53 protein-coding genes and 2 tRNA genes (2 of these 55 only partly in view) are annotated in these 57291 nt (G+C 72.7%); 27 read left to right on the top strand and 28 right to left on the bottom strand.

Features of this window, described 5'->3' with window-relative positions; translation table 11 throughout:
• The 6 genes from mrdA to AC3ANS_RS06160 all read right to left on the bottom strand — a co-directional run.
• Window positions 1–372, bottom strand: partial view of a penicillin-binding protein 2 gene (gene mrdA, locus AC3ANS_RS06185; protein ID WP_488295291.1) — the 5' portion only. The gene continues 1749 nt to the left of window position 1, outside the view; the window shows 372 of its 2121 coding nt (coding positions 1–372); its start codon is at window positions 370–372; its stop codon lies beyond the left edge, outside the window.
• Between the two features lie 9 nt (window positions 373–381).
• The gene (gene mreD, locus AC3ANS_RS06180; RefSeq protein ID WP_488295290.1) at window positions 382–894 is read right to left on the bottom strand and encodes a rod shape-determining protein MreD; all 513 of its coding nucleotides are present in this window, start codon (window positions 892–894) and stop codon (window positions 382–384) included.
• Window positions 891–1823 carry a rod shape-determining protein MreC gene (gene mreC, locus AC3ANS_RS06175; protein WP_488295289.1) on the bottom strand — a complete coding sequence of 311 codons (933 nt, stop codon included), beginning with the start codon at window positions 1821–1823 and terminating at the stop codon, window positions 891–893. The genes mreD and mreC overlap by 4 nt, the downstream gene beginning before the upstream one ends.
• Window positions 1823–2851: a rod shape-determining protein gene (locus tag AC3ANS_RS06170; RefSeq protein ID WP_488295288.1), complete on the bottom strand. Its 1029-nt coding sequence runs from the start codon at window positions 2849–2851 to the stop codon at window positions 1823–1825. The genes mreC and AC3ANS_RS06170 overlap by 1 nt, the downstream gene beginning before the upstream one ends.
• Before the next feature lie 465 nt (window positions 2852–3316).
• Entirely contained in the window at window positions 3317–3724 is a 408-nt protein-coding gene (gene ndk / locus AC3ANS_RS06165; protein WP_488295287.1) for a nucleoside-diphosphate kinase, read from the bottom strand.
• Between the two features lie 91 nt (window positions 3725–3815).
• Window positions 3816–4505, bottom strand: coding sequence for a pyridoxamine 5'-phosphate oxidase family protein (locus tag AC3ANS_RS06160; protein WP_488295286.1), 690 nt, complete (start codon window positions 4503–4505; stop codon window positions 3816–3818).
• Window positions 4506–4576: 71 nt separating this feature from the next.
• Between AC3ANS_RS06160 and AC3ANS_RS06155 the strand changes: the two genes are divergently transcribed.
• On the top strand, window positions 4577–5902 hold the full coding sequence (locus tag AC3ANS_RS06155) for an aminotransferase-like domain-containing protein (RefSeq protein WP_488295285.1): 1326 nt from the start codon (window positions 4577–4579) through the stop codon (window positions 5900–5902).
• Here the strand turns inward: AC3ANS_RS06155 and AC3ANS_RS06150 are convergent.
• Together AC3ANS_RS06150 and folC are read right to left on the bottom strand one after the other, a co-directional pair.
• Window positions 5891–6268 (bottom strand): DUF4233 domain-containing protein, encoded by a 378-nt coding sequence (locus AC3ANS_RS06150; protein WP_488295284.1) that lies wholly within the window; start codon window positions 6266–6268, stop codon window positions 5891–5893. The two genes, AC3ANS_RS06155 and AC3ANS_RS06150, sit on opposite strands and share 12 nt — an antisense overlap.
• Window positions 6265–7671, bottom strand: a complete 1407-nt coding sequence (folC, locus tag AC3ANS_RS06145; RefSeq protein WP_488295283.1) for a bifunctional tetrahydrofolate synthase/dihydrofolate synthase — start codon at window positions 7669–7671, stop codon at window positions 6265–6267. The genes AC3ANS_RS06150 and folC overlap by 4 nt, the downstream gene beginning before the upstream one ends.
• Before the next feature lie 66 nt (window positions 7672–7737).
• Between folC and AC3ANS_RS06140 the strand changes: the two genes are divergently transcribed.
• Window positions 7738–8841, top strand: a complete 1104-nt coding sequence (locus AC3ANS_RS06140; RefSeq protein WP_488295282.1) for an NAD(P)-dependent alcohol dehydrogenase — start codon at window positions 7738–7740, stop codon at window positions 8839–8841.
• A 38-nt stretch (window positions 8842–8879) separates the two neighbouring features.
• Here AC3ANS_RS06140 and AC3ANS_RS06135 read toward each other — a convergent pair whose 3' ends face one another.
• Window positions 8880–9770 (bottom strand): GNAT family N-acetyltransferase, encoded by an 891-nt coding sequence (locus AC3ANS_RS06135; RefSeq protein WP_488295281.1) that lies wholly within the window; start codon window positions 9768–9770, stop codon window positions 8880–8882.
• Window positions 9771–9849: 79 nt separating this feature from the next.
• Between AC3ANS_RS06135 and valS the strand changes: the two genes are divergently transcribed.
• Entirely contained in the window at window positions 9850–12465 is a 2616-nt protein-coding gene (gene valS, locus AC3ANS_RS06130; protein WP_488295280.1) for a valine--tRNA ligase, read from the top strand.
• Between the two features lie 17 nt (window positions 12466–12482).
• Here the strand turns inward: valS and AC3ANS_RS06125 are convergent, their stop codons facing one another.
• From AC3ANS_RS06125 to AC3ANS_RS06100, 6 genes are all read right to left on the bottom strand, one after another.
• Entirely contained in the window at window positions 12483–13331 is an 849-nt protein-coding gene (locus tag AC3ANS_RS06125; RefSeq protein ID WP_488295279.1) for a hypothetical protein, read from the bottom strand.
• A gap of 263 nt (window positions 13332–13594) precedes the next feature.
• The gene (gene clpX / locus AC3ANS_RS06120) at window positions 13595–14890 is read right to left on the bottom strand and encodes an ATP-dependent Clp protease ATP-binding subunit ClpX (RefSeq protein WP_488295278.1); all 1296 of its coding nucleotides are present in this window, start codon (window positions 14888–14890) and stop codon (window positions 13595–13597) included.
• Between the two features lie 153 nt (window positions 14891–15043).
• Window positions 15044–15655 (bottom strand): ATP-dependent Clp protease proteolytic subunit, encoded by a 612-nt coding sequence (locus AC3ANS_RS06115; protein ID WP_488295277.1) that lies wholly within the window; start codon window positions 15653–15655, stop codon window positions 15044–15046.
• Between the two features lies 1 nt (window position 15656).
• Window positions 15657–16244 (bottom strand): ATP-dependent Clp protease proteolytic subunit, encoded by a 588-nt coding sequence (locus AC3ANS_RS06110; protein ID WP_488296436.1) that lies wholly within the window; start codon window positions 16242–16244, stop codon window positions 15657–15659.
• 113 nt (window positions 16245–16357) lie between these two features.
• Window positions 16358–16840, bottom strand: coding sequence for an SRPBCC family protein (locus tag AC3ANS_RS06105; protein WP_488295276.1), 483 nt, complete (start codon window positions 16838–16840; stop codon window positions 16358–16360).
• Window positions 16837–17973, bottom strand: a complete 1137-nt coding sequence (locus tag AC3ANS_RS06100) for a lipase family alpha/beta hydrolase (protein ID WP_488295275.1) — start codon at window positions 17971–17973, stop codon at window positions 16837–16839. The genes AC3ANS_RS06105 and AC3ANS_RS06100 overlap by 4 nt, the downstream gene beginning before the upstream one ends.
• 96 nt (window positions 17974–18069) lie before the next feature.
• Between AC3ANS_RS06100 and AC3ANS_RS06095 the strand changes: the two genes are divergently transcribed.
• From AC3ANS_RS06095 to AC3ANS_RS06055, 9 genes are all read left to right on the top strand, one after another.
• Window positions 18070–18924, top strand: coding sequence for a hypothetical protein (locus AC3ANS_RS06095; RefSeq protein WP_488295274.1), 855 nt, complete (start codon window positions 18070–18072; stop codon window positions 18922–18924).
• Between the two features lie 69 nt (window positions 18925–18993).
• On the top strand, window positions 18994–19263 hold the full coding sequence (locus AC3ANS_RS06090; protein WP_488295273.1) for a hypothetical protein: 270 nt from the start codon (window positions 18994–18996) through the stop codon (window positions 19261–19263).
• 358 nt (window positions 19264–19621) lie between these two features.
• Entirely contained in the window at window positions 19622–21313 is a 1692-nt protein-coding gene (locus tag AC3ANS_RS06085; protein ID WP_488295272.1) for a peptidoglycan-binding domain-containing protein, read from the top strand.
• Window positions 21314–21389: 76 nt separating this feature from the next.
• Entirely contained in the window at window positions 21390–21653 is a 264-nt protein-coding gene (locus tag AC3ANS_RS06080; RefSeq protein ID WP_488295271.1) for a hypothetical protein, read from the top strand.
• 36 nt (window positions 21654–21689) lie between these two features.
• Window positions 21690–26009 carry a type VII secretion EssC family protein gene (locus tag AC3ANS_RS06075; protein WP_488295270.1) on the top strand — a complete coding sequence of 1440 codons (4320 nt, stop codon included), beginning with the start codon at window positions 21690–21692 and terminating at the stop codon, window positions 26007–26009.
• Window positions 26006–28291: a hypothetical protein gene (locus AC3ANS_RS06070; protein WP_488295269.1), complete on the top strand. Its 2286-nt coding sequence runs from the start codon at window positions 26006–26008 to the stop codon at window positions 28289–28291. Before AC3ANS_RS06075 ends, AC3ANS_RS06070 begins: the two co-directional genes overlap by 4 nt.
• A gap of 34 nt (window positions 28292–28325) precedes the next feature.
• Window positions 28326–29315, top strand: a complete 990-nt coding sequence (locus tag AC3ANS_RS06065) for an AAA family ATPase (RefSeq protein ID WP_488295268.1) — start codon at window positions 28326–28328, stop codon at window positions 29313–29315.
• A 1-nt stretch (window position 29316) separates the two neighbouring features.
• On the top strand, window positions 29317–30495 hold the full coding sequence (locus AC3ANS_RS06060; protein ID WP_488295267.1) for a DUF58 domain-containing protein: 1179 nt from the start codon (window positions 29317–29319) through the stop codon (window positions 30493–30495).
• Entirely contained in the window at window positions 30492–32549 is a 2058-nt protein-coding gene (locus AC3ANS_RS06055; protein WP_488295266.1) for a transglutaminase TgpA family protein, read from the top strand. Before AC3ANS_RS06060 ends, AC3ANS_RS06055 begins: the two co-directional genes overlap by 4 nt.
• 18 nt (window positions 32550–32567) lie before the next feature.
• Here the strand turns inward: AC3ANS_RS06055 and AC3ANS_RS06050 are convergent, their stop codons facing one another.
• The 7 genes from AC3ANS_RS06050 to AC3ANS_RS06020 all read right to left on the bottom strand — a co-directional run bounded on the left by AC3ANS_RS06050 (window position 32568) and on the right by AC3ANS_RS06020 (window position 38410).
• On the bottom strand, window positions 32568–34187 hold the full coding sequence (locus tag AC3ANS_RS06050; RefSeq protein WP_488295265.1) for a serine/threonine-protein kinase: 1620 nt from the start codon (window positions 34185–34187) through the stop codon (window positions 32568–32570).
• 29 nt (window positions 34188–34216) lie between these two features.
• Complete coding sequence (gene tig / locus AC3ANS_RS06045; RefSeq protein ID WP_488295264.1) at window positions 34217–35626, bottom strand: trigger factor; 1410 nt, start codon at window positions 35624–35626, stop codon at window positions 34217–34219.
• Window positions 35627–35660: 34 nt separating this feature from the next.
• Window positions 35661–35733 (bottom strand) — tRNA-Pro (locus tag AC3ANS_RS06040).
• Between the two features lie 45 nt (window positions 35734–35778).
• A tRNA-Gly gene (locus tag AC3ANS_RS06035) sits at window positions 35779–35852 on the bottom strand.
• Between the two features lie 99 nt (window positions 35853–35951).
• Window positions 35952–37055, bottom strand: coding sequence for a PP2C family protein-serine/threonine phosphatase (locus AC3ANS_RS06030; RefSeq protein ID WP_488295263.1), 1104 nt, complete (start codon window positions 37053–37055; stop codon window positions 35952–35954).
• Between the two features lie 28 nt (window positions 37056–37083).
• Entirely contained in the window at window positions 37084–37929 is an 846-nt protein-coding gene (locus tag AC3ANS_RS06025) for an Fpg/Nei family DNA glycosylase (protein WP_488295262.1), read from the bottom strand.
• Window positions 37922–38410 (bottom strand): ribose-5-phosphate isomerase, encoded by a 489-nt coding sequence (locus AC3ANS_RS06020; RefSeq protein ID WP_488295261.1) that lies wholly within the window; start codon window positions 38408–38410, stop codon window positions 37922–37924. Before AC3ANS_RS06020 ends, AC3ANS_RS06025 begins: the two co-directional genes overlap by 8 nt.
• Before the next feature lie 26 nt (window positions 38411–38436).
• Between AC3ANS_RS06020 and AC3ANS_RS06015 the strand changes: the two genes are divergently transcribed.
• The 11 genes from AC3ANS_RS06015 to AC3ANS_RS05965 all read left to right on the top strand — a co-directional run bounded on the left by AC3ANS_RS06015 (window position 38437) and on the right by AC3ANS_RS05965 (window position 48739).
• The gene (locus tag AC3ANS_RS06015; RefSeq protein ID WP_488295260.1) at window positions 38437–38838 is read left to right on the top strand and encodes a YrdB family protein; all 402 of its coding nucleotides are present in this window, start codon (window positions 38437–38439) and stop codon (window positions 38836–38838) included.
• A gap of 176 nt (window positions 38839–39014) precedes the next feature.
• Window positions 39015–39638 carry a M15 family metallopeptidase gene (locus AC3ANS_RS06010; RefSeq protein WP_488295259.1) on the top strand — a complete coding sequence of 208 codons (624 nt, stop codon included), beginning with the start codon at window positions 39015–39017 and terminating at the stop codon, window positions 39636–39638.
• Window positions 39635–40780: an alanine racemase gene (gene alr, locus AC3ANS_RS06005; RefSeq protein ID WP_488295258.1), complete on the top strand. Its 1146-nt coding sequence runs from the start codon at window positions 39635–39637 to the stop codon at window positions 40778–40780. Before AC3ANS_RS06010 ends, alr begins: the two co-directional genes overlap by 4 nt.
• Window positions 40777–41715 (top strand): D-alanine--D-alanine ligase family protein, encoded by a 939-nt coding sequence (locus AC3ANS_RS06000; protein ID WP_488295257.1) that lies wholly within the window; start codon window positions 40777–40779, stop codon window positions 41713–41715. Before alr ends, AC3ANS_RS06000 begins: the two co-directional genes overlap by 4 nt.
• Entirely contained in the window at window positions 41712–42677 is a 966-nt protein-coding gene (locus AC3ANS_RS05995) for an acyltransferase family protein (protein ID WP_488295256.1), read from the top strand. The genes AC3ANS_RS06000 and AC3ANS_RS05995 overlap by 4 nt, the downstream gene beginning before the upstream one ends.
• Window positions 42674–43921, top strand: a complete 1248-nt coding sequence (locus AC3ANS_RS05990) for a sensor histidine kinase (RefSeq protein WP_488295255.1) — start codon at window positions 42674–42676, stop codon at window positions 43919–43921. Before AC3ANS_RS05995 ends, AC3ANS_RS05990 begins: the two co-directional genes overlap by 4 nt.
• Window positions 43897–44628 carry a response regulator gene (locus AC3ANS_RS05985; RefSeq protein WP_488295254.1) on the top strand — a complete coding sequence of 244 codons (732 nt, stop codon included), beginning with the start codon at window positions 43897–43899 and terminating at the stop codon, window positions 44626–44628. The genes AC3ANS_RS05990 and AC3ANS_RS05985 overlap by 25 nt, the downstream gene beginning before the upstream one ends.
• Window positions 44629–44689: 61 nt before the next feature.
• The gene (locus tag AC3ANS_RS05980; protein WP_488295253.1) at window positions 44690–47251 is read left to right on the top strand and encodes an ATP-binding response regulator; all 2562 of its coding nucleotides are present in this window, start codon (window positions 44690–44692) and stop codon (window positions 47249–47251) included.
• Complete coding sequence (locus AC3ANS_RS05975) at window positions 47248–47763, top strand: pyruvoyl-dependent arginine decarboxylase (protein WP_488295252.1); 516 nt, start codon at window positions 47248–47250, stop codon at window positions 47761–47763. Before AC3ANS_RS05980 ends, AC3ANS_RS05975 begins: the two co-directional genes overlap by 4 nt.
• Window positions 47760–48353 carry a hypothetical protein gene (locus tag AC3ANS_RS05970; RefSeq protein WP_488295251.1) on the top strand — a complete coding sequence of 198 codons (594 nt, stop codon included), beginning with the start codon at window positions 47760–47762 and terminating at the stop codon, window positions 48351–48353. Before AC3ANS_RS05975 ends, AC3ANS_RS05970 begins: the two co-directional genes overlap by 4 nt.
• Entirely contained in the window at window positions 48353–48739 is a 387-nt protein-coding gene (locus AC3ANS_RS05965; RefSeq protein WP_488295250.1) for a response regulator, read from the top strand. The genes AC3ANS_RS05970 and AC3ANS_RS05965 overlap by 1 nt, the downstream gene beginning before the upstream one ends.
• 20 nt (window positions 48740–48759) lie before the next feature.
• Here AC3ANS_RS05965 and purE read toward each other — a convergent pair whose 3' ends face one another.
• The 6 genes from purE to AC3ANS_RS05935 all read right to left on the bottom strand — a co-directional run bounded on the left by purE (window position 48760) and on the right by AC3ANS_RS05935 (window position 53175).
• Window positions 48760–49272: a 5-(carboxyamino)imidazole ribonucleotide mutase gene (purE, locus tag AC3ANS_RS05960; protein WP_488295249.1), complete on the bottom strand. Its 513-nt coding sequence runs from the start codon at window positions 49270–49272 to the stop codon at window positions 48760–48762.
• An 8-nt stretch (window positions 49273–49280) separates the two neighbouring features.
• Complete coding sequence (locus tag AC3ANS_RS05955) at window positions 49281–50441, bottom strand: 5-(carboxyamino)imidazole ribonucleotide synthase (protein WP_488295248.1); 1161 nt, start codon at window positions 50439–50441, stop codon at window positions 49281–49283.
• 23 nt (window positions 50442–50464) lie between these two features.
• The gene (locus AC3ANS_RS05950; protein WP_488295247.1) at window positions 50465–50776 is read right to left on the bottom strand and encodes a winged helix-turn-helix domain-containing protein; all 312 of its coding nucleotides are present in this window, start codon (window positions 50774–50776) and stop codon (window positions 50465–50467) included.
• A gap of 70 nt (window positions 50777–50846) precedes the next feature.
• Window positions 50847–51854 (bottom strand): adenylate/guanylate cyclase domain-containing protein, encoded by a 1008-nt coding sequence (locus AC3ANS_RS05945; protein ID WP_488295246.1) that lies wholly within the window; start codon window positions 51852–51854, stop codon window positions 50847–50849.
• Window positions 51841–52344 (bottom strand): PH domain-containing protein, encoded by a 504-nt coding sequence (locus tag AC3ANS_RS05940; RefSeq protein ID WP_488295245.1) that lies wholly within the window; start codon window positions 52342–52344, stop codon window positions 51841–51843. Before AC3ANS_RS05940 ends, AC3ANS_RS05945 begins: the two co-directional genes overlap by 14 nt.
• Before the next feature lie 12 nt (window positions 52345–52356).
• Window positions 52357–53175, bottom strand: coding sequence for a biotin--[acetyl-CoA-carboxylase] ligase (locus AC3ANS_RS05935; protein ID WP_488295244.1), 819 nt, complete (start codon window positions 53173–53175; stop codon window positions 52357–52359).
• A 55-nt stretch (window positions 53176–53230) separates the two neighbouring features.
• Here AC3ANS_RS05935 and AC3ANS_RS05930 point away from each other — a divergent pair, with 55 nt between their 5' ends.
• From AC3ANS_RS05930 to AC3ANS_RS05915, 4 genes are all read left to right on the top strand, one after another.
• Entirely contained in the window at window positions 53231–54859 is a 1629-nt protein-coding gene (locus AC3ANS_RS05930) for an acyl-CoA carboxylase subunit beta (RefSeq protein WP_488295243.1), read from the top strand.
• Between the two features lie 119 nt (window positions 54860–54978).
• Window positions 54979–55311 (top strand): acyl-CoA carboxylase subunit epsilon, encoded by a 333-nt coding sequence (locus tag AC3ANS_RS05925; RefSeq protein WP_488295242.1) that lies wholly within the window; start codon window positions 54979–54981, stop codon window positions 55309–55311.
• Between the two features lie 188 nt (window positions 55312–55499).
• The gene (locus AC3ANS_RS05920; protein ID WP_488295241.1) at window positions 55500–56999 is read left to right on the top strand and encodes a glycosyltransferase family 2 protein; all 1500 of its coding nucleotides are present in this window, start codon (window positions 55500–55502) and stop codon (window positions 56997–56999) included.
• A 40-nt stretch (window positions 57000–57039) separates the two neighbouring features.
• Window positions 57040–57291, top strand: the start of a protein-coding gene (locus AC3ANS_RS05915) for a hypothetical protein (protein ID WP_488295240.1). The gene runs 471 nt beyond the window's last position; only the first 252 of its 723 coding nucleotides appear in the window; the start codon lies at window positions 57040–57042; the stop codon falls past the right edge of the window.

The raw sequence follows: 57291 nt of genomic DNA, 5'->3' as shown, positions 1-57291 counted from the left end.
CCCGTCCTCGCCGCAGGTGACGAGCAGCTTGTCGATCGTGCGCACCGGCACGTCGACCACGTCGGAGACCCGTCCGACGAGGACGCCCTGCTGGTGCTCGGTCATCTTGCCGAGCATGGTCCGGTCGATCGACACCACCCACGAGGTGCGGTTGGCCACCAGCGGTCGGCCGAGGTCGTCGACGATCAGCCCTCGCTGGGGCTGGACGACGATCTCGCGGACCGACTGGGAGGCGGCCTGGGCGTGGTACTCGTCCCCGCCGACGACCTGCAGGTAGTAGAGCCGCGCGAACAGCGTCGCGAACAGCGCGAACACCAGCGCCTCGATGACGACCAGCCGCAGCCGGCCGGAGCCTGTCGACCCTGAAGTCACGGCCATCCCCTAGGCGAGCGAGTGGTCGGGCTCGAGCCGCCGGAAGACCGCCATCACCGCGGGCACGACGAGCGGGGTGAGCAGGAGGTCCCAGAGCAGCGCGACCACGATCACCTCGAGCAGCTGGGGGACGCTGAGCGCCGGGTCGTCGAGCACCAGGCCCGTGAGCGCGAAGACCGAGGTGCCGACGAACGACGACGCGGCGACGGTCGCGACCACCGTGGTGACCGAGGGCCGGGAGTCCTGGCGCACCCGCCCGGCGACGTACCCGACGAGCACCAGGGCGAGCGCCCACCGCCCGGCGACGTGGTCGGCCGGCGGGGCCAGGTCGAGGACCACCCCTGCGCCGAAGCCGAGGACCATCGCGAACTGCGCGCCCCGGGTCAGGGCGGCGCCGACGACGACGAGCAGGCACAGGTCGGGCACGATGCCGTCCCAGGCGAAGTGCGGGAACACCGAGACCTGGAGCACGAGGGCCAGACCCACGGCGGCAGCGGCCACGGCGGCGCGGAGGGCGTTCACCTCAAGCGCCCGTCGGACTGGATGACGGCCCGGTCGCTCGAGGTGCCCGAGGGCACCACCACCCCGACCAGGTCGAGGGCGCCGAAGTCGACGAACGGGTCGATCACCGCACGCTGCGAGGTCTCGCGCAGGCTGCTGTAGACACTGGTGACCCGGCCGACCGGGACCCCGGAGACGTAGGGGCCGCCGGCCTCGCTGCCCCAGGTGACGACGGTGTCGTGCTTGGCGGGCACGGCGGTCTGGTCGACGAGCTCGAGGTCGAGGCGGCCGTCCTGGCCGAGCACGCCGCGGCCGTGCAGGAAGCCGACCTCCATGCTCTCCCCGACTCGGCCACCCACCACGGAGTCCGAGTCGACGATCAGCAGCACGGTGGCGGTCGTGCGGGTGACCCGCAGCACGCGGCCGACCAGCCCGTCGTTGTTGACCACGGTGAGGTCGGGGTGCACCCCGGCGTCCGAGCCGGCGTCGATGGTCACCGTGCTCGAGAACGACTGGGAGGAGCCGAGGCCGACGACCCGCGCCGGCACCAGGTCGTAGCCGAGGTTGTGGGCGGCCGCGGTGAGGCCGTCGTACTCCTCGAGCCGGTTGCGGTCGTAGCCCTGGGTGGCGAGGTCGGACTTGAGTCGTGAGTTCTCGGCCTGCAGGGCGATCAGGTCGTCCTGCATGGAGTCCTTGGACCGGAACCAGTCGGGTACGACGGTGAAGGGCCGCACCGCGGCCGAGGTCGCGACCTCGACGGGGCCGAAGACCTCGCCCGCAGCGCGGCGGGCCGGCTCGAGCGGCGAGCCGTCCCCGGCCTGGTCCAGCGTCATCAGGGTCAGGCAGGCGAGCACCAGCGCGACCAGCAGCGCCGGTGAGGGCTGCGGCCCCTCCCCGGGACTTCGCCAGCGGCGCTCCCGCAGCGGGCGGAACCGGTCGTCGCGAGCCATCAGCGGCGCCTCTGGTCGCTGACGAGCACCTGCTGGAGCGCCTCGAACTCCTCGACACACTTGCCGGCGCCGAGCGCGACCGAGCTCAGCGGGTCCTCGGCGACGTGGACCGGCATCCCGGTCTCGTGGCGCAGCCGCTCGTCGAGGCCGCGCAGCAGCGCGCCGCCGCCGGTGAGCACGATGCCGCGGTCCATGATGTCGCCGGCGAGCTCTGGCGGGGTCTGGTCCAGGGTGCTGCGGACGGCGTCGACGATCGTGTGCAGCGGCTCCTCGAGCGCCTGGCGGACCTCGGCGCTGGACACCACCACGGTGCGCGGGAGACCGGAGACCATGTCCCGGCCGCGGATCTCGGCCTCGGGCTCGTCGGCCATCGGGAACGCCGAGCCGATGGTCATCTTGACCTCCTCGGCGGTGCGCTCGCCGAGCATGAGCGAGTGCTCCTTCTTCATCCAGGCCACGATCGCCTGGTCGAGCTCGTCGCCGGCGGTGCGGACCGAGAGGCTGGTGACGATGCCCCCGAGCGAGATCACCGCGACCTCGGTGGTGCCACCACCGACGTCGACGACCATGTTGCCGGTCGCCTGGTGCACGGGCAGGCCGGCGCCGATCGCGGCGGCCATCGGCTCCTCGATGATGTAGACCCGGCGGGCACCGGCCTGGTAGCCGGACTCCTTGACCGCTCGCTGCTCGACCGCGGTGATGCCGCTGGGGACGCAGATCACCATCCGCGGCTTGGCGAAGTAGCGGCGCCGGTGCACCTGCTGGATGAAGTAGCGGAGCATCTGCTCGGTCGCCTCGAAGTCCGCGATGACCCCGTCCTCGAGCGGCCGGATCGCGGTGATGTGGTCGGGCGTGCGCCCGATCATCCGCTTGGCCTCGTGGCCGACCGCGAGGATCTCGCCGGTGGCGTCGTTGAGCGCGACGACGCTCGGCTCGTCGAGGACAACTCCCTTGCCGCGGACATAGACCAGCGTGTTGGCGGTCCCGAGGTCCACGGCCATGTCGCGGCCGATGAAGCTGTTCGCCATGCGTCGCCCTGTCGCTGAAGCCGCACCACCTGGGGGCAGTGGTGCAGATGGGGAAGGTGTGACTACAGGCTAAGGACGGATGCAAGACGCTCCGGGGAGGACACGCGGCCCCGCCCGGGAGATTAGGAGTCGAGTCGGCGCAACTGCACACCCCCAGAGCGCGAGTCGGCGCAACTGCACACCCCCAGAGCGCGAGTCGGCGCAACTGCTACGCGCGTCTGGGGTGACGGCCTCGCCGCCAAGCCGGCCACGGATCGCTCGTGGCTCGAGCTTCCGACGTCGGCGTGGCGATAGGCGCGAAGGGCCGCCGTGCAGACGCGCCGACTCGGCGTGCTCACGCGTGCAGATGCGCCGACTCGACGTTGCTGGTGCGTGCAGACGCGCCGACTCGGCGTGCTCACGCGTGCAGACGCGCCGACTCGGCGTCCCTGGCGCGTGCAGACGCGCCGACTCGGCGTCGTGGGGTCAGAGACCCGGGAACCAGATCGCGATCTCGCGCTCGGCGGACTCCGGGGAGTCGGAGCCGTGGACCAGGTTCTGCTGGTTGGAGATGGACAGGTCGCCGCGGATGGTGCCGGGGGCGGCCTTGCGTCCATCGGTGGCGCCGTTGAGACCACGCACGATCTCGACGGCCTCGTCACCCTCGAGCACCAGCGCCACCAGCGGCCCGCTGGTGACGAAGTCGCGCAGACCCGGGTAGAACGCCTTCCCCACGTGCTCGGCGTAGTGCTGGTCGGCGACCGAGGCGTCGATGGTGCGGTGCTCCATCGCCACGATCGTCAGGCCCTTCGCCTCGTAGCGGGACAGGATCGTTCCGACCAGCCCGCGTCGGACGGCGTCGGGCTTGAGGAGGACGAGGGTGCGCAGACTCATGATCTGCACCCTACTGAGCGACGACGGGGTCGGCGCGAGGGCCCTTCGACGCCCCGCGCCGGGTCTTTGGGCCGCTCGTCGGTGGGACGCCTCAGCGGTGCGACGCCGCCCGGGCGAGGACGTCGCGGGGAACGGGCACCATCGCGTCGTCGTCGGGCACCGGCGCCCCGGGTACCCGGTGCAGCGGGATGTGACCGCCCCACGTGCCGGCCGCGACGTCCTCGGGCTCGTCGCCCGGTCCACCGGCCCGCGCCTTCATCGACGCCTCGTGGAGGGGTACGGCGAGCACCGCGGTCGCGGCCAGCTCCTTGCGCGTCGAGGGCCGCAGGGTGGCGGTGCGCCCCGGGATCATGTGGTCGACCACCAGGGCCAGGGCCCGCGCACGCTCCTCGGGGTCCTCGACCAGGCGGGCCATGCCGATGACGACCGCGGAGCGGTAGTTCATCGAGTGGTGGAACGCCGAGCGGCCGGCCACCAGGCCGTCGAGCTCGGTGATCGTCACGCAGACCGTCGCGCCGGCGGCCGCGCCCACCCAGCCGGCCGCGACCGACCCGTGGACGTAGAGGCTGCCGCCCGGATCGGGTCCGTCGAGGTCCACGCCGTACGCCGTCGGGAGCACGAGCGGGTGGTCCCCCACGCTCACGCCGAGGTGGGCGACCAAGGCGTCCTCGAGCAACGCGTGCAGCTCGGCCCGGTCGTCGAGCGCGCGGTTGCGGCCGCGACCCACGGCGGTGCGAGGCGTGGGCGAGAGCGGGGTCAGCGAGGGCGGAGGCGTGGTCACGGAGACTACGATCTCGCAGAAGTGGCCTGCGAGCACGGGCCAATTCACCTCCACTTCGACAGGACAATCCGATGGCCACGCTGCCCGTCCGGCTGGATCGTGACGCGCCCGGTCCGCTCGGCGTCCAGCTCTCCGGCCGGATCCGCGACCTGGTCGTCGCCGGGACGCTCACCCGCGGCGACCGGCTGCCGAGCAGCAGGGCCCTCGCCACCGAGCTGGGCGTGAGCCGGGCGGTGACCGAGCAGGCCTACGAGCAGCTGCTCGCCGAGGGCTGGCTGGTCGCCCGCCGCGGCTCGGGCACCTACGTCGCTTCGGCCGGTGCGGTTCCCGGCGTCGTGCCGACCCGGCGCCGGGCGCACCCGGCGGCGGACCTGGTCCGGCTCGACGCGGGCACCCCCTGGATCGACCCGCGGCACGCGGCCGGGTGGCGCCGGGCCTGGCGAGAGGTCTCGGTGGCCCAGCCGCCGCGGGGGTACGACGACCCGCGCGGCATCCCCGAGCTGCGCGCCACCCTGGTCGACCGGCTGGCGCGGACCCGCGGCCTGGCAGTCGACCCCGACGAGGTCACGGTCGTCAACGGCACCACCGACGGGCTGCGCCACCTGCTGACCGTGCTCCCCCCCGGCCCGGTGGCCCTGGAGGACCCGGGGTACCGCGCTGCGGTCGAGACGGTCCGCGGCGTCGGCCGCGAGGTGCGCGACCTGCCGGCGCTCGCCCCGGTGACCGACCTCGCGGACGTGGCCGCGGCGTACGTCACCCCCGCCCACCAGCACCCGCTGGGCCGGGTGATGCCGGGCACCGACCGGGTCGTCCTGCTCGACGCGGCTCGCTCGGCCGGCGCGCTCGTGGTCGAGGACGACTACGACTCGGAGTTCCGCTACGACGTCGCGCCGGTCCCGGCCCTGGCCAGCCTGGACCGCGGACGGGTCGCCTACCTGGGGACGGCGGCCAAGTCCGTCGCCCCGTCGCTGCGCCTCGGCTGGCTGGTCGCCCCGCCCGAGGTCGCCGACCGGGTCAACGCACGCCGATGGGTCACCCACGAGGGCGCTCCGTGGCCGGTGCAACGGGCCTACCTGGCGCTGCTGCGCGACGGATACGTCGACAAGGTCGTGCGCACGGCCCGCCGCGTCTACGCCGAGCGGGCACCCCGGGTCGCGGCCGCGCTCGCGCCGTACGCCGAGCTCGCCGGGCCGCTGGCGGGGATGTACTCGACCTGGCTGCTGCCGGGCGAGGACGCGCTCCGGGCCCGCGACGCCGCGCGCCGGGCGGGCTTCGAGGTGAACCTGCTCGCGGACTACTGCCGGTCCGCGACGCTCACCGGACTGGTCGTGGGGTTCGGCGGGGTCACCGACGACGAGCTCGACCGGGCTCTGGCCGCGCTGACGTCAGCTCTCTGAGCCGGCGTCCGCGGCCGCAGCGTAGGCCGCCGCCCGCTCGCGCTCGATCTTGACGCCGAGGAAGTAGGCCGTGCCCCACAGCAGCGCGAAGATCGCGCCCAGCAGGAACATCAGCGGGATCACGAACCCGAGACCGACGGCGGCGCCCTGGATCACCCAGCCCAGGCTGTAGGCCCACTCCCCGCGCAGCATCCCGGCGAGCAGCAGGCACGCGACGGCGAGGCCGAGGCCGACGACGAGTGCCGTGGTGGTGTCGACGTCCGCGATCGAGATCATCACCGGGGTGGTGAGGCCGAGCGTGATCGCCTCGAGCGACAGGATCGCCGCGCACATGCCGCGGCGTGGTGACCGCTCGGGGCCGCTCACGGCCGACCTCGTCCCGGGCGCTCCGGCCGGACCAGCAGCGTGCGCGCCTCGCCGACGGTCACCACCGAGCCGGTGACCAGGACGGCGCCGGACCCGAGGCCCTCGCCGAACGCCGCGCCGGCCTCGGCCAGGGTGGCCGCGGCCTCGATGGCCTCCCCCAGGGACGGCGACACCGAGACCCGGTCCTCTCCGAAGACCTCGCGGGCGACGACGGCCAGTCGCTCGGCCGGCAGCGCGCGCTCGGTGGAGTTCTGGGTGCAGACGACGTGGGCCAGGTGCGGCTCGAGGGCGGCGAGCAGCCCTTCGTGGTCCTTGTCGGCCATCACCCCGACCACCCCGATCAGGGGGTGGAACGTGAAGGAGTCCTCGAGGGCGGCGCCGAGCGCCTCGGCGCCGTGCGGGTTGTGCGCCGCGTCGAGGACGACGGTCGGGCTGCGGCGCACTATCTCGAGGCGTCCCGGCGAGGTCACCTCGGCGAACGCCGCGCGCACGACGTCCGCGTCGAGCACCTGGCTCTGCTCGCTGCTGGCGACGAACGCCTCGACCGCTGCCAGCGCGATCGCCGCGTTCTGCGCCTGGTGGGCGCCGTACAGCGGCAGGAAGACGTCCTCGTAGGTCGCGCGCAGCCCCCGGAGCGTCAGCACCTGCCCACCGACGGCCGGCACGCGTGAGGTCACCCCGAAGTCGAGGCCCTCGCGGACCACGCTCGCGCCGACCTCGGCCACCCGCTGGAGGAGCACCTCGGCGACCTCGGGCGACTGATCGGCGAGCACCGCGATGGTGCCGGGCTTGATGATGCCGGCCTTCTCCCCCGCGATCGCTGTCGGCGTCCCGCCGAGGTACGCCGCGTGGTCGACCGCGACCGGCAGCACCACGGCGACCGCGGCGTCGACGACGTTGGTGGCGTCCCACGACCCACCCATGCCGACCTCGACGACGGCGACGTCGACGGGCGCGTCCGCGAACGCGGCGTACCCCATCGCCACGACCGTCTCGAAGAACGACAGGGGGTGCTCCTGATCCTCGTCGACGATCTGGAGGTACGGCGCGACGTCGTTGAACGCGCGCACGAACTCCTCGTCGCTCAGCGGCTCGCCGTCGACCGAGATCCGCTCACTCATCCGCTCGACGTGCGGGCTGGTGAACCGGCCGGTGCGCAGGTCGAGCGCGCGCAGCAGCGTGTCGATCATCCGCGAGGTCGAGGTCTTGCCGTTGGTGCCGGTCAGGTGGATCACCGGGTAGCCCGACTGCGGGTCGCCGAGCACCTCGGTCAGCGCCCGGATCCGGTCGAGCGAAGGCTCCAGGCGGGTCTCCGGCCAGCGGGACAGCAGGGCGTCCTCGGCCTCCGCGAAGGTCTTGGCCAGTCGGGGTGCTTCGGGCGTCTCGCTGGAGGTGTCGCTCATGGTGCTCCGAGTCTAGGGATGCCGGAACGGATGACAGGAAATGGAACAGGTTCTAGGTTGCTCGGCATGAGAACCACGGTGGCGGTCGTCAACGGTCCCGGCGAGGAGTTCGTGCTCGAGGAGGTGGAGGTCGACGGGCCGCGCGCCGACGAGGTGCTGGTGCGCATCGTCGCCACCGGCCTGTGCCACACCGACCTGTCGCTGCGCGACACCCTGCCCGCCGAGATGTTCCCTCGCGTGTTCGGCCACGAGGGTGCGGGCGTCGTGGAGGAGGTCGGCGCCGACGTGACCGGCATCGGCGTCGGCGACCACGTCGTGCTGAGCCTCGCGTCGTGCCGCGAGTGCGCGAAGTGTCAGGCCGGCCGGGCGGGCTACTGCGAGCAGACTCTGATGCTCAACTACATGGGCTTCCGGATGGACGGATCGACGTCCTACACGCGCGAGGCCGGGCCGGTCTACGGACACTTCTTCGGCCAGTCGTCGTTCGCCCAGCACGCGGTGGCGCTGGCCTCCAGCGTCGTCGTGGTCGACCCCGAGCTCGACCTGACCCGGATCGCGCCGTACGGCTGCGGGTTCATGGCCGGGTCGGGGTCGGTGCTCAACGTGGCGCAGCCCCAGGCCGGGGACAGCGTCGTCGTGTACGGCGTGGGCGCGGTCGGCCTGGCCGCGGTGGCCGCGGCGCGGGCACGTGGGGTCGAGACCGTCGTGGCGGTGGACCTGCAACCGAGCCGGCTCTCCGCGGCCGAGAAGCTCGGTGCCGTGGGCGTCAACCCCACTGAGCTCGGCGAGACGACCGTCGTCGACAAGGTCAAGGAGCTGACCGGCGGCGGGGCGTCGTACGCCATCGAGACCACGGCGGTGCCCTCGGTGCTCACCGATGCCGCCAGGTCGCTGGGCGTCCAGGGCACGCTCGTCGTGCTCGGGCTGGACATGAGCCGACCGGAGTTCCCCGTCGACGCGATCGACCTGCTCCAGAACGGCAAGATCGTCCGCGGCTCGGTCGAGGGCGACTCCGACCCGCTGGAGATGGTGCCGCGGATGCTGCGGATGAACGCCGCCGGCGAGCTGCCCCTCGACGACCTCGTCACGACCTACCCGTTCACCGAGATCAACACCGCGATCGCCGACGTGCTCGCCGGCAGGGTCGTCAAGCCGGTCCTGGTGTGGTGAGACGTTGACCCGCCCGAGACTCTCGGGCGGGTCAACGTCTAGTCGACCACGAGGTTGACCATGTCGAGGACCGGCTCGTAGCCCAGCGCCTGGTAGATCCGGTTCGACGTCGGGTTGGCCTGGTCGGTGAACAGGCAGCAGCGCACACCCTGCTCGACGTACTGGCGCGAGATCTCGGCGACCGCGGCGCTGGCGTAGCCCCGGCCGCGGTGCCCGACGGGCGTGTAGACCGGGCCGATCCGGGTGACGCCGTGCGCCGGTGGGTTGGCACCGGTGAGGTGGACCCGCTCGCCGTGCTCGTCCTCCCAGAGCCAGATCACGCCCTGATCGATGCGCAGCTGCACCTCCTCCAGCGTGAGGACGGGGCCCTGGTGGGGCTCGTCGCGGCCGGCCTGCTCGGCGGCGGCCATGCCGAACGCGTCGAACCAGGCCTGGACGAGCTCGGCGTCGTCGTCGGCGGCATGGCGCAACCGGCCCGGGGGGCTGGCAGGGGCGACGAGCTCACCGAGCTCGAACAGTCGCAGGTGCTCGTGGACCCGGACCTCTCCCCCGGCGAGCCGGGCGACCTCCTCGGCGACCAGGCGGGCCGCGGGCAGCGCGCCGTTCACGCCGGTCACCGCCTCGCCCCGCTCGTGCAGGAGCCGGGCGAGCCGCACGGCCGCGTCACCAGGCATCGGCAGCACGTAGACCGGATGGGGCTCGAACGGCGCGGTCCGCATCGCGACCCCCACGACGACGCCGTCCTCGTCGCGCGCGACCGCCCACCAGCGAGGGTGCTCGCCGCGCGGCAGGCCCCGCTCGTCGGCCTCGATGATCCGCTCGGTCACCGATGCGATCACCGTGCTGACCACCGGGTCGGCGGCGAGGTGGTCGGTGGCCGCGGCGAGGAACGCGGCCGGGTCGTCGGTGAGCTCGAGGTCGTGCGCCATGGGAGGAAGTCAGCCAGTCGCGTGCCACTCGTCACAACCGGTTTCTCCCGCGAGACGGCCTGACCCTAGGATTTCCTCCATGACCGACACGCAGGCTGACCAGGCACCGGAGACGACGACCGCCCCGCAGGTCGCCGTAGCCGTACCCGACAAGCCTGCCCTCGAGGGCCTCGAGGCCACCTGGAGCGAGCGGTGGCGGGCCCAGGACACCTACGCGTTCGACCGCACCCAGCCGCGCGAGAACGTCTACTCCATCGACACCCCGCCGCCGACCGTGAGCGGCAGCCTGCACGTCGGGCACGTGTTCTCCTACACCCACACCGACCTGGTCGCCCGCTTCCAGCGGATGCGCGGCAAGTCGGTGTTCTACCCGATGGGCTGGGACGACAACGGGCTGCCGACCGAGCGCCGGGTGCAGAACTACTACGGCGTGCGCTGCGACCCCTCGCTGCCCTACGACCCCGACTTCACCCCGCCCGAGAAGCCCGACGCCAAGAAGCAGGTGCCGATCAGCCGGCCCAACTTCATCGCGCTGTGCGAGGAGCTGGTCCAGCAGGACGAGCAGGTCTTCGAGCAGCTCTGGCGCACCCTCGGCCTCTCCGTCGACTGGAGCCAGCACTACACGACGATCGGCAGCAAGGCCCGCACGGTCAGCCAGCGTGCGTTCCTGCGCAACTTCGCCCGCGGCGAGGCCTACCTGCAGGAGGCCCCCACGCTCTGGGACGTCACGTTCCAGACCGCGGTCGCGCAGGCCGAGCTGGAGGCGCGCGAGTACGCCGGCGCCTACCACCGGGTGGCGTTCCACCAGGCTGACGGCTCCCCGGTCTTCATCGAGACGACCCGCCCCGAGCTGATCCCCTCGGTGGTTGCGTTGATCGCCCACCCCGACGACGAGCGCTACCAGCCACTGTTCGGCACCACGGTCACCAGCCCGGTGTTCGGCGTCGAGATCCCCGTGCTCGCCCACCCGCTGGCGGAGATGGACAAGGGTGCCGGCATCGCGATGTGCTGCACGTTCGGCGACCTGACCGACGTGACGTGGTGGCGCGAGCTGCAGCTGCCGGTCCGCACCGTCATCGGCCGCGACGGACGGATGTCCCGCGAGACCCCCGAGTGGCTCGCCCACGAGCCCGCGGCGTCGGCGTACGAGGACCTCAAGGGCAAGACCGCGTTCTCCGCCCGCGAGGCCGTCGTCGCCAAGCTGCGCGAGACCGGCGACCTGGACGGGGAGCCCAAGCCCACTCAGCGGATGACGAACTTCTACGAGAAGGGCGACAAGCCGCTCGAGATCGTCGCCACCCGGCAGTGGTACATCCGCAACGGCGGCCGCGACACGGCCGTGCGCGAGGAGATGATCGCCCGCGGCGCCGAGATCGACTGGGTGCCCGGCCACATGAAGCACCGCTACGACAACTGGGTCGGCGGCCTCAACGGCGACTGGCTGATCTCACGTCAGCGGTTCTTCGGCATCCCGTTCCCGGTGTGGTACCCCCTCGACGCCGAGGGCGAGCCCGACTACGACCACCCGCTGCTCCCCCGTGAGAACGAGCTGCCGGTCGACCCGTCGACGATGGCGCCCGGCGGCTACACCGAGGACCAGCGCGGCAAGCCGGGTGGCTTCATCGGTGACCCCGACGTGATGGACACCTGGGCGACCTCCTCGCTCACCCCGCAGATCGCCGGAGGTTGGGAGACCGACCCCGACCTGTGGTCGCGGGTCTTCCCCATGGACCTCTGCACCCAGGCGCACGACATCATCCGCACCTGGCTGTTCTCGCGCGTGGTCCGCGCGCACTTCGAGAACCACGCCGCGCCCTGGTCCCACGCACTGGTCTCCGGGTTCATCCTCGACCCCGACCGCAAGAAGATGTCGAAGTCCAAGGGCAACGTCGTCGTGCCGACCGAGATCCTCGACAAGTACGGCGCGGACGCGGTCCGCTGGCGCGCCGCGATGGCGCGACCGGGCCTGGACTCGCCGTTCGACGAGACCCAGATGAAGGTCGGCCGCCGGCTGGCGATGAAGGTGCTCAACGCCTCGAAGTTCGTGCTCGGCGGCGTGGGCGCGACCAGCCTCAACGCCTTCGAGGTCTCCGAGCCGATCGATTGCGCGCTCCTGGGCCGGCTCGGCGAGGTCATCACCAAGGCGACGGACGCGTTCGACGCCTACGACTACACGACCGCGCTCGAGACCGTGGAGAAGTTCTTCTGGGAGTTCTGCGACGACTACCTCGAGCTGGTCAAGGAGCGTGCCTACGACACGGACGGCGGTGCCGCCACCGCGTCCGCCAAGGCCGCCCTCGCGCTGGCGCTGCACGCCCAGCTCCGGCTGCTCGCGCCGTTCCTGCCCTACGTGACCGAGGAGGTCTGGTCGTGGTGGCAGGAGGGCTCCATCCACCACGCCACCTGGCCGACCGTCCTCGAGCTCGGCTCGGCCGCGGCCGCCGACGCCTCGACGATGGAGGCGGTGGCCGCTGCGCTGATCGGCATCCGCGGCGCGAAGTCGAACGCCAAGGTCTCCATGCGCGCCGAGCTGTCCCGGGTCGAGATCCGCGGCCCGCAGACCCTGGTCAGCGCGGCCGAGCAGGCCGCCGACGACCTGCGCAAGACGGGCAAGATCACCGGCGACCTGGTGTTCACCGTCGACGAGTCGGCCACCGAGCTCAGCGTGGACGCGGAGCTGGCCCCGACCGAGTAGCGCCTAGCGCCGGCCGGCTACCGGTCGGCGCGGTGGTAGTGGCCCCGGCCGTGGTCGCCGTGCCCGCTGTGTCCGTGCTCGCCACGGCCGTGGTCGCCGTGTCCGTGGTCGCCGTGGCGGTGGTCGCCGTGCCCCTGGACGTGCTCGGCATGGGGTCCGGCGTGGCCGGCAGCACCGGGCACCGTCGCGCCATGGCCGTGGCTGCGTCCGTGATCACCACGATCTCCGTGGTGTCCGCGGTGGCCGTGGTGGTCGTGGTGGCCGCGCGGACCGTGGTCACCCACCCAGTCGGCGCGCCAGTCGTTGCCGTCGCGGGGACCGGGGGTGGCGACGGGCGTCGGCACCACGGCGCCCGCGTCCTCGTCGCCGTCCTGGCCCTCGTCCTCGCCGTCGTTCTTGCCCTGGCCCTTGCCCGGGCCCGAGGTGGAGTCGTCGGAGCCATCGGTGCTGGCTGGGTCGTCGCTGGACTGGTCCGCACCCGAGACGACGTCCCCGACCACGACGCCCGCGACCTGCGGCTGCGGTCCCCCGGCGCCCGGCCCGGTGGTCTCGTGACCCGTCGTGGCGTGTCCGGGGACGAGTCCCGACCAGGGGGACGTCGACCCGCCCGAGGAACCCACCAGTGGAGCGGCGGCCTCGGTCACCGGCTCGAGCTCCGGCTCCATCACGCCGTCCGGGTGCAGCAGGGTCGCCTGGATCACGTGCTGCCCGGCGATGCCGCCGAGGCCCGCGCGCAGCCACCCCTGGGCGGCCTCGCTGCGAGCCATGTGCACCATCATCAGCGCACACGCGACCGACACGACCGTGAAGGCCACCAGGGGTGGCTTGTGGTCGAGGAAGAGGCGGGACTTGCGTCGGGCGTTCATCGGGCCCGAGTCTTCCGGGCCGGCCCGCCTCTCACCAAGCCCTGGAGGCCCTCCGGGGACGATATGACCCGAAGGGACTAGGCGGGCTAGTCAGGGTGGGCCAGGGGTGGGCGTGCTGCTTTGCATCCGGGGTGGGTGCTGGCCGCCACTTCGGTGATCGGTTCGTCACCCGACCCGGAAGACCTCGACACGGCCGTCGCGACCTCGTGCCTCGTCGCGGGCCTTGCTCGATCTCGGCTTTGCGCGCCGGCTACGCCGTCGCGCTACGCCGACTTCTTCTTCTTGGCCTCGGACTCGCGCGGGATCAACGTCGGGGAGACGCCGTCGGTGACGACCTCGCCCGTCACGATGACCCGGGCGATGTCGCCGCGGGAGGGCACGTCGTACATCACGTGGAGGAGGACCTCCTCGATGATCGCGCGCAGGCCGCGGGCGCCGGTGCCGCGCTCGAGCGCGTGGTCGGCGATCGCCTGGATGGCCTCCGGGGTGAACTCCAGCTCGACGCCGTCGAGCTCGAAGAGCTTCTGGTACTGCTTGACCAGCGCGTTGCGCGGCTCGGTGAGGATCTGGACCAGAGCCTCCTGGTCGAGCTTGGTCACGCTCGCGATCAGCGGCAGCCGGCCGATGAACTCGGGGATCAGGCCGAACTTGGTGAGGTCCTCGGGACGCACCAGCGAGAGCAGGTCCTCGGCCTCCTTCTCCGCCTTGCCCCGCACCTCGGCGGTGAAGCCGAGGGTCTTCTTGCCGACCCGCTGCTCGATGATGTGCTCGAGCCCGGCGAACGCGCCGCCCACCACGAACAAGATGTTGGTGGTGTCGATCTGGATGAACTCCTGGTGCGGGTGCTTGCGGCCGCCCTGCGGCGGCACCGAGGCGGTGGTGCCCTCGATGATCTTCAGCAGCGCCTGCTGGACGCCCTCACCGGACACGTCCCGGGTGATCGAGGGGTTCTCGGCCTTGCGGGCCACCTTGTCGATCTCGTCGATGTAGATGATGCCCGTCTCGGCCTTCTTGACGTCGTAGTCAGCGGCCTGGATGAGCTTGAGGAGGATGTTCTCGACGTCCTCACCGACGTAGCCGGCCTCGGTCAGCGCGGTCGCGTCCGCGATCGCGAACGGCACGTTCAGCATCCGCGCGAGCGTCTGGGCGAGGTAGGTCTTGCCGCAACCAGTCGGGCCGATCACGAGGATGTTGGACTTGGCGACCTCGACGACCTCGTCCTTGCTGTGCTTGCCCGGCCCCGAGGCCCCACCCGGCTGCAGGCCGGCCTGCACCCGCTTGTAGTGGTTGTAGACCGCCACCGCGAGCGACTTCTTCGCCTGCTCCTGGCCGATCACGTAGGAGTTGAGGAACTCGAAGATCTCCTTGGGCTTCGGCAGCTCGTCGAGGCTGACCTCAGCGCCTTCGCTGAGCTCCTCCTCGATGATCTCGTTGCACAGGTCGATGCACTCGTCGCAGATGTAGACGCCGGGGCCCGCGATCAGCTTCTTGACCTGCTTCTGGCTCTTCCCGCAGAACGAGCACTTGAGCAGGTCGCCTCCGTCACCGATACGTGCCACGGGTGGTCATCCTCCGGGTTGTCGAGCTCTGCGGGGCGAGCGCTGGTGCCGAGTGGTGGTGGGATACAGGGGTGGGACGTCTCCGACGGTACCCCGTGCCGCCCCCGGTTGGAGGGCGGACACGAGGAACCCTGCCGAAGACTGGCGGGCGGGTCAGCCGGCCACCGCGGGGGTGCCCTTGAGCGACTGGAGCACGGCATCGATCAGGCCGTACTCGACCGCGCCCTCGGCCGTCAGGATCTTGTCGCGCTCGATGTCGCGGCTGACCTGCTCGAGGTCACGACCGCTGTGGTCGCTGATCATCTTCTCGAGCAGCTCGCGCATGCGCAGGATCTCGTTGGCCTGGATCTCGATGTCGGAGGTCTGGCCGAACGTGCCCTCGGTGTAGGGCTGGTGGATGAGGATCCGGCTGTTCGGCAGGGCCAGCCGCTTGCCGGGGGTGCCCGCCGCGAGCAGGATCGCCGCCGCCGAGGCCGCCTGCCCGATGCACACGGTCTGCACGTCCGGCTTGATGAACTTCATCGTGTCGTAGATCGCCGTCAGCGCGGTGAACGATCCACCGGGGCTGTTGATGTAGATGCTGATGTCCTGGTCGGGGTTCATCGACTGCAGGCACAGCAGCTGGGCGATCACCGCGTTGGCGACGTCGTCGGAGATCGGGGTGCCGAGGTAGATGATGCGGTCCTCGAACAGCTTGGCGTAGGGGTCGATGCGGCGGAAGCCGTACGACGTGCGCTCTTCCCACTGCGGGATGTAGTAGTTCATGTCAGTCCTTCTTGCGGGCCGGACGCCCGTCGTCTGCGGCTTCGCGAGCACTCTTGACCACCTGGTCGACCAGGCCGTACTCCTTGGCCTGGTCGGCGGTGAACCAGCGGTCGCGGTCGGCGTCGTTCTCGATCTGCTCGACGCTCTGGCCGGTGTGCTCGGCGATCAGCTCGAGGAGCACCTTCTTGATGTGGAGCGACTGCTGGGCCTGGATCTTGATGTCCGAGGCCGAGCCGCCCATGCCCGAGGAGGGCTGGTGCATCATGATCCGCGCGTGCGGGAGCGCGTAGCGCTTGCCCTTGGTGCCGGCGCACAGCAGGAACTGGCCCATCGAGGCGGCGAGGCCCATGCCGACCGTCGCCACGTCGTTGGGGATGTAGTTCATGGTGTCGTAGATCGCCATGCCCGCGTCGACCGAGCCTCCCGGCGAGTTGATGTGGAGGAAGATGTCGGCCTCGGGGTCCTCCGCCGAGAGCAGCAGCAGCTGGGCGCAGATCGCGTTGGCGTTCTGGTCGCGCACCTCGGAGCCGAGGAAGATGATCCGCTCGCGCAGCAGCCGCTGGTAGATGTGGTCGTCGAGGACGTTCATGCCCGCGCCGCCGTTGAGCTGTGGGCTGGAGTTCTGGGTCACGAGAGCGACCCTAGCCGGAAGCATCGACACATCCACGGCCAATCCCCCGCTGTTCGCCGACAGCAGATAAGTCAGCGCTCCGCGGCAGCCTTCAGGTGCTCGACGGTGCGGGCCATGCCCTGCTCGAGCTCGTCGGCGTGGCCCTCGCTGCCGCCCAGCGCGAGCGGGGCGAAGAGCTTGCTCATCGCGGTGATCCGGCGCGGGACCGGGCGGCGGTGCACGACCCGGGTGGCGGTGGTGCCCTCGGGGGTCACCTCGGGGACCAGCTCCCAGATCCACCGTGCCCCGCTGGACGTGGTGTCCCAGGCGACCATCCGCCCGGGTTCGAGGGCCGACACCACGTTGCGGGTGGGCCAGACGGCGGCCTTGCGGCGGTTGACGCCGAGGTACCACTGTCCGACCCGCAGCCCGCCCGGCTTGAGCGGCACCATCCGGACCAGCTCGGGGCTCCACTCCGGCATCCGGGCGAAGTCGGTGAGCAGCGACCAGACCCGCTCCGGCGGCGCGTGGACGACGGCCTCGGCGCGCAGCTCGCGATCGGCGGGTCCGCTCATGCGAGCCAGTCTCGCAGAGCCCGGTGGACCTCGGGGTGGTTGAGCAGCCCGAAGTGGTCGGTGCGCCCCACGTGCAGCACGTCGGCGCCCGGGAAGAGGTGCCGGCCGTGCCGGTCGCGGCCGTACGCCGAGGGCACCCGCACCAGCAGGTCCCCGACGACGTGGCCGACCGGGTGCCGCGGCCGGGCCGTCACGGTCGCCGCGACCAACCGGTAGCGCGCGTGGGGCAGCGGCGGCACGTCCTCGGCCAGACCGGCCACCAGGTCGTGGACGCCCCTGGAGCGCCGGTCGAGGATGCGCCCGAACGCCGCCGTCTCGGGGCGCCGGCCCAACCCGCGGCTGCCGTGGCCGATGCCGCGGGCGATCGGGGCGCCGAGGTGCGGTGTCCCGAGCGTGACCACGTCGGACACCAGGTCGGTCCACGGCTGCTCGACCCCGTGCGCGACCGCACCCGCGGCGCGCAGGATCAGCCCGCCCATCGAGTGGCCCACCAGCGCGATCCGGCGTACGGGCACCGGCCACTCCTCGACCAGGCGTTGGAGCAGCGCCGACAGGGCGACGCCGTTGGCACGCAGCCCGAGGCCGGTGTTGGCGCGCAGGAACGCCGGGGTCCAGCCCTCGCTCGCGAGCATCTCGCCGTACGTCGTGCCGGTCCGCTCGCGCCAGCGGTCCCAGTAGGACTCGTTCTCGCACAACCCGTGCAGGAACAGCACGACGCGACCGGAGGCGTCGGGGAAGGCCTCGGCGAACCCGTCGGCGTCCAGCGGCACGTCGCGGCCGGCGGCCCGGATCGCCATCGGGATCGCCAGGCGCGGACGCTCCTCGACGAGCCGGTCGCCGATCAGCCCGTTGACCGCGGAGCTCACGAAGCGTCCCCGCGGCCCGTCCTCGAGCCGAGGGCCCACGCCGGTCTCCGCGACCCGGCCGAGACCGGCCGACGCCGCCCGCAGGCCGAGGCTGAGGCCGCCACAGACCGCGGTGGTGATCGACCGGCCCGGGTAGCCGCCGAAGCGGTCGGCCCAGGCGTCGTGGGTGTCGCGGACGCTGCCCACGACCAGCTCGTCGACGACCTCCGAGAGCAGGGAGAACGCGTCCAGGTACGTCGGGGCGGGCCCGGCGGCGGGGGTGCTCACCGCGGCAGGGTACCCAAGGAGTGCACGCCTGTGCACTCATCAGAAACCACCCCGGCGCGTCACGACCGTGTGGTTGGATCGCCGCGTGATGGCGCCATGCTCAGGGTGACGCTGCGCGGGTCCGGGCTCCCGACCGTGACCCTCGGCTCGGGCGAGACCCTCCTGTTCGGCCGGGCACCGCACCACGCCCTCCCGGCCTCGGTCACGGACACGCCCGACGCCGACCTGCGCACCACCGCGATCGCGCTGCCCCGGTGCGCGCCCCACGTCTCCCGCCTGCTCGGCGAGCTGGTCGTCGGCGAGGAGATCGCCCGGCTGCGCTGGCACGGCTCGGGCGAGACCCAGGTCTCCAGCCTCTTCGACGCCCCCGGTGGCGCCCGGCGGGTGACGCTCGCCGAGGGGATGTCGCTGCTGCTCGACGAGGGCGAGAACCAGCTGGTCGTGATGCGCGGGCGCCAGACCGGGCCCACGACGTACGACGACCTCGCGATCGTGGTCGAGGTGACGCCCTCCCCCTCCGCGCCCGTGGTCCGGCCCGCAGCGCCCGAGCACGGTGAGCTCGACGCCAGCGTCACCGCCCCCGCTCCGACGCTGCCGCGGGAGTCACGCGAGTGGTACGTCGCGCTCGCGCTCGCCGAGCCGTGGCTCTCGGGCACCGACGACTACCCGCGGCCGCCGTCGAACCGCGAGATCTACGAGCGGGTCCTCCACTGGCACGGTTACGCCTGGAACCTCGAGCGCGCCCAGCGCGTCGACGACGCGATCCGCGTGATCTCCGCGCTGGCCTTCGGGCCCAAGGACGACCCGTTCCGGGCCGGCAGCGGGCGGGCGCAGAACGTGCGGTTCGCGATCGGGCGACGCACCGCGGAGGTCCGGCTGGTCACCGTCGAGGACCTCGAGGCGGTCGAGCGGGCCGCACCCCGGCGGAACGTTCCACCCCCCGCCCCCTAGTCGTCCGCGGGCGTGCGTGCCTACGGTCCGAACGACCGGAGCACCACGACGGACACGCAGGAGACGGACATGAGCCAGAGCATGCAGGGCATGGACACCGAGCACGGCCGCCAGGTCGGACAGAACATGGGCCAGCAGGCCGGGCAGGTCGCCGGGATGGTCGCGAACATCTCGGCGATGATCCAGGGTCTGAAGTGGCAGGGCCCGGACCGCCAGAACTTCGAGAGCGACTGGCACGGCAGCTTCGCCCCCCAGGCCAACAACGCCTCGCAGACCCTGGAGGAGCAGGGCCGGGTGCTGATCTGGCACGCCGACCGCCAGGACGCCGCCAGCAGCTGAGCCCACTTCCCACCTCGACCCGCCCGTCCCCCGGGCGGGTCGAGGTCATTTCGAGGGTGCCCGGCTGGCTGTGGTCATCCCGGGACGTCATACGTTTCGTGCCCTAGAAGGCCCTAGAAGGCTCCATCGGTATGACGTCCCGCGACCAGACCTCGGCGGCATCCCGATAGGTGCGTCTTTGCGGTCCTGGGCGTCGGCGGTCAAGGGCGGCGAAGCGGACCCTTGAGGGCCGACGGCCGGGGCGGACAATCCAGCACCGGGAGGCCGCCGAGCCTCTCGCGCACACCGTCGGCAGGCCGGAACCTTCCACCCGCCCAGCCATCGACGCCGCGACGACACCGTGCCTACGGTCCCGGCAGTGCCACCGACGGGAGGCGGCACCGACAACTACTCGGGACAGGAGCAGCCGATGTCGTTCCTCGGCGCAGACACCGACGAACTCCGCGACGCTGGCAAGGTCTGCCAGGACGGCAAGGAGACCACCGACCAGGTGATCGCCTACCTCAGGGCGCTGATCGCGATCCTCCGCGCGGCGTCGTTCTTCAGCGGCGGCGCGAGCGCGGCCTACGCGACCTACCTCGAGACCGTGGTGGTGCCGTGGCTGCAGAAGATCTCGATGGCGCTGGGGCTGTTCTCGCAGGTCCTCAACGCGAACGCCGAGGCCCAGGACCAGGCGAGCCAGGGCCAGAGCGTCGACTTCGGGTCGCTGCCGACGTACACCCCGCAGGCCGGGGGCGCCGCTGGGGTCCAGCCGTTCAGCGGCTCGATCCTCGGTCCGGTCGGCCAGGCGGTCGCCGCCCTCGGCGCGGTGTCCGCGGCCGTCGACGCGGTCGAGAACATCTTCGACGGCGACGACAGCACCGCCGCCGCGGGGCAGCCGGGCGGCATCACCAGCCCGACGACGATCGGCTCGGCCATCGGCGTCGACGGCAACAACGTCGCGCACGCCGTCGCCGACCGGCCGCACGCGACCGACGGCAGCCACGGGGTCGCCGGCGGGCACGCGATCGGCGGCACGGGTGGCGGTGGCAGCACCGGCGGGGCCGGGGGCGGCTCGGCCGGCGGGTCCGACGCCAGCACGCTCGGGACGAGCAGCATCGGCGGCGTCAACAGCGACGGCACCCCGGCGAGCCACGACTCCGGTTCGATGGCCGGCGGGTTCGGCGGGTCGACGCCGGGCGCCGACTCCCTCGGCACCGCGGGCTCCACCGGCACCGTCGACGCCGCGTCGACCGGCGGCACGGCCCCGTCGTACGGCGCGGCCGCGGGCATCGCCGGCGGCGCCGCGGCCCTGGGCCTCGGTGGAGCGGCGGTCGCCGCACGCGGTGGCGGCGGCAGCGACCCCACGATCGACCGGATCGCCGGCCAGAACGGGCGCGGCAGCAGCGGCTCGGACGTGCGGGAGCTGCAGGAGCGGCTCACGAGCGCGGGCTACGACACCCGCGGCGTCGACGGTCAGTGGGGGCCCAACACCCAGGCGGCGTTCGACGCCTACCGGGCCGAGCACCCGCTGCAGGTCACCCCGGGCAGCGGCTACACCAGCCCGAGCGGCTACGACTACAACCAGATCAGCGGCGTGCGCGGCAACCCGAACGTGACGCCGGAGTTCCTCCGGGCCGTCGAGGGCGTCGCGCAGCGGGTCGGGGCGCAGCCCGAGCACCTGATGGCGGCGATGAGCTTCGAGACCGGCGGTCAGTTCTCCGCCGACGTGCGCAACCCGCACAGCAGCGCGACCGGGCTGATCCAGTTCATGGACAGCACGGCCCGCGGGATGGGCACCACGACCACGGCGCTGTCGCAGATGACCCCCACCGAGCAGCTCACGTACGTCGAGCGCTACTTCGAGCCGTTCCGTGGCCGGCTCGGTGACCTGGAGAGCGTCTACACCTCCATCCTCTCCGGCCACCCGCACGCCGCCGGCGAGACGCTCTTCACCGAGGGCACCCGCGCCTACACCGCGAACGCCCCGCTCGACTTCGACCACGACGGCCGGATCACGACCGACGAGGCCACCTCCGCGGTGCGCAACCGCATGGGGAGCGGCCACTGAGCCATCCGCAGCCGCCCGCACCCACCACCACGAACCGCAACCCCACACACGTCAGTAACAGAAAAGGAGCAGAGCAATGCCGATGAAGGGTATGGATGTCGAGGCCGGTCGTCAGTCGGCCCAGCAGATCACGCAGGGCGCCTCGGAGCTCGAGCAGCTCACCGGCCGCCTCACCCAGGTGATCGAAGGCTTCGAGTGGATCGGCCCCGACGCCGAGCGCACGCGTCAGGCCTGGCAGTCGGACTACCGCACGATGCTGACGCAGGTCGTCCACTCGCTGCAGGAGTTCTCCACGCTGATCAACAACCAGGCGCACGAGCAGGAGCAGGTCTCCAACTGACCTGACCGCGCTCACCACGACCGAGGGAGGCCCGACATGCAGAGCTGGATCCTGTCGCTGCGACCAGCTCCCGAGTCGGGCCTCCCGTCGGTCGACGTGCATGTCCGGGCCCGTCCCGGGGCCACGGTGGCAGACCTGGCCCGGGCGTTCGGACGGCACGTCGCGCCCGACCAGCCGCAGCTCCACCTGGTGCCGCTGGACGGCAACGTCCCCTGGCCCGCCGACCGGCCCCTCGCCGAGTGCGGGCTGCGCACCGGAGACCTCGTCGACGTGGTCTCCGCCCCCGCCTCGTGGCTGACCCGGGTCAGCAGCACCGCCCGGCCGCGTGCCGTGCTCCGGGTCACCGACGGCCCCGACCGCGGGCAGCGCCTGCACGTGCGCACCACGTCGTTCACCCTCGGCCGCGCGCCGACGTGCACGCTGCGCCTCTCCGACCCGCTGGTCTCCCAGCAGCACGCCCGGGTGATCCTCGGCGCCCGGCCGACCGTGTACGACGAGGGCTCGGCCAACGGCACGACGGTCGCCGGCGAACGGGTCACCAGCGCCCGCGAGATCGACTGGGGCACGCCGATCCGGCTGGGCCGCAGCACGCTGGTCATCGAGCCGGGCGAGGTGCCCACCGACGGCTCTGACGACGCGGCCGCGGTCTCGGTGTTCCGGCCGCCGCGGTTCGGAGACCCGCTGGTCGAGGAGGTCCTCGACGTACCCTCCCCGCCGGCCCAACAGCGCCCCTCGCCGCTGCCGTGGGCGATGCTGATGCTGCCGATGGTGATGGGCATCGCGATCTTCCTGCGCTCCCAGACGCCGTACGCACTGATCTACATGTTCGCGTGGCCGGTGCTCGGCGGCATGGGCTGGTGGCAGCAGCGGCGCCAGGCCCGCCGGCAGTTCGAGGAGGAGAAGGCCGAGTGGCGCCAAGACGTCGACGAGCTGCTCACCGTGCTCGACGACCAGGCCGCCCGGCAGCGCCGCCAGCTCCACGACGACTACCCCGACGCCGAGACCGTGCGTGCCCGGGCGGCCTCGCGCGACAAGTACCTGTGGGCGCGGGCCGAGGACCGGCAGGCGTTCCTCGTGACCCGGCTCGGGATCGGCACGGTCCCGGCGATGCTGCGGGGGTCGATCAAGGACGGCGGCGACCGTCCGTCGCGGCGTGAGGTCGCGGCCGAGCTCGCCGAGCGCGACACCCTCGACGACATGCCGGTGCTCGCCGACCTGGCCCAGCACACGGTGCTCGCACTGACCGGTCCCGACGAGGCGGTCGACGCGCTGGCCCGCTCGATGATGCTGCGGATCGGCTTCGACCACTCCCCCGCCGAGGTCAGCGTCGCCGGGTGCTTCGGCCGCGGCCGCCGACATCACGAGGCGTGGCTGCGGTGGCTGCCGCACGCGACCGCCCGCGTCGGGGGGCAGCCGCCGGTGGCGATCAGCGCCCGGGACGCCACCTCGCTGCTCGAGCACCTGGTCGCCGAGGACGGCAACTCCGGCCACACGATCTGCTTCGTCGACGAGCGCGCCGGCATCCCCCGCCGTACGGTCGAGGCGGTCGCGGCCGCCTCGACCGAGCGCAACCTCCACCTGGTCTGGCTGGGGTCCGACCCCGACGAGGTGCCGGCGGCAACGGGGCTGCGGGTCGACCTCACGACCGGCGAGGTGGGCGTCCGCGACCGTGGGGGCATCAGCCGCGTCGAGGTGCCCGATGCGGTGAGCCTGGACCATGCGTGGCGCAGCGCCCGCTCGATGACGGGGTACGTCGACGAGGCGGCCGTGCTGCCGGCGTCGACCGCGATCCCGGCAGTCGTGCGGCTGCCGGAGGTGAGCAGCGACTTCGAGGACCTCGACGACATCGTGGCCGTGCTGCGCCGGTGGAGCCAGTCCTCGGGCCTGCGCGCCCAGATCGGCGCCGGCATCGACGGGGTCGTCACCATCGACCTGCGCGAGGACGGCCCGCACGGCCTGGTGGCCGGCACCACCGGCTCGGGCAAGAGCGAGCTGCTGCAGTCGCTGATCTGCTCGCTGGCGCTCAACAACCCCCCGAGCCGGATCAACTTCCTGCTCGTCGACTACAAGGGCGGTGCGGCGTTCCGCGAGTGCGCCGACCTGCCGCACACCGTCGGCTACATCACCGACCTCACCCCGGCCCTCGTGCAGCGCGCGCTCTCCTCGCTGGGCGCCGAGATCACCGCCCGCGAGCACCTCCTGGGGCAGTACGGCGTCAAGGACCTCGTCCAGCTGGAGCGCGAGCACCCCGAGGCCGCGGTGCCGAGCATCCTGATCTGCGTCGACGAGTTCGCCGCCCTGACCAGCGAGGTCCCGGACTTCGTGGACGGCATGGTCAACCTGGCCCAGCGCGGGCGCTCGCTCGGCATGCACGTGCTGCTGGCGACCCAGCGGCCCGCGGGGGTGGTGACCGGCCCGATCCGCGCCAACACCGACCTGCGGATCGCGCTGCGGGTCTCCTCCGCCGACGACTCCCGCGACGTGATCGACTCCCCCGAGGCCGCGCGGATCTCGCGCCGGACCCCCGGCCGTGCGTGGATCCGGCGTACGGGCCACGGCACGGCGGAGCTCGTCCAGTCGGCGTGGACCGGCGCCCGCCAACCGGTCGACGCGACCGAGAACCCCGTGCGGGTGCAGCCCTTCTCGGCCTCCGCGCCCCTCGAGCACGGCCTGGGCGAGGAGGTGCGGCTCGACCCGCGCACCGACCTGGTGCGATGCGTGACCACGATCCGTACGGCGTTCGCCCGCACCGAGGCAGCACCGCCGAAGCGCCCGTGGCTGCCTGCGCTGCCGGCCGAGCTGCTGCTCGAGCCGGACCGGCTGATGGCCGAGGCCGGCGAGCGTCCCACCGGCCGCGTCGTGCTCGGCCGCATCGACGAGCCGAGCGCCCAGGCCCAGCCCGAGCTGCTGGTCGACTTCACGTCGGTCGGCCACGTGCTGGTCTACGGCGCTTCGGGGTCGGGCAAGACCGAGCTGCTCCGCACGACGGTCCTCTCGGCCTCGCTCGGCGACGCGTTCGGCGCGCAGCGGGTCGCGCCGTACGTCTACGGCCTCGACTACGCCGGCGGTGGCCTCTCCGCGATCGCCGGGCTGCCGACCGTCGAGGCCGTGGTGCCGGAGAGCCACCAGGGCCGGGTGCTGCGGCTGCTCCGGCTGCTCCGGCGCACCGTGGCCGACCGGACCTCCGCGCTCGCCAACCACGGCTGCTCCGACCTCGACGACCTGGCCCGCACCGGAACGGTACTGGCGCGGGTGTACGTCGTGATCGACAACCTGCCCGCCCTGGTGGAGGGTCTGGAGTCGGCGGGTGGCGTGGCTCGCGAGCACCTCGAGCACATCCAGAACGTGCTGCAGAACGGGCGCCGGGTCGGCATCCACGTGGTCGCGACGGCGCCGGGCCGGACCGGCGTGCCGACGGCGCTGGCGGCGACGTTCGGGCGCCGGATCATCCTGCGGATGACGACCACCGACGACTACCTGATGCTCGGCGTGCCGGGCAACGTCCTCGACGCCGACAGCCCGCCGGGAGCCGGCATGCTGAACCGGAGCGCGGTCCAGGTCGCCACCACCGGCGGAGCCGGTACGCCGGTGCAGGCCGAGCGGGTCCGCGCCATCGCGGACCTGTTGGGTGCGGTCGTCGCGGGACGCGGCGCTGCCCCCGTGCCGCCGATGCCCGCCCGGCTCGACCAGCACCTGCTGCCCGCGCCGTCCGGGACCCGGTTCGCGATCGCTGTGGACGCCGACGCGGTGGCGGTCGTCGAGGTCGACCTGCTGGGGGCGCCGGTCATCGTCGCCGGACGTTCACGGTCCGGACGCACCTCGGCCCTCGACGGCATCGAGGCGTTGGCGAGACGATCGGCGAGGCCGCCGCGGGTGATCCGCGTCAGCGACCCGGTGACGGCGGCCGCCGAGGTGGACGCTTGGAGGGCGGGCCGTGACCACGCGGGTGACGACTGGGCGCTGCTGCTCGTCGACGACGCGCACCAGTGGGACGCCCGGGCCGCGAGCGACGAGCCGACCCGCACCGCGATCGCCGCGCTGCGGCAGGCGATGACCGACCCCGGCGTCCGGCTGGGCGCGGTCGTCACGGCCGAGACGACGGCCGCCAAGCAGCGCGGCGGGACCGACGGCCTGGTGAGCGCCGCCCGACAGGGCCGGCGAGGTTTCATCCTCCAGCCGGAGTGGAACGATGGCGATGTCCTCGGGGTGACGGTGCCCAGCAAGACCACCGAACCACTCGCGGGCCCCGGCCGGGGCCTGTGGTGCGAAGGCGGCTCGACCTGGGTCGCACAGCTTCTCGCTCACGGGGGCGACTCCAGCACGAGCAGCACACCGCACACTCGGGAGGCGGGATGATCGCGGGCATCCGAGACCGGATCAGCAGGAGCCGACGGTCCGCACGCGGCACCGCCGAGCTCTCGGTCGTCGTCGTCACCGCGTCCCTGATCGCGGGAGTGCTGTTCGGCAACGGTGTGAGCCGCACGGCCGTCGACATCGCCGACGGCGTCACCTGGTTCACCGATGACCCCACCGGCGAGGTCATCGAGGTCAACCCCGCCACCGGTCGGCCCGAGGCGCGCATCCCGGTCGGCTCCGACGACGACGAGCTCGACATCGCGCAGTACGACGGGCGCCTGATCGTCACCAACCGGACCACCGGCGAGCTCACGTCGTTCGACCTCACCAGCATCCTGGCCTCGGGCCAGCAGCGGGTCTCCCGCGGGGGCGCCACCGACGTGCTGCAGCACGACGGCCGGGTGTTCCTGCTCGACCGCGACCGCGGGACGATCGCCGACATCGACCCGGTCACCACCGACCCGATCGGCGAGCTGTGGAGCTCGCCGGAGGGCATCGCGGACGCCGCGATCGACGGCTCCGGACGGATCTGGGCGATCGACCCGAAGGGCCTGCTGACCGAGCTGCGCTGGTCGGCCTCCAGCTCCGCCTTCGTCATGGGCGACACCCGGCGGATCGACCACAGCGGGCCGGGATCGGTGCTCGTCGGGCACCCGCACGGCGTCACGGTGTTCGGCCCCGAGGAGGGCATCGTCGTCCAGGTCGGCACCGGCCACGACGTGGTCGCCGACGCGATCCACCTCTCCGGCGACCTCGCCGTACCCGCCTCCTCCCCCGACGACCTGGTGCCGGCGTCCTCGCCCGACACCGGGACGGTCGCGCTGGTCGGCGACGGCCGGGTCCGCGAGGTCGAGGTAGGAGAGATCGGCTGCGAGGAGCCGGGCCGGCCGGAGGTGTTCGAGGGCCTCGTCTACGTGCCGTGCACCGGTGCGGGGCGCGTCATCCGCCTCACGCCCGACGGCCAGCGCGCCGGCGCCGACATCGAGGTCACCCAGGCCGACGGCGACCCCGACCTCGTCCTCGACGACGGCAACCTGCTGATCAACGTCCCGGGCGCCGACAAGGGTGCGGTCGTGCACCCCGACGGCACCGTGACGAGCATCGTGCGCTACGACGCCTCGCTCCAGCCGACGAACGGCGGTGACCAGGCGCTCGCCCCGCCGGTCCTGCCCCCGGCCGTGAACACCCTGCCCAGCGGGCCCACGGTCCCGGCCGGCCACGAGTCGGGTCCGTCCCAGCCCGAGCCGACCGGACCGCCGGACCCCACCGGTGCGCCGAGCGCCGGGGTGCTCCCGGGTCGCGGCCCCGACCCGGCGGGCCCCGAGGTCGACCCGAACGCCCCGCAACCCCTGCAGGCGCCCCGCGGCGTGACCGCCCGCGAGCTCCCCACCGGCAGCGTCCAGGTCACCTGGCAACACCTCGGCGACCCGGCCGACACCTTCACCGTCCAGGCGGAGGACGGACCGACGCTGGCCGAGGTCGACGGCGACGTGCGCCAGACCTCGGTGCCGGTCGAACCCGGCTCCCACCGGTTCACGGTGACCGCCATCCGCGACGGCGACCCGCCCGAGACCTCCGCGCCCTCCAACATGGTGACGACCTCCGGCCGGCCGTCGACCGTGACCGGCATCGTCGGGCACGTGCGCGGCAACCCGGACGACACGACCGCGGTCATCGACGTCCAGTGGAGCGCCGCCCAGGACAACGGATCGCCGGTCCTCTTCTACACCGTGGTGATGACCGACGCGACCGGCACCCAGACCCACGAGGTCACCGGCGCCACCAGCACGGAGTTCGTGACCAGCTGCGCGACCGTCTACTGCAACCCGAGCCCGGTCACCGTCCGCATCTCGGCGACCAACGCGAAGGGCGAGGGCACCGGGGTGAGCGCGGAGCTGCCGTACGACGGCCCCGAGGCACCGGCCCTGCCCACCGCCGGGCGACAGCTGGTCGCCTCCGCCACGCACAGCTGGTGGGGCCGCTCGTGGATGGGCCACGGCACGACGCGGCTCGTGCTCGCGCCGCCGCAGGACTGGCGCAACTTCTCGGGCACCTGCACCTGGACCCACGACGGCAACCAGGGAGGTGAGGAGACCGGGGAGTTCCCGTGCGACGCCACCAGCCTGCTGATCACCGTCGACACCGGGGTGATCCGCGGCGCCGACTCCGGTGTCCGCGAGCACACGATCGTCTTCACCGCGAGCAACGGCGGCGCCTCGGTCAGCAGCGAGCCGTACGCCTGGCAGACCAAGCAGGAGGTCGTGTGCTCCCGCTGCGCCTGACCGCCGCCGCCATCCCCAGCCCCCAGGAGTGACCGTGACCGCCCTCGCCTCCCCGTTCAGCCCCACCGAGGACGACATCGCCGAGTTCCGCCGGCTCCACCAGCGCCTCGGGGACGCCATCGAGAGCGCCGTGCACGGCAAGCGCGGCACGATCGACCTGGTCCTGGTCGCCACGTTCGCCGGCGGGCACGTGCTGCTCGAGGACGTGCCCGGCACCGGCAAGACCACGCTGGCGCGGGCGGTCGCCCGGGCGTTGGGCGGTCAGGTGCGGCGGGTCCAGTTCACCCCCGACCTGCTGCCGAGCGACGTCACCGGCACCACCGTGTTCGACCCCCGCGACGGCCAGGTGCGGTTCCGCCCCGGCCCCGTGTTCGCCAATGTCGTGCTCGCCGACGAGATCAACCGCGCCGCCGCCAAGACCCAGTCGGCGCTGCTGGAGGTGATGGAGGAGCGCACGGTGACCGTCGACGGCGCTGCCCACCCGGTGCCGGACCCGTTCGTGGTGATCGCCACCCAGAACCCCATCGACCTCGACGGCACCTACCGGCTCCCCGAGGCCCAGCTCGACCGGTTCCTGATCCGCACCTCGCTGGGATACCCCGACGCCGAGCACGAGATCGAGGTGCTGCGGCCCGGGAGCACCGCGGGCCGGGTCGCCGACGTACCTGCCGTGACCTCCCCCGACGAGGCCGCGGCCCTCGCGGAGCGGCTCTCCGGCCTCCACGTCGCCGACGCGCTGCTGCGCTACGTGCGCGACCTCGGCGTCGCGGTCCGTGAGGACCCGCGGGTGCGGATCGGCACGAGCACACGGGGCCTGCGCTCCCTCGTCCGGTGCCTGCAGGTGTACGCCGCCGCCCAGGGGCGCAACTACGTCGTCCCCAGCGACGTGCAGCGGCTCGCCGAGGCCGTGCTCGCCCACCGGACCGTGCTGAGCCGCGACGCCGTGCTCGCCGGGCACACGGCGGCCGGGGTCGTCCACGATGCTCTCGAGACCGTCCCGCCGCCCCAGCCCGACGAGGGCTGAGGTGGGCGCGACGTCACCGTGGGCGGCGCTGACCGTCCGGGGCCGCACCACGGGACTGCTGGCGGCGCTGCTGCTCGCCGCCGGGATTGCCTGGCACTACCCGCTGGTGGCCGGGCTGGGCGGCGCGCTGCTGCTCGTCGTGCTCGCCGAGGTCGTCTCGGTGCTGCTCACCGGCGACGTCACCGTCGACCGGGAGGTGAGCCCGACCGTGGTCGTGCGCCACGAGCCCTGCACGGGCACGCTGCTGCTGACCGGGCGGCGCCGCCGTGGCCTGGTCCGCTTCGACGCGATGGACGAGGTCGACGGCACGCTGGTGCCCGTGGGGCTGCCGGACGCCGGCCCGGCGGCCACGGTTTCGGTGAGCTACCCCATCCCCACCCCTCGGCGCGGGCTGCTGCCGGTCGGCCCCGTGCACCTGCGCCGGTTCGGCGTCGCCGGCATGGCCGCCGTGTCGAGCGCGACCGGTCGGGTCGAGCAGGTGCGGGTGCTGCCGCGGCGGGTGCCGCTCGGGTCGATGCTCCCGGGCCGGCGCCGCTCCCCCGCGGGCACCGACACCAGCCTCGAGTACGGCGGAACGGACCTGGTCGGCCTGCACGAGTACGCCATGGGCGACGACCTGCGCCGCCTGCACTGGGCGACCAGCGCCCGCACCGGCACGCTGATGGTCCGCGAGGACGCGGACCCGGCGGTGCCGCAGGTGCGGGTGCTGCTGGACGACCGACGGCGCAGCTACCACGGACCGGGTGAGCCGGGCGATCACTTCGAGGAGGCCGTCGAGCTGGTCGCGGCGCTGTGCCGGGCGGCCCTGGAGCGCGGCTTCCCGCTGCGCTTCGCCTCGCTGAGCGGCCGGCACCAGGTGACCGTGCCCGGCTCGGCGACCCGACAGCCCCAACGCGAGGCGCGTGACCTGGACTGGCTGCTCGCCGAGATCGACCTCACCGACGACCGGGTCGCCGCAGCCGAGCCGACCCCGGCCCAGGACGTGGCGGTGGTGGTGACGGGCGCGTCCGCGGACCGCCACGAGCTGTCCCTCCTGCTCGGTGAGGCGGCGTCCCGGGTGGTGGCCAAGGTCGACCCGATGCCGCTGGTCACCGCCGAGCAGCGCGCCGGGGTGCTGGTGCTGCGGGGGGCGGGCTCGCTCTCGTTGGCCGCCGCCTGGGACGAGGCCGCCGCCCGATGAGCTCCCCGGCACCGCGCTCGCCCTGGCTGCTCACCGCGTGGGCCGCCGGGCTGGTCGCCGTGGGCGGGATCGCGATCGCCGGGGCCTGGCACGGCTGGGTCCCGGTCGTGCTGATGCTGGCCGCCTGCGTGGTCCCGATGCTGGTGCTGCGTGCGGTGGTGACCCTGGGCGTGTCCCGGTGGGCGGCGACCTCGGTGCTGGCGCTGCTGCTGATGCTCACGGCGTACCTCATGGCGGCGCGCAGCGACACCAGCCTGACCGGCACGCTCACCGACTCGGTCCCCCTGCTGCTCACGTCACCGCAGCCCTACCCCCTGCGCGCCGACCTGCTGGCCGCACCGGTGCTGCTGGCGGGCCTGGTGTCGCTGTTCGCGGGCCTGCGGGTCGAGAGCCGGCACCGGGTCGGCCCGCTGGCGGGTGGGGCCCTCCTCTACGTCGCCGGGACGTTGCTCACCACCGGGCACAGCGATCCGTGGGGGCTCCTGGCCGTGCTGCTGGTCGTGCTCGCCGTGCTCGGCTGGGTGCTGCTCGACGAGCACCCCGAGCCGGCCCGGCGCCGGCTGGTCGTCGCGACGCCCGCGCTCGTGGTCCTCGTCGGGGCCCTGGCCTCGATCACGCTGGTGCCGGCCGAGCGCCCCTTCGACCCTCGCACGCTCGTCGACCCGCCCCTGACCGTCGTCGAGACCGCGAGCCCGCTGCCGCAGCTGGGCGCCTGGGCCAGCGACCCCGCCGCCGAGCTGCTCCGGGTCAGCGGCGACGCGGTCCCGCTGCGGCTGGTGACGCTCGACGAGTACGACGGAGCCCAGTGGCGGGCCGCCACCCGCTACGCACCGCTCGGCACCACCTCGACCCCGCCGCTGGCCGGTGAGCGCCGGCGCACCACCACGGTCTCGGTGTCCTTCACCGGGCTCGACGGCCACTGGCTGCCCTCGCCGGGCGACCCGGTCACCGTCACCCAGCCGGACGCGGTCGTCGACACCGCCACCGGGACGCTCTACGACCCTGCGAGCGAGCCCGGCACGACGTACGAGGTCACCGGCGTCGAGGACGTGCCCGACCCCGACCGGCTGTTGAGCGCCACGGTCCCCACGTCGGGGCGGGCGCTGGACTACCTGCGCCAGCCCGACCTGCCGCCGCCGCTGGCGGCGTACGCAGCGGCGGTCATCCCCAACGCCTCGCCCTACGAGCAGGCGCTCGCCATCGAGCGCGCGGTCCGGGAGGGGCGCCGGCTCTCGCCGCGGGCCATCTCCGGGTCGGCGTTCTGGCGGATCGAGCGGTTCCTGCTCGGGCGCGGACGGGGCTCCCAGGTCGGCACCGCCGAGCAGTTCGCCACGGCGTTCGCGATCCTGGCCCGCCAGGCCGGCCTGCCCACCCGCGTGGTCGTCGGGTTCCGTCCGGGCACGCCGCAACCCGACGGCACCCGCGTGATCCGCGGCCGCGACGCGCTCGCCTGGCCGGAGGTCTACTTCCAGCACCTGGGCTGGGTGCCGTTCTCACCGACACCCCACGACGACACCTTCACGCAGGGCCGCCCCGAGCTCGCGGACGCGCCGGCGGTCGACCCGGCCCCCACCACCGCTCCGAACGGACCCGGCGACAGCCCGGCGGTCGCCTCGAACGACGCTGAGCGTCCGGCACCCGCCCCGGCACCCGGCGGCCCGTCCTGGCCGCTCGCCGCCCTCGTCGGCGCCCTCGTCGCGGGCCCGTTGCTGCTCCTCGCCGCCGCACGTGGGGTGCGCAGCCTGAGGCACCGCCGCCGCGGCGCCGTCGGCGCGTGGGCGGAGGTCTACGACGCCCTGGTGCTGGCCGGGGCGCCCCCGGCCCGGTGGGAGACCGCGCCGGCCGTGGCCGCGTGGGCCGACCACCGCTTCGGCACCGAGGCGGCGACGGTGGTGGCCACCCGCGCCGAGCACGCGGCGTTCGGGCCCGCCGGAGGCGCGGTGCTCACCGCACCCGCCGCCGAGGTGCGGACGGTACGCCGCGCGGCCCGCGCCTCCGTGCCGTGGTGGCGGCGCTGGTGGTGGGCGTTCGACCCGCGGGTGCTGGGTCGCTGACCCGGCCGCGGGCGGGGATCAGGGGGTCACGCAGCGCGGCTTCGCGAAGCCGATGTCCTCGGTCACCAGGTGCACGGTCATCGTGAAGCAGGTGCGCTGACCCGGAGGGATCACGAACGGCACGGTCGCCTGGGTCTGCCCCGAGGGGAACTTGTAGGCGAGCTTCTCCTCGGGCACGACCTCCGAGAGCGCGAACCTGCCCTCGCCGTCGGTGGGGTCGTTCCACTTCAGGGTCAGCGAGGTCCCGTCGCTCTCGATGTCGAGGATGTCGAACGCGAGCTGCGGGTTCGCCCGGCGCACCTGCGGGTCGCCGGTCTCCACCGGTGAGGAGGAGAGCGTCTGGATCGGCTCGGCGAGGTCCCCCGGCGGCGGCGCCGGATCGGCGCCGTCGTCGTGGCGCAACGCCGCGCCCGCCACGCTCAAGGTGAGTCCGGCGAGCAGCGCGGCCCCGCCGAGACCGGCCAGGATCCAGCGGCGGCGGTGGCCCGGCTGCACCGGGGCCTCCGCGGGCTCGGGCGGCGCCGGACGGTCCTCGCGGGCCAGTGGCAGGGCACCGGCGTCGGCCGCCGGCTCCGGCGGCCGGGTGCTGGTCGGAGGCTCGTCCTCGACCTGCCGGGGGGCGTGGGCGAGCACCGAGAGCGCCACCGGGTCGGCGGCCGGGGTGACCGGCAGGGCCGGAGCCGGGGGGCGTGGCTCGCGCAGGGGCTCGACCGGCTCCGCCGGCGCGGTGTGCGGCGCGCCCGGCTGCCACGCCGTCACCCGCAGGCCCGCCAGGGCGTCGCGCAGCTCGGCGGCCGACCCCCACCGGTGGCCGACGTCCTTGGTCAGGCACCGGTCGACGACCTCGGCCAGGCGCTCGCCACCGGGGGCGCGCAGCGGCCGGTGCGCCTCGGTGCGGGCCCGCCGCAGGTAGGCGAGCGCGGAGTCCTCGTCGGGGTCGTCGCTGGCGAACGGCGGGCGGCCGTCGACCAGCGTGTAGAGCGTCGACCCCAGCGACCAGATGTCGTCGGCCTCGGTCGGCGGCTGGCCGTCGAGGATCTGCGGGGACGCGTGGCGGTAGGTGAAGGTCTCGACCGACGAGGTGTGCTCGGAGTCGACGAGCCGGGCGATCCCGAAGTCGGCGAGCACCCAGGAGGTCGGCAGCACCAGCACGTTCTGCGGCTTGACGTCACGGTGCAGGACCCCGTGGGCGTGCGCGAACGCCAGCGCGTCGGCGAGGACGGCGCCGATCGTCACGACCTCCTCGACCGGGAGGGGACCGTGGGACCGGAGCCGGTCGTGCAGGGACCCGCCCTCGTAGTGGTCCATGACGATCGCCGGGTGGCCCGAGTCGGTGGTCCCGGTCGCCAGGATGTTCACGATGTGCGGGTGCTGGCGGCCCAGGCGGACCGTGATCGCGATCTCGCGGCGGAAGCGCGCCACGGCGCGCTCGTCGTCGGTCTGCAGCACCTTGATCGCCACGTCGCGGTCCATCGCGACGTCACGGGCCCGATAGACCACGGAGTCGCCCCCGCGGCCGACCTCCTGCAGGTGGTCGTAGCCGGCGAGCGACTCCGTGGGCTCGGACGGTGCGGGTGCCGGGGCAGGCGGTCGCCAGGCGGCGTCCTCGCCGCCCACGACACCCGAGTGCCTGGTCATGCCGGGGTCCTACCCAGCAACGGCCCGGCTCACTCCTCGGTGCTGGTCTCCTCGGCGGGCTCGCCGGACTCCTCGCCGGACTCCTCGGTCGCGTTCTCGTCCTCGGGCTCGCCGATGGTGCCGTCGGGGCGGAGGTTCTTCAGCTCCACGACGTTGCCGGACGCATCCTTGACCACCGCAGACTCCACGACCCGCGCGAGCGCCTTGCCGCGCAGGATCTCCTGCACGAGCTCGGGGATGTGGTTGTGCTCGAACATGTGGTTCGCGAACTCCTGCGGGTCCTGTCCGGACTGCTGGGCACGCCGCACGAGGTGCTCGGAGAGCTCGGCCTGGTCGATGCCGAACTCCTCCTTCTTCGCGATCTCGTCGAGGAGGAACTGGGCGGCGACCGCGTCACGGACCCGGCGGTCGAGGTCGGCCTCGAACTCCTCCAGGGTCTGGCCCTCGTCCTCGAGGTACTTCTCCATGGTGACGCCGGAGTACATCAGCTGCTGCTCGACGTTCTGGCGGCGGGCGTTGAGCTCGTCGGTGACGACGACCTCGGGGAGCGGCACCTCGACCCGGTCGAGCAGCTGCTCGAGGACGGCGTCGCGGGCGGCGGCGGCCTGCTCGAGGCGACGGCCCCTGCCCAGGCGCTCGCGGACGTCGGCGCGGAGCTCCTCGACGGTGTCGAACTCCGAGGCCATCTGGGCGAACTCGTCGTCGAGCTCGGGCAGCTCCTGCTCCTGGACCTGGCTGACCGTGACGGCGACGTCGACGGGCTGGCCCACGAGGTCGCCCCCGACCAGCTCGGACTGGAAGGTCTTCTCGTCGCCGGCGGCCATGCCGGTCAGCGCCTCGTCGAGACCGTCGAGCATGCCGCCGCGGCCCACGCGGTAGGACATGCCGGACACCTCGGCGCCGTCGATCGCCTCACCCTCGTGGGTCGCCACGAGGTCCATCACGACGAAGTCGCCCTCGGCGGCCGGGCGCTCGACGTCGATCAGGGTCGCGAAGCGCTCGCGGAGCGCCTCGACCTGCTCCTCGACGTCGGCGTCGGTCAGCTCGATGTCGTCGACCTGCGCCTCGACGCCGTCGTAGTCGGGCAGCGCGATCTCGGGCCGGATGTCGACCTCGGCGGTGAACTCGAGGGTCTCGTTGTCCTCGAACTTGGTGACCTCGATCTCCGGCTGCGCGAGCGGCTGGAGGGAGTTGGCCTGGAGCGCCTCGACGTACTTCTGCGGCACGACCTCGTTGATCGCCTCGTCGAGCACGGCGCCGCGGCCGACCTGACGGTCGATGACCATCGGCGGGACCTTGCCGCGCCGGAAGCCGGGGACGTTGATCTGCTGGGCAATCTTCTTGTACGCCGCGTCGAGGCTCGGCTTGAGCTCCTCGAAGGGCACCTCGACAGTCAGCTTGGCCCGGGTCGGGCTCAAGGTCTCGACGGCGCTCTTCACAGGTCTTCTCCTCATGCTTCTCATTGGGTGGGTGTCGGGGCGACAGGACTCGAACCTGCGATCTCCTGCTCCCAAAGCAGGCGCGCTAGCCACTACGCTACGCCCCGCCAAGTGGGCTCCCGGGTCCGCAACGGGTGCGGTCGGTCCCTGCTTGGAGCGGATGACGGGAATCGAACCCGCGTAGCCAGTTTGGAAGACTGGGGCTCTACCATTGAGCTACATCCGCGCACCCGGGGACCAGGTCCCCGGGAACCCCCGAATCCTGCCACACCAGCGCGTGCCCCACCCAACCGAGGGCACCGGCGCGGACAGGCTCGTGGCCCGGTCAGCGGCGGTGCAGCAGCACCAGCGCTCGGTCGTCGTTGTCCGATCCGAGCGACTCCACCAGCCGGTCGGCGCCGCCCTCGAGTCCGTCGCGCAGCAGCCGCTCGGCGTGGCCGAGCATCCGGTCGATGCCCATGCCGATGTCGCGGCGCGGCGTCTCGACCAGGCCGTCGGTGTAGAGCAGCAGCGCGTCCCCGGAGCGCAGCTGCCCGTGCACGACCGTGAACTCGGCGTCCTCGATCAGCCCGAGGACCGGCCCCTCACCCTCGTGCACGGTCCAGCGGCCCGAGCCCGCGTCGAGCTGGGCGGCCGGCGGGTGGCCCGCCGTACGCACCTCGAACGCGCCGGTCTCGGTGTCCAGGGAGAGGTGCACCGCCGTGGCGAACCCCTCCTCCCAGTCCTGCCGGAGCAGGTAGTCGTTGGCCGCCTCGAGGAACTCCCCCGGCGGCAGGGCCCCCAGCAGGCCGCCGAAGGCGCCGGAGAGCAGCAGCGCGCGGGTGCCGGCCTGCTCGCCCTTGCCGGACACGTCCACGACCGCGAGCTCGACCCGGCTGCTGCGGCGCGGCCGGGTCGCCACGACGAAGTCGCCGGCGAACGGCGTGCCGCCCGCAGAGCGGAGCGCCGTCTCCACCAGCCAGCCCTCGGGCAGGGTCGGGACGCCACCCTGGTTGAGGATCCGGTCGCGCAGGTCGACCAGCATCGACTCGCCCAGGACGCCGGCCACCCCGAGCCGGGAGCGCCGGAACGACGTCACCAGCACGATGAAGCACAGCAGGAACACGATCGCGATCGCGAGCACGGTGCGGACCGTGATCTCTTGCTGCGCCCCCACGGTGAACATCAGCATCACCATCAGGAACACCACGAACCACGGCAGGTGCCGGGGCCCGAGCAGCAGGCTGCCGAGCAGCAGCGGGACCATCAGCGCGGTCAGCGGGATGTTCTCGGGCCAGGCCATCACCACGGCGGTGACGACCACCGTCAGCGCGGCGAGCCAGGCCAGGACCCGGCTCTGGGGGGGTACGCCGCGCCCGAGCAGCTGCGACACCGAACGCCGTTGACGCCGGGGCCGCGCGGGCCGGTCCGCCTCGCGGCGTTCGGTCATGATCGTCGGTCCTCGTGCTCGGGGGTGCTCACTGTAGTGCCCGGGAGCGGAACCTGCGCTGGCATCGGGGACACCAGAACAGGTTCCGGCCCTGCAGCTCCGCGGTGCGCACGACCGAGCCGCACACGTGACACGACTGGCCCGTGCGGCGGTAGACGTAGACCTCGCCCCCGTGGTCGTCGCGGCGCGGCGGCCGGCCCATCGCCTCCGGCGTGTGCTCGGGCCGCACCGTGTCGATCCGGCCGGTCCGGACGCCCTCGTGCATGAGCTCGACGAGGTCGTCCCACATCGCCTGCCACTGGCCGACCCGCAGGGTGTTGCCCGGCCGGAGCGGGTCGAGCCCGTGCCGGAACAGCAGCTCGGCACGGTAGACGTTGCCCACGCCCGCCAGCACGGCCTGGTCCATCAGCAGACCACCGATGGGGCCCTTGCTGCGCCGGATCCGGTCCCAGGCGCGACCGGGGTCGGCGTCCTCACGGAGCGGGTCCGGGCCGGAGCGGGCCACGACCGCGTCGCGCTCCTCCCGGGTGACGAGCTCGCAGGTCGTGGCACCACGCAGGTCCGCCCAGGCATGCCAGTCGCGGTCGGCGGCCACCAGGCGCAGCCGCACCTGGCCGATCGCCGGCGGGACCTCGGCGCCGGTCGCCACGTCGAACTTCCCGTACAGGCCCAGGTGGACGTGCACGAAGCGCTCGTCCGGGAACGCGATGAACAGGTGCTTGCCCCACGCCTCGGCGCCGACGAGCACCTGTCCGTCGACGAGCGCGGCGGAGTCCGCGAAGCGTCCCTGCGGGCTCCCGACCCGCACCACCCGGCCCCCGAAGGTCGCGGCGATCTCGTCGGCGAGGCGGTGGAGGGTGTGCCCCTCAGGCATCGCCAGGCAGGGAAGGCAGCTCGTGGGTCGCCTCGTACGCCGCCATCTGGCCGATCCGGCGGACGTGCCGCTCGTCTCCGCTGAACGGCTCGGCGAGGAACATCTCGACGAAGCGCGTCATCTGCTCGAGCGAGTGCATCCGGCCGCCGACCGAGACGACGTTGGCGTCGTTGTGCTGGCGGGCCAGCAGCGCGGTCTGCTCGGACCAGACCAGCGCACACCGGATGCCCGGGACCTTGTTGGCCGCCATCTGCTCGCCGTTGCCGGATCCGCCGATCACGACGCCCAGGCTGTCGGCGCCGGCGGCGCGCTCCTCGGCCACAGCAGCGGCTGCGCGCAGGCAGAAGACCGGGTAGTCGTCGAGCGAGTCGTACTCGTAGGGCCCGTGGTCGACGGGCTCGTAGCCGTGCTCGGTGAGCCAGCGGCTGAGGTGGTCCTTGAGGTCGAGTCCGGCATGGTCGCAGCCCAGGTGCACACGCATGGAGCCCATCCTGTCAGTGATCGTGGATGCGCGAGGATGAGGGCATGGTGGTCTTCGGCTGGCTGGTGCTCTTCCTCGTGTTCGTCGACGAGATCGCCGCGGTCACGGCCTTCGGCGTCTGGGGCTGGGAGTCGTCCGTCCTCGGTGTCCCCGGCTGGGTGCTGGTGTGGCTGCTGCCGGTGCTCGCCGCCTCGACGTGGTACTGGTTCGCCTCCCCGAAGGCGCCGTACGGCGGCCCGGTGCTGCGGCCGGTCGCCAAGGTGCTGGTCTTCGGGCTTGCCTGCCTCGCCCTGTGGGACATCGACCACCACGGCTGGGCGCTGGTGCTCCTGGTGTTCTCGGTCGTCGTGAACGCGCTCGCGATGCTGCCCGGGGTGCGCGCGCTCACCGATGACACGGCCGGCGCGGGTGCGCGCTCGGCGCGCTGAGGATCCGCTTGCGGCGCCCCGGGACGTCGTACGCCTGGAGCAACAGGTAGCACCATCCGCATGACGTCCCGGCGACCAGGAGGCCGCCGTCTCCGGGGTTGATCGGTACTCGGGGCCAGGACGACGGCACCTGCGGTGGAGGCGCCGGGACCAGCGCGATTCCTAACGTCGAGGTCATGACGATCCTGCTCTCGGACCCGCGGGTCCGCGCGGTGCCGGTGGCCGAGACCGGCGAGCCGCTGGTCCGCCTCGACCACGACCTCTCCCCCGTCGGTGCGCTGGTGCGCGCGAGCCTCGCCGATCGGCTCCGGGCCGCGGACGCGGCGCTGCCGCGCGGGGTCCGGCTGCGGGTGATCGAGGGCTACCGGCCCCTGGACGTCCAGCGGGCGATCATCGCGTCGTACGCCGCCGAGGTCCGAGCCCACCACCCGCACGCGGGGGACGCGGAGCTAGAGGTGCTCACCAGCCGCTTCGTGAGCCCGGTCGAGGTGGCGCCGCACGTCGCGGGCGCGGCGGTCGACCTGACGCTCGTGGACGTGTGCGGCGACCAGCTCGACCTCGGCACGGAGATCGACGCCACGCCGGAGCAGAGCGACGGACGGTGCTACTTCGCCGCGGACGGCATCGGCGCCGACGCCCGCGCCCACCGCGACCTGCTCGCCCGGGTGCTCGGCGACCAGGGCCTGGTGAACTACCCGACCGAGTGGTGGCACTGGAGCTTCGGCGACCGCTACTGGGCGCTGACGACCGGCAGCGGCCACGCGCTCTACGGCCCGGTGGCCGCGGAGGTGGCGGCGTGACCGGCCTCGCGACTGCCCCACGGCCCCACGCCGGGTCCGGTCCGCGCCTGGACATCGACCTCGCGGCCATCGCCCACAACACCCGGCTGCTGGCCGAGCGGGCGACCGGCGAGCTGATGGCCGTGGTCAAGGCCGACGGGTTCGGGCACGGCGCGGTCGAGGTGGCTCGGACGGCGCTCGCGAACGGGGCCACCCGGCTGGGCGTGACGAGTCTCGACGAGGCGTTCGCCCTGCGCTCCGCCGGCCTTGCGGCGCCGATCCTCAGCTGGCTCAACCCCGTCGACGCCGACTTCGGCGAGGCCGCCCGCTCGGGGGTCGACCTCGCCGTACCCAGCCTCGCGCACCTCGCCGCCGTGCGGGCGGCCGGGGGCGCCCGGGTGCACCTGCACGTCGACGCGGGCATGGCCCGCGACGGCGCCGAGCCCTCGGTGTGGGGCCAGCTGTGCCGCTCCGCGCGGCGGGCCGAGCAGCGCGGGGAGCTCGAGGTCGTCGGCGTGATGGGCCACCTGGGCTGCGCCGACGACCCGGACGACGAGTGCAACGCCCTGGGCCGCACCCGGTTCGCGTGGGCACTCGAGACCGCGCGGGCGGCCGGGCTACGCCCCACCCACCGGCACCTGGCGGCGACCGCCGCCACCCTGACCGATCCCCGCAGCCACCACACGATGAGCCGCGTCGGCGCGGGGCTGGTCGGCATCGACCCGTCGCGCACGACCCGGCTGCGCCCGGCGATGACGCTCACGGCCCCGGTCGTGCAGATACGCCGCGTCCGCGGCGGGACGCCCGTGGGCTATGGACACACCTACCGGACCGCAGCGTCCACCCACCTCGCGCTGGTGCCGCTGGGGTACGCCGACGGGCTGCCCCGGGTCGCATCCGGACGCGCCGAGGTGCTGGTCCGGGGCCGGCGCCGCCCGGTCGTCGGCCGGATCTCCATGGACCAGCTGGTGGTCGACGTCGGAGACCGGCCGGTGGAGCCCGGCGAGGTCGTCACGGTCTTCGGCCCCGGTGACGCCGGCGAGCCGACGGCCGCCGACTGGGCCGACTGGGCCGGCACCCTCGAGCACGAGATCGTCACCGGCATCGGTGCCCGCGTGCAGCGGACCGTGCGCCGCCCGACGCACCTGCGGAGCCTGTCGTGAGGACCCGCGTCGCGGTGGTCGGCGGCGGCCAGAGCTGCGAGCACGAGGTGTCGCTGGCGTCAGCGGCCGCGGTCGCGGCCGGTCTCGAACCGGATCGGTACGACGTGGTGCCGCTGACGATCGGTCTCGAGGGCACCTGGTGCGACGCCGACGGTCGGCAGCTGACGCTGTCCGATGCCGTGGCAGCCCTGCAGGGCTGCGACGTGGTGTTCCCGGTCGTGCACGGGCCCCACGGAGAGGACGGCACGCTCGCCGCGTTGTGCGAGCTCGCCGGCCTCCCCTACGTCGGGTCCGGGGTGGGCGCGGGTGCGCTCGCCATGGACAAGTGGGCCACGAAGCTCTGCGCCGAGGCGCTCGGCCTTGCCACCGCCCCGGGCCGGCTCGTCACCACGGCGACCGCCGACCAGCTGGCCTGGACCCACCCGGTGGTGGTGAAGCCGGTCGCCGCCGGCTCCAGCAAGGGCGTCGGTCTCGTCCGTGAGCAGCCCGCCCTGGGGGCGGCGCTCGAGGCGGCGCTCGCCCTGGACGACCGCGCCCTCGTCGAGGACGTCGTGGCCGGCCGCGAGATCGACGTCGCGGTCCTCCGGCTCGCCGACGGCACCCTGCTCGCGTCGCCCCCGTTGGAGATCGTCGTCGACGGGCTCTTCGACTTCGAGGCGAAGTACGGCGGGCACGCCGACCTGCGGGTCCCCGCGGAGCTGGACGAGGTCGACGCGAAGGCGCTCGCCGACGCGGCGCTGGCGACGTACGACGCCCTCGGCTGCGACGGCGTCGCGCGCATCGACTTCTTCCTCACCGAGGCGGGGCCGGTGCTCAACGAGGTCAACACCGTGCCGGGCATGACCGAGCACTCCCAGGTGCCGCGGATGTTCGCCGCCGCGGGCCTGTCCTACCCGGACCTGCTCGACGAGCTGGTCCGCGGCGCCCACCGGTGAGCGGCGGACGTCGGCAGCAGGGGCGGATCGACGGGCTCGACCTGCTGCGCGGTCTCGCGATCGGGCTGGTGATGCTGCGCCACGCCCTGCCGGGGCTGTTCCCGGGCGCCGGCGTGGTGGGCGTGGTGATGTTCTTCGCGCTCTCGGGCTACCTGATCACCGGTCTGCTGGAGGACCGTCCGCCCCTGCGGCGCTTCTACGCCCGGCGGGCGTGGCGGCTGGTGCCGCCGCTGCTCGTGCTGGTGGCCGGTGTCGTGGTGGTGACGCTGCTGCTCGACCCGCTCGGGGACCGCGACCAGCTCGGGTGGACGGTGCTGTGGGCGCTGACGTGGACCGGCAACCTGCCGTTCGGGCACGCGAGCGATGCGACGTTCCACCTGTGGACGCTGGCGACCGAGGAGCAGTTCTACCTCGTCTGGCCCGCGACTCTGCTGCTGCTCGGCCGGCGCCGGGGTCTCCTGCTGGCCGCCGCGGCCACGGCTGCAGCCTGCCTCGTCACCACCTGGTGGCTGGCGGAGGACCCCGACCTGGCCTACGCGCTGCCGACCAGCTGGGCGGTCTGCTTCGTGGTCGGTGCGGGCGTGCGGTTGCACCGCGACCGGCTCGTCGTACCGGCCTGGGCGGCACCGGCCGCCCTCGCCGCGATCGGGGTCCTCGGTGTGGTTCCCTTGCGGGGACACGCGCTGACCTACCTGGCAGGAGGCCCGACCATCGCTGCGCTCACCGGGGTGCTGATCCTGGCCTGGCGCCACTGGACCACGGTCACCGGCCCCCTGCGTGCCGTCGTCTGGCTCGGCACCGTCTCGTACGCCGCCTACCTCTGGAACTACCCGCTCTCGCTGTGGCTGCCCGCGCTGCCCGCGGTGGTCCTGACGCTGGTCGCCGCCGCGCTGTCGTGGCGGTACGTCGAGGCGCCGCTCGCGCGTCGCCACCAGCGACGGGTGCTGGTGACGACTGCATGAGCACGGTTCAACGCTGGCTGCCCGACGCCGCACTGGGCCTGACCGTCGCGTTCCTCGGGGTGTTCGAGGTGTTCGCGACCGATCGGTCGGACTTCCGGTGGGCCGACCCCCGCCACCTGGTGCTCGTCTCGCTCGCGATCGGGGTCGCCGTCGCCTGCAGCAGGTGGGCTCCGGCGGTGGGGCTGGTCCTGGTCTGGGTCGTGTGCCTGCTCCAGGTGGAGAGCGACACCCCGATCCTGCTCACCGAGCTCGCGATCGCGATCGTCGCGTTCGGCACCGCCCGGTGGGGCCGAGTCACCACCGTGATCTGCAGCGCGCTCTCGATCCCCCTGGCCGCCGCGGCGGCGGTGATCTTCGTCGGCAACGGCGGCATCGTCCGGGTGCTCGAGCTCGCCGGCGTGACGGCCTTCATCCAGGACGCCTACACCCACGGGGACCGCTGGCAGGTCGGAGCAGCGGTCGCCGGACTGGCCGCCCTCGGCGTGCCCTGGCTGACGGGCCTGGCGTTCCGGTTCTCCGACCGGGCCCGGTTCTCCCAGGTCTCCCAGGTCGCCGCCGAGGTCCGTCGTGACGAGGCCGAGGAGATCGCGCGGTTGCGCGAGGAGCAGGCCAAGCTGGCCCGCGACGTGCACGATGTCGTCGGGCACTCGCTGGCGGTGATCCTGGCGCAGTCGGAGTCCGCGCAGTACCTCAAGGACGCCGACACCGAGGCGCTCAAGAAGACCATGGACAACATCGCGACCACGGCCCGCAGCTCGCTCGACGACATCCGGCAGGTGCTGGCCTCGACCAGCGGCACCGCCGGCCCCCGGCCGGGCAGCACCGACCTCGACAGCCTGGTCGCGGGCGTGCGGGCCAGCGGCCACGAGGTGCTCTCCACGGAGTTCGGCACCCCGCAGCCGCTGCCGCCCGAGCTCGCCACCGTCGCGTTCCGGGTGCTCCAGGAGATGCTCACCAACGCGCTCAAGCACGGTCAGCGCGACGCGCCCGTGCGGGTGGAGCGACACTGGGAGGGAGAGTTGAGGATCGAGGTGCAGAACGTGGTCGAGCCGGAGACCCCCCAGACCCTGGAGACCCAACCGATCGTGGTCACCCCCGCCCCCGTCCCGCCGTCCGGCGGCGGTCAGGGCCTCGACGGGATGCGCCGCCGGCTCGAGTCAGTGGGTGGTCGCCTCGACGTACGGCGGCGCAGCGACCCGCCGACGTTCACGGCAACGGCGTGGCTGCCGGTGCGCAGCCGGTGACCGTGCAGGAACCCACGATCCGGGTGCTGCTGGTGGACGACCAGGAGCTGTTCCGCGAGGGCGTGCGCGTGATCATCGACGCCCAGGGCGGCATGGAGGTCGTCGGTGCGGCGGCCGACGGGCTCGAGGCCGTCGGGCTGGTCGACGAGCTCGAGCCGGACGTGGTGCTGATGGACATCCGGATGCCCGAGATGGACGGGGTCGAGGCGACCCGGCAGATCTTCCTGCCCGACCGTGCCGCGCGCCGCGAGCGGCCGGTGCGCGTGGTCGTGCTGACCACGTTCAACCTCGACGACCGGGCCGCGACGGCGATCCGGTACGGCGCCAGCGGCTTCCTGCTCAAGGGCACCACCCCGGTGATGCTCGCCGACGCGATCCGCACCGTGCACGCGGGCAACGCGGTGCTGGCACCCCAGGACCTCTCCACGCTGCTCGACGGGCAGTTCCGCACCCAGGCCCCCACACCGCCGGCGTACCTCACGCTCACCGAAAAGGAGCGCGAGGTGTTCACCGCGGTCTCGCGGGGGCTGTCCAACACCGAGATCGCGGGGCTGGTCTTCGCCAGCGAGTCGACGGTCAAGACGCACGTGGGCGCGATCCTGCGCAAGCTCGGGCTGCGCGACCGGGTGCAGATCGTCGTGTTCGCGCACGAGCACGGCCTGGTCGCGCCCGGCGGTCCTCTCGGCGGGTCGGGTTCGGGGGCCTGAGCAAGAATGTGGTAGCCGCGGCCGCGCCGGCCCCGGCTCCGCGATCTCTCGGGACCCCCACATGCACTCGATCGACCAGCAGCGACGGCACTTCGTCGTCGTCGCGCCGCTGACGCTGGCGGCGCTGGCGGTCTTCGCCGTGCTGCTCCAGCCGGCGCTGGTCACCCCGGACGTGCGCCAGCTCACCAGCGGGTTCGGGCTGATCCTCAGCGGGGTGTTCCTCTCAATCTCGTGCTGGATGCGCGCGCGGCGCACGATCGGCCGTCGCCGTCGTTCGTGGTTGCTGATCATGGCGGGCGCGCTCGTCGCGATCAGCGGCAACGTGTGGGCCACCGCGATCGGCTCGGACCCGGTGACGTCCCCGAGCGCGTTCAGCGACCTCACGATCACGATCGCTCTCGGGCTGTGCATCGCCGGGGTGCTGGGCTTCCCGAGCGTCCGCCGCCGCGGTGTCGACCTCGTGGTGATCAGCCTCGACGGCCTGGTCGTCGGCGGCGCCGTGCTGATCATCGCCTCCACGCTGGTCTACGACGAGCTCCTCGACCAGACGCGCGGGGGGCTCACCTCCGAGCTCGCCACGCTGCTGATCCCGGTGCTCGACGTGGTGCTGGTGGTCGTCGGAATCCTGCTGATGTTGCGCGCGAACGGCTCGGACCGCCGGGCGCTCGCCCTGCTCGCGTTGGGCTTCCTCGCCTATGCCCTCGCGGACCTGCCGTTCGCGGTCCTCGTCGCGCAGGACGACTTCTCGTTCGGCACCCCCCTCGACCTCGGCTGGATGGTCGGCTACGCCCTGCTCGCCCTGGCGGCCTGGTACCCGAGCACCGAGGTCGACGTGCCAGAGGGGTCCGGGGCCGCCACCGACGTCCGCGACACCGCGTTCGTCTACTTCGTGCTCATGCTCGCGGCAGCCGTCCAGGTGCTCTTCGGCGGCGACGAGCGGCTCGCGCCCCCGACGGCGGTGCTGTGGCTCCTGGTCGCCTCGTCGGCAGCCGGTCGCCAGATCGTCCTGACCCGGGACAACAACGCCCTGCGCCGCGGGCTCGAGCGGCGGGTGCGCGAGCAGACCGCTGACCTGCGCCGGCTGGCGCGCCAGACCGAGGTGCTGCTGACATCGGTGGGCGACGGCATCTACGGCGTCGACGCCGAGGGCCGGATCACGTTCGTCAACCCGTCGGGTGCGCACGCCTTGGGGTACGCCGCCGACGACCTCCTCGGGCGCGCGGCCCACGACACGTTCCACGCCCCGGCCGACGACGAGACGCCGTACCCCTATGCGGGCTGCTACATCGCCGAGGCGATCGACTCGGGCATGAGCACCCTGGCCGAGGAGGACCGCTACCTCCGGGCCGACGGGTCGGCGTTCCCGGTGGAGATCACCGCGAGCCCGCAGGTCGAGGGCCCGCCCGGCAGCCAGACGGTCCGTGGCGCGGTGGTCGTGTTCCGCGACGTGACCGAGCGCCGTGAGGTCGATCGGATGAAGAACGAGTTCATCTCGGTGGTCAGCCACGAGCTGCGCACCCCGCTCACCTCGATCCGGGGCTCCCTCGGGCTGCTGGCCAGCGGCAAGCTCGGCGAGCTGTCCCCCCGCGCCCGGTCGATGGCCACGATCGCGCTCGAGAGCAGCGAGCGGCTCACCCGGCTCATCAACGACATCTTGGACCTCGAGCGCATCGAGTCCGGCAAGCGGACCATGGACATCCGGCCGATCCCCGCCGAGGAGCTGCTCTCCCGCGCGGTGACCGAGATGGCCGGCCAGGCGCAGACGACCGGCGTCCGGCTCGAGGTGGGGCCGAGCCCGGGGCTGGTGCTCGCCGACCCGGACCGGATCGTGCAGACGCTCGCCAACCTGCTCAACAACGCGATCAAGTTCTCGACCGGCGGTCAGCGCGTCGTCCTGGACGCGGCGAGCCACGACGGTGAGGTCGTCTTCCGGGTCCGTGACGAGGGCCGGGGCATCCCGGCCGACAAGCTGGAGTCCATCTTCCAGCGGTTCGAGCAGGTCGACTCCTCCGACGCCCGCCAGAAGGGCGGCACCGGCCTGGGGCTGGCGATCTGCCGCGGGATCGTCGAGGGCCACGGCGGACGGATCTGGGCCGAGAGCGACCCGGGCCACGGCACGACCGTGCTGTTCACGCTGCCGGCCGCCACGCGGAAGGCGCCCGGCCACCACCCGGCACCGGCACGCGCGACCGGTGGGACGGGCCGCCGTACGGGCTGGCGCAAGGCCGCGGAGACGGTGCTGCTCGTCGAGGACGACGACGACCTGGCCCACGTGCTCACGACCTTGCTCACCGGCCGTGCGCTCACCGTCGTGCACGCGTCCGGTGCGTCCGAGGCGGTGCGGCTCGCCCGCGAGGCGCGGCCCCGGGTCATCGTGCTCGACCTGGAGCTGGGCGAGGGCAGCGGGTACGACGTCGTCAGCCAGCTGCGCGAGGACCCGGCGACCGCCGGCCTCGACCTGATCGTCTACAGCGCCTCCGACGTCGAGCCGGGCGAGCGCCCGCGGCTCACGTTGGGCCGCACCGACTTCGTCACCAAGGGCCGGGTCGACCCCGCCGGCCTCGAGGACCGGGTCCTCGAGCGTCTCGAAGCTCCCCAGCCACCAGGAGGAAGCACCGCGTGACCACCCCCTCCCTGCAGGAGGCCGGTCCGGCCGGGCGCCTGCTCGACATCACCGTGCGCACTGCCGCCGGGCGCGGCCGCACCCGACTCTCCGCGTTCGACCGCGCCCTGGTGGAGGCCGGCGTCGCGGACTACAACCTGATCCCGCTCTCCTCGGTGATCCCGCCGCGGAGCACCGTCACCCGCGGCGGTGGCCGGGTCGTCGGGGGACACGGCGACCGGCTCTACTGCGTGGAGTCCCTTGCGTACGCCGAGCGCCCCGGCGAGGAGGTCGCCGCCGGCCTCGGCTGGGTGATCCACCCCGAGATCGGCGGTCTCTTCGTCGAGCACACGGGACCCACCGCGCTGGTCGTCGAGGACCAGATCCGGCTCAGCCTCGGCGACATGGCCGAGGCCCGCGGCGTGGACTTCGGTCCGGTCCACAGCGCGGTGGCCGTCGCCCGCTGCGAGGACCGACCGGTCTGCGCGCTCACGATCGCGGCGTACGCCGTCGCCGGCTGGAGCACCCCGTGAACCACCCGGCGAGCACGAGCATCGAGGTCACCGTCGAGTCGGCCCTCGACCCGGAGACGGCCGAGACCTACTACGCGCTCTACCGCGAGACGTTCGGCGACCTCGAGACCCAGGCCGTGGCCCGCCAGCTCCTGCACCGCCAGGAGTTCCTCGAGGAGATGCACGACCCCCGGGTCGACAAGTACGTCGCGCGGGACGACCGTGGCGCGGCCATCGGGCTCTCGACGCTGACCCACCACCTCGAGACCGTCCCGTGGATCAGCCCGGCGTACTTCCACCACCACTTCCCCGAGCACGCCGCGCGCGACGCGATCTACTACATCGGGTTCACGCTCGTGCAGCATGCGCACCGGCGCAGCCATGTGTTCCAGGCGATGATCGACCGGATGGGGACGGTGCTGGCCGAGGCCCAGGCGGTCGTCGGCTGGGACATCTGCGCCCACAACGACGAAGGCTTCGCGTTCGGCGAGCACGCGGCCCGGGTGCTCGGGCGCTCCGGCGAAGTCACCGTCCGACCGGTGGATCGGCAGACCTACTATCTGGGTACGTTCCACCCATCGGGCCCGACCGAGGGCGCTGAGGAGACGTGATGCCCATGCCGACCGTGCTGGTCGTCGACGACGACGACTCGATCCGCGAGATCACCCAGATGGCGCTCGAGGTCGTCGCCGGCTGGGAGGTGATCGCGGTCGACGGCGGTGCCCGGGCGATCGCCGCCGCGAAGGAGCACCACCCCGATGCCGTGCTGCTCGACCTGATGATGCCCGACGTCGACGGCCGAGCGACCTTCCAAGCGCTGCAGGCCGACGCCAGCACCCGCGACATCCCGGTGGTGCTCCTGACCGCCAAGCTCCAGGTCGGCAGCACCCAGGAGTGGGACGACCTCGCCGTCGCCGGCGTGATCGCCAAGCCCTTCAGCCCGATGACGCTCGGCGACGAGGTCGCGGCGATGGTCGGCTGGACGACCTCGGACTGAGCCGGCTCGGGACGGGGTGCTCAGAACCCGAGGCGGCCGGGCCGGTCGCCGCGCACGACCTCGCCCTTCTGCTGCGCGGTCGAGCGGAGCTCGGCCTGGAAGGCGCGCATCTTCTCCTGCAGGCCCGCGTCCGAGGCGGCCAGGATGCGTACGGCGAGCAGGCCGGCGTTGCGGGCCCCGCCGACCGCGACCGTGGCGACCGGCACGCCGGCCGGCATCTGCACGATCGAGAGCAGCGAGTCCAGCCCGTCGAGGTTCTTCAGCGGCACCGGCACCCCGACCACCGGCAGCGGGGTGACCGCGGCGAGCATGCCCGGCAGGTGCGCGGCTCCCCCGGCGCCCGCGATGATCACCGCGAGACCACGGTCCGCCGCCTCGCGGCCGTAGGCCAGCATCTCCTCGGGCATCCGGTGTGCGGAGACCACGTCGGCCTCGTAGGCGATGTCGAACTCCGCGAGCGCCTCCGCCGCGGCCTTCATCACCGGCCAGTCGGAGTCCGACCCCATCACGATCCCGACACGTGCGTCCGTCATGTCACTCACTACTCACTCTCGTTGCCCAGGTCGCCCCGGAACCACGCGGCGGCGTGCCGCGCCCGCTCCAGGCAGTCGTCGAGGTCGTCGCCGTAGGCGTTCACGTGGCCGACCTTGCGGCCCGGCCGCAGCTCCTTGCCGTACAGGTGCACCCGCAGCATCGGGTCGCGCGCGAGCGCGTGCGGGTAGCCGTCGTACAGCCGGCCGATCGTGGGGTCGTCGCTCCCGAGGATGTTGACCATCACCGTCCACCGCGCCCGCGGGGCGGGCGAGCCGAGCGGCAGGTCCATCACCGCGCGCAGGTGGTTCTCGAACTGCGAGGTCACCGCCCCGTCCTGGGTCCAGTGGCCGGTGTTGTGCGGGCGCATCGCGAGCTCGTTGACCAGCACCCGCCCGTCACGGGTCTCGAAGAGCTCGACGGCTAGCACGCCGGTGACGTCGAGGGCGCCCGCGACGCGCAGCGCGATCTCCTGCGCCTCGCCGGCCAGGCCCGGGTCGAGATCGGGCGCCGGGGCGATCACCTCGCGGCAGACGCCGTCGACCTGGGTGGACGCGACGACGGGGTACGCCGCGGCCTGGCCGCTGGGCGCGCGCACCACGAGGGCGGACAGCTCACGGCGGAACTCGACGAGCTCCTCGGCGAGCAGCCGCACCTCGGCCTCGGCGGCGGCACGGAACGGCTCCTCGCAGTCGCCCGAGGAGCGCACGAACCACACCCCCTTGCCGTCGTACCCTCCGCGCGAGGTCTTGAGGACGCACGGGAAGCCGAAGGCCTCCACGTCGGCGACGGTCCTGACGACCGCGTTGCGCGGGCACGGCACGCCGAGCTCGGCCAGGCGCTCTCGCATGACCGCCTTGTCCTGGGCGTGCACGAGCGCGTGCGGGCCCGGGCGGACGGCGATCCCGTCCTCCTCGAGGGCGTGCAGGTGCTCGGTGGGGACGTGCTCGTGGTCGAAGGTCACCACCGGGCACCCGGCGGTGACCGTGCGCAACGTGTCCAGGTCGCGGTAGTCCCCGACGAGGTGGTCGGGGATCACCTGGGCGGCCGAGACGCCCTCGCCCTCGGCGAGCAGACGCAGCGGGAGGCCGAGAGCGTTGGCGGGCGCGGCCATCATCCTGGCCAGCTGACCGCCGCCGATCACGGCGAGGGTCGGAGCGGGGCTGGGCACGCCGGAACTCTAGACGAACGGCGTCAGCCGGAGTGGTCCTCGGTCTCGAACCGCAGGCCCTCGCCGCGGATCGTGGTGATCAGGCGCGGGTGCCGGCTGTCGTCGCCGAGCTTGCGCCGCACCCAGCCCAGGTGCACGTCGATGGTCTTCGACGAGGTCCAGAACGTCGTGTGCCAGACCTCACGCATCAGGTCGTCTCGGCTCACGATCTCACCGGCGCGCTCCATCAGCGCATAGACCAGGTCGAACTCCTTGCGGGACAGCACGATCTCCTTGGATCCACGCCAGGTCCGCCGCGAGACCGGATCGAGCCGGATGTCCTGCACCTCGATCACCTTCCCACCGTAGGAAGGTGGGGAGCCCGCGGTGGGGTAATAGCGGAATTTTACTTTGGGCCGCGACCGGTCAGGACCGGCGAACCGCCACCGGCTCCACGATCCCGAACCCGCGCACCGGGCGAGCGGGCAACGGCCGGGTCTCGAACTCGTCCTCCGGCAGCAGCAGGGCGGTGGCCGAGTCGATGATGATCCGGTTGCGGCGGGCGACCGCCGTCAGGCGCGCGGCGAGGTTGACCGGAGGGCCGAACACGTCGCCCAGCCGCATCACCACCGAGCCGCTGGCCAGGCCGAGGCGTACGTCGGGCATCCGGGAGTCGCGGCCGACGACGTTGATGATCCCCTCGGCGGTGTCGTAGGCGCGCACGGGATCGTCGTTCACGAACAGCACCGAGTCACCGATGCTCTTGATGACCCGGCCACGCTGGGAGGCCACCACGTCGGAGCAGCGGGACTCGAACAGCTCGACCAGGTCCCCGATGCGCTCCTCACTGAGGCGGTTGGAGAGCGCGGTGAAGCTGACGATGTCGGCGAAGCCCACCGTGAGCTGGACCGTGTTGAGGTCCTCCTCGTTGGCACGCAGAGCCTCGACGCGCGCGACCGCGGCCGCGAGGTGGCGCCGCCAGACGTAGACGAGCAGCTCCTCGAAGGGCTGGTTGATCTCGTCGATGAGCCGGATCGCGGAGCCGAGCCGGCTGCCGGTGGCTTCGTCGCCGGCCTCGAGCTCCTCGACGCGGTGGACGAGCGTGGCCACCTCCCAGTCGGCGAGCCGCGCCATCGTCTGACCGACCGCCCGGGTGAGGTTGACCGCCATGTCGAAGTCGATGGCGCCCGAGGCGACCACCCCGAGCAGCGTGGAGAGCGCGTCGGCGTCGGCGTCGGTGAAGGCCGTCTCGAGCCCGTGCTCGGGGAAGCCGAGGGCGCGCCACAGCCGCCGGGCCTCGGCGACGGTCACGCCGGTGCGTGCGGCGACCTCCTGGGCGTTGAAGGCGGGGTTCTCACCGAGGATCGCCCGTTCCAGGTCCTCGGAGCTCGGCGCCGGGTCGGCGCCGGGCCCGGGGCCGTCAGGTTCCGTCATGTCCCGCCGTGGGGTTGTTGACGCTCTGGAGCATCGCGTTGACCTTGCGCTGGGTCTCCTCGACCCGCGGGATGTCGTGCAGCCGGATCTGCCCGTGCTCGCTGGCGTCGGAGATGATCAGGGTGCCGCAGCCGAGCATCCGGTCGATCAGCCCGAACTCGTAGGCGATGTCACTGATCCGGGCGAGCGGCATGTCGTGGCCGCGGCGCACCAGCACCCCGCTGCGGGTGATCAGCCGCCGGTTGGTGAACGTGTAGCTGGCGGTCGCCCAGATGATCACCGGGCGGAGCACGAACCAGATCGCGGCGAGCGCGACCAGCGCCCAGATCACCAGCGTGACCGTGCCGTTGTCGACCTTGACCTGCGCGAACGTGCCGATCGCGAGCAGGACGACGAGCACCAGCAGCGGGAGGATCAGTGCCTTGACGTGCGTGCGGGTGTCGACGACGACGGTCTCACCCTCGTTGAGCAGCTTGTGAGAGATGGCCACGGGCCGATCATGTCACTGATCGGCGCCGGAAGTGGCGGAGCGCACATGGACCACGTCGCCGGCCCCGACGACGGCGTCGCCCTCGGCGGTCCGGACGACCAGCCGCCCCGCGTCGTCGATGCCGGTGGCGCGGCCGGTCAGCACGCTGCCACCCGGCAGGTCGACCCGCACGTCACGCCCGACGGTGACACAGGCGGCGGCGTACGACGCGCGCAGCCGGCCGGTCGCGTCGACGCCACCGGTCTGCCAGACGCCGTAGGCCTCGTCCAGCGAGCGGAGCAGCTCGACGAGCAGGTGGGTGCGGTCGGGGGCACTCCCGGACTCGAGCGCCAGCGAGGTGGCGGTGGGCACGGGCAGCTCGTCGGCGGTGAGGCTGACGTTGAGCCCGACCCCGATGACGGCCGCGGGGCCGGCGGGGGTCTCGACCCGCTCGACGAGGATGCCCACGAGCTTGCGGTCGCCGATCAGCACGTCGTTGGGCCACTTGACGCCCGCGTCGTACCCCTCGGCCCGCAGGGTCTTGGCCACCGTGTGCCCGGTGAGCAGCGGCAGCCACGGCCAGTCGGCCGCGGGCACCGTCGGACGGACCAGCAGGGAGAACGTGAGCGACGAGCGTGGGGGCGTCTCCCACGAGCGGTCGAGACGCCCACGACCCGCGGTCTGGTGCTCGGCCACCACGACCAGGCCCTCGTCCGCGCCCGCCCGGGCGCGCTCGGCGGCGACCGCGTTCGTCGACGTCGCGGTCTCGAGGACCTCCACCACGAGATCGGGGGCCAGCCGCGCGAGCGGGGCCGGATCGAGTGATGAGCGTCGCACCGGGTCTGTGGTCACGGGCACTACATTGACCCACGGTCCCAACCCCCCGCCACCGAGGAGCCCCGGACAGATGGCACAGCCGACGTCAGAGACAGCGAGCACGCCCGACTCCCCCGACATCCACACGACGGCGGGCAAGATCGCCGACCTGGACCGCAGGCTCGACGAGGCGGTGCACGCCGGCTCGGCGAAGGCCGTCGAGAAGCAGCACGCCAAGGGGCGCAAGACCGCACGGGAGCGGATCGGGATGCTGTTCGACGAGGGCTCCTTCGTCGAGCTCGACGAGCTCGCCCGGCACCGGTCGACGGCGTTCGGCCTGGAGAAGAACCGGCCCTACGGCGACGGCGTCATCACCGGCTACGGCACCGTCGACGGCCGCCAGGTGTGCGTGTTCTCCCAGGACTTCACGGTCTTCGGCGGGTCGCTGGGCGAGGTCTACGGCGAGAAGATCACCAAGGTCATGGACCTCGCGATCAAGACCGGCTGCCCGATCATCGGCATCAACGAGGGCGCCGGTGCGCGGATCCAGGAGGGCGTGGTCTCGCTCGGCCTGTACGGCGAGATCTTCCGCCGCAACGTGCACGCCTCGGGCGTCATCCCGCAGATCAGCCTGATCATGGGCTCCTGCGCCGGCGGGCACGTCTACTCCCCCGCGGTCACCGACTTCACCGTGATGGTCGACGGCACCTCCAACATGTTCATCACCGGGCCCGACGTCATCAAGACCGTCACCGGCGAGGACGTCTCGATGGAGGACCTGGGCGGTGCGCGCACCCACAACACCAAGTCCGGCAACGCCCACTACCTCGGCTCGGACGAGGAGGACGCGATCGAGTACGTCAAGGCGCTGCTGTCCTACCTGCCGCAGAACAACCTCGACGAGGTCCCGGCGTACGACGATGCCGCGGACACCGAGTTCACCGACCTCGACCGCACCCTCGACACGATCATCCCGGACTCCCCCAACCAGCCCTACGACATGCACGAGGTCATCCGCGCCTCGCTCGACGACCAGGAGTTCCTCGAGGTCCAGGAGCTGTTCGCGCCCAACATCGTGGTCGGCTTCGGCCGGGTCGAGGGCCACTCCGTGGGCGTGGTGGCCAACCAGCCGATGCAGTTCGCCGGCACGCTCGACATCGACGCCTCGGAGAAGGCCGCCCGGTTCGTGCGGTTCTGCGACGCGTTCAACATCCCCGTGCTGACGTTCGTCGACGTCCCGGGCTTCCTGCCCGGCACCGACCAGGAGTGGAACGGCATCATCCGCCGCGGCGCGAAGCTCATCTACGCCTACGCCGAGGCGACGGTCCCGTTGATCACGGTCATCACCCGCAAGGCCTACGGCGGCGCCTACGACGTGATGGGCTCCAAGCACCTCGGCGCCGACATCAACGTCGCCTGGCCCACCGCCCAGATCGCGGTGATGGGCGCACAGGGCGCGGCGAACATCGTCTACCGCAAGGAGCTGGCGGCGATCGAGGCCGAGGGCGGCTCCCCCGAGATGGTCGAGTCGCGCCGGGCGGAGCTCATCGACGAGTACGAGATGACGCTGGCCAACCCCTACATCGCGGCCGAGCGCGGCTACATCGACGCCGTCATCACCCCCCACGAGACCCGCCTCGAGATCGTCCGCGCCCTCCGCCTCCTGCGCTCCAAGCGGGAGTCATTGCCCGCGAAGAAGCATGGAAATATCCCCCTCTAGAAGACACACCCGCACCCCGGGAAGTGCGCCGAGTCGGCGCCAGTAGCTGAGGGGAGCACCAGCACCCCGGGCAGTGCGCCGAGTCGGCGCCGCGCAAACCGCAAGACGAAAGGCAAACGGTGAGCGAAGAGATGGGCAAGACCACCGCAAGCGCCGAGCGTACGGAGACCACACACGCCGACCCGACCACCGCAACGCACGAGCCCACGGCGACCACGAACATCGACCCAGCCTCCGACACCACCACCACCCAGCCACCCCTCCTCCGCATCGTGAAGGGCGACACGACGCCGGAGGAGGTGGCGGCGCTGGTGGCGGTGTTCGCGGCACTGCGCACCGACGAGCCGCCGGCACGCAGGCCGACGCCCGCGTGGGCGGCGCCGCACCGCAAGGTCCGCCGTACGCTCCCCCACGGCCCGGGCGGGTGGCGCGCGAGCGCCCTGCCGCGCTGACCCGCCCACCCTGCGGGGTGGAGTTGGCGAAGAACGCCGCATCGCCTGGTCCAGACCACTAGGCTCGCGAATTGGGCGAATCTTTGAGGTTTACCGGGTGGCGTCTTGAGGTGCGTTCCCGAGACTGGTTCAACCAGCACACCGGGCGGGCCGCGGACGCGGCCCGTGCGCGACGGGAGACGACAGGCGTGAACGCGACCAACATGGGCAGCACGGGGCCAGAGGGCTGGCCGCCGGGCTACGCGCCGGCGACCGATGAGCGCCCCTACGTCCGCACCGCCGACCCGGGTCTCGCGGCCTACGAGCCACAGTTCCTCGGCGAGGTCGACGAGCTGCCGACGTACCGGCCCACGGTGGGCTGCATCATCCCCGCCTACAACGAGGCCGAGACGATCGCGGGCGTGCTGGACTCGCTGCTCCAGCAGACCCGGATCCCCGACGCCATCCACGTGGTGATCAACAACACCAGCGACGACTCCGTCGAGATCGCCAGCCACTACGCCGGACCCCAGACGCGGATGACCGCCACCGGTGAGCAGAGCACGGTCATCTACGTCCACGACATCGGCAAGAACCCCGACAAGAAGGTCGGCGCGCTCAACTACGGCTACTCCCTCGTCGAGACGATGGACTACCTCCTCGGCGTCGACGGCGACACCACGCCCGAGCCGGACGCCGTGCAGCACCTGGTCGAGGAGATCGCCAGCGACGACCGCATCGGCGGCATCTCGGCGATCTACTCGATCGACGACAGCGCGCTCGACGGGTGGATGTCGAAGTTCCTCATCGCCGGGCAGCGCGCGCAGTTCTCGGCGTTCAACATGCAGAACCTGCTCAAGGGCCGCAACATGGCGGTCCTCGGCGGACAGTTCTCGATCTTCTCCACCCAGGCGCTGCGCGACGTGATGCGCGACAGTCACCAGCGCACCCCGTGGGTCAACGACAGCGAGGTCGAGGACTCCCTGCTGTCGCTGCAGATCAAGAGCGCCGGCTACCTCACGAAGATCAGCGCCCGCGCTCGCGCCCACGTGGGCGGCATGACCACGCTGCGCTCGCTGGACGCCCAGCAGGTGAAGTGGAACTTCGGTGCCATCGACCTGATGTGGCCCGGTCAGCGCGGCGACACGAAGGGCCAGCCCTTCCACCCCAACCTGCGGCTGCGCTGGTTCGAGCACATGTCGATGATCATCAACATCACGACCCGCACGCTGTTCGTGCTGCTGCTCGCGGGCTCGCTGAACATCTCGGCGTTCGTGTTCAGCCCGTGGTGGTTGCTCCCGCCGCTCGCCGCGGTCTGGCTGAACTTCCGGGTCGCCCGGTCGATGGCGTTCGCCAACCGCCGGGACTATCTCTTCGCGCTGCTGATCTTCCCTGCCGAGCTCTACATGCTGATCCGGATGGGGCACTTCCTCCGGGCCTGGCTGAAGTTCTTCAGCCGCCAGCAGACCGACAACTGGGCCGCCCAGGCGAAGGCAGAGCGCGGCAAGGGCATCGCGTGGATGTACCCGTTCGTCGCGTTCGTCGTCATCTTCGTCGCGTTCTACGCGGTCTGGTCGCAGCTGCTCTCCATCCCGCTACGGTCCGACATCCTCGCCGTCGTGTGGCCGATCCTCGGCGTGATCACCGTCCTCCAGACCGCCTGGATGATCATCAAGTCCCTGAAGCGCTACCGCGGCTTCAAGGCCTGACGCTCCCGTTCTCGACCTTCCCCGACCTTCAGGAGAACCGATGTCCCGCACCCGCTCGCGCCTGTTCCCGGCCCTGGCCGGCCTCGCCACCGCGGCGGTCCTGCTCAGCGGCTGCTCGGCGTTCGACGGGCTCACCGGCTCCGACGACCCCAGCAAGACGCCGTCCGCGGCACCCACGGCCACGGAGACGCCGTACGACTCGCAGTTCACCCGCGACGGCACGTTCCAGTCCCACATCGACGTCAACGGCGTCGACTTCGTCTACACGCTCTACCCGACGAAGTCCACGCCG

The organism is Nocardia sp. 149-1B, from assembly GCF_057747975.1.
The sequence above is the reverse complement of the archived record's forward strand: the minus strand, read 5'-3'. Positions and strand labels throughout refer to the sequence as shown.

Excerpts from the sequence above, each read along its gene's own strand:
- mreC (WP_488295289.1), bottom strand. The coding sequence starts at position 1,823 with ATGGCTCGCGACGACCGGTTCCGCCCGCTGCGGGAGCGCCGCTGGCGA.
- AC3ANS_RS06170 (WP_488295288.1), bottom strand. The coding sequence starts at position 2,851 with ATGGCGAACAGCTTCATCGGCCGCGACATGGCCGTGGACCTCGGGACC.
- ndk (WP_488295287.1), bottom strand. The coding sequence starts at position 3,724 with ATGAGTCTGCGCACCCTCGTCCTCCTCAAGCCCGACGCCGTCCGACGC.
- AC3ANS_RS06155 (WP_488295285.1), top strand. The coding sequence starts at position 4,577 with ATGGCCACGCTGCCCGTCCGGCTGGATCGTGACGCGCCCGGTCCGCTC.
- folC (WP_488295283.1), bottom strand. The coding sequence starts at position 7,671 with ATGAGCGACACCTCCAGCGAGACGCCCGAAGCACCCCGACTGGCCAAG.
- AC3ANS_RS06140 (WP_488295282.1), top strand. The coding sequence starts at position 7,738 with ATGAGAACCACGGTGGCGGTCGTCAACGGTCCCGGCGAGGAGTTCGTG.
- AC3ANS_RS06135 (WP_488295281.1), bottom strand. The coding sequence starts at position 9,770 with ATGGCGCACGACCTCGAGCTCACCGACGACCCGGCCGCGTTCCTCGCC.
- valS (WP_488295280.1), top strand. The coding sequence starts at position 9,850 with ATGACCGACACGCAGGCTGACCAGGCACCGGAGACGACGACCGCCCCG.
- AC3ANS_RS06125 (WP_488295279.1), bottom strand. The coding sequence starts at position 13,331 with ATGAACGCCCGACGCAAGTCCCGCCTCTTCCTCGACCACAAGCCACCC.
- AC3ANS_RS06115 (WP_488295277.1), bottom strand. The coding sequence starts at position 15,655 with ATGAACTACTACATCCCGCAGTGGGAAGAGCGCACGTCGTACGGCTTC.
- AC3ANS_RS06110 (WP_488296436.1), bottom strand. The coding sequence starts at position 16,244 with ATGAACGTCCTCGACGACCACATCTACCAGCGGCTGCTGCGCGAGCGG.
- AC3ANS_RS06105 (WP_488295276.1), bottom strand. The coding sequence starts at position 16,840 with ATGAGCGGACCCGCCGATCGCGAGCTGCGCGCCGAGGCCGTCGTCCAC.
- AC3ANS_RS06095 (WP_488295274.1), top strand. The coding sequence starts at position 18,070 with ATGCTCAGGGTGACGCTGCGCGGGTCCGGGCTCCCGACCGTGACCCTC.
- AC3ANS_RS06090 (WP_488295273.1), top strand. The coding sequence starts at position 18,994 with ATGAGCCAGAGCATGCAGGGCATGGACACCGAGCACGGCCGCCAGGTC.
- AC3ANS_RS06080 (WP_488295271.1), top strand. The coding sequence starts at position 21,390 with ATGCCGATGAAGGGTATGGATGTCGAGGCCGGTCGTCAGTCGGCCCAG.
- AC3ANS_RS06075 (WP_488295270.1), top strand. The coding sequence starts at position 21,690 with ATGCAGAGCTGGATCCTGTCGCTGCGACCAGCTCCCGAGTCGGGCCTC.
- AC3ANS_RS06070 (WP_488295269.1), top strand. The coding sequence starts at position 26,006 with ATGATCGCGGGCATCCGAGACCGGATCAGCAGGAGCCGACGGTCCGCA.
- AC3ANS_RS06055 (WP_488295266.1), top strand. The coding sequence starts at position 30,492 with ATGAGCTCCCCGGCACCGCGCTCGCCCTGGCTGCTCACCGCGTGGGCC.
- AC3ANS_RS06050 (WP_488295265.1), bottom strand. The coding sequence starts at position 34,187 with ATGACCAGGCACTCGGGTGTCGTGGGCGGCGAGGACGCCGCCTGGCGA.
- AC3ANS_RS06030 (WP_488295263.1), bottom strand. The coding sequence starts at position 37,055 with ATGACCGAACGCCGCGAGGCGGACCGGCCCGCGCGGCCCCGGCGTCAA.
- AC3ANS_RS06025 (WP_488295262.1), bottom strand. The coding sequence starts at position 37,929 with ATGCCTGAGGGGCACACCCTCCACCGCCTCGCCGACGAGATCGCCGCG.
- AC3ANS_RS06020 (WP_488295261.1), bottom strand. The coding sequence starts at position 38,410 with ATGCGTGTGCACCTGGGCTGCGACCATGCCGGACTCGACCTCAAGGAC.
- AC3ANS_RS06015 (WP_488295260.1), top strand. The coding sequence starts at position 38,437 with ATGCGCGAGGATGAGGGCATGGTGGTCTTCGGCTGGCTGGTGCTCTTC.
- AC3ANS_RS06010 (WP_488295259.1), top strand. The coding sequence starts at position 39,015 with ATGACGATCCTGCTCTCGGACCCGCGGGTCCGCGCGGTGCCGGTGGCC.
- AC3ANS_RS05990 (WP_488295255.1), top strand. The coding sequence starts at position 42,674 with ATGAGCACGGTTCAACGCTGGCTGCCCGACGCCGCACTGGGCCTGACC.
- AC3ANS_RS05980 (WP_488295253.1), top strand. The coding sequence starts at position 44,690 with ATGCACTCGATCGACCAGCAGCGACGGCACTTCGTCGTCGTCGCGCCG.
- AC3ANS_RS05965 (WP_488295250.1), top strand. The coding sequence starts at position 48,353 with ATGCCCATGCCGACCGTGCTGGTCGTCGACGACGACGACTCGATCCGC.
- purE (WP_488295249.1), bottom strand. The coding sequence starts at position 49,272 with ATGACGGACGCACGTGTCGGGATCGTGATGGGGTCGGACTCCGACTGG.
- AC3ANS_RS05945 (WP_488295246.1), bottom strand. The coding sequence starts at position 51,854 with ATGACGGAACCTGACGGCCCCGGGCCCGGCGCCGACCCGGCGCCGAGC.
- AC3ANS_RS05930 (WP_488295243.1), top strand. The coding sequence starts at position 53,231 with ATGGCACAGCCGACGTCAGAGACAGCGAGCACGCCCGACTCCCCCGAC.